At 36.0% G+C, this 57,671-nt stretch carries 51 protein-coding genes (1 of these 51 running past the window's edge); 27 read left to right on the forward strand and 24 right to left on the reverse strand.

Features of this window, described 5'->3' with window-relative positions; translation table 11 throughout:
- Positions 1-208 precede the first annotated feature (208 nt).
- The 3 genes from DSM02_RS12680 to recF all read right to left on the reverse strand — a co-directional run bounded on the left by DSM02_RS12680 (position 209) and on the right by recF (position 2,097).
- Positions 209-505: a DUF721 domain-containing protein gene (locus tag DSM02_RS12680; protein WP_128765998.1), complete on the reverse strand. Its 297-nt coding sequence runs from the start codon at positions 503-505 to the stop codon at positions 209-211.
- 75 nt (positions 506-580) lie between these two features.
- The gene (locus tag DSM02_RS12685) at positions 581-1,021 is read right to left on the reverse strand and encodes a lipocalin family protein (RefSeq protein WP_128765999.1); all 441 of its coding nucleotides are present in this window, start codon (positions 1,019-1,021) and stop codon (positions 581-583) included.
- The gene (gene recF, locus DSM02_RS12690) at positions 1,018-2,097 is read right to left on the reverse strand and encodes a DNA replication/repair protein RecF (protein ID WP_128766000.1); all 1,080 of its coding nucleotides are present in this window, start codon (positions 2,095-2,097) and stop codon (positions 1,018-1,020) included. Before recF ends, DSM02_RS12685 begins: the two co-directional genes overlap by 4 nt.
- A gap of 152 nt (positions 2,098-2,249) precedes the next feature.
- Here recF and DSM02_RS12695 point away from each other — a divergent pair, with 152 nt between their 5' ends.
- The 7 genes from DSM02_RS12695 to DSM02_RS12725 all read left to right on the forward strand — a co-directional run bounded on the left by DSM02_RS12695 (position 2,250) and on the right by DSM02_RS12725 (position 8,648).
- Entirely contained in the window at positions 2,250-3,014 is a 765-nt protein-coding gene (locus DSM02_RS12695; RefSeq protein ID WP_128766001.1) for a tetratricopeptide repeat protein, read from the forward strand.
- 12 nt (positions 3,015-3,026) lie between these two features.
- Positions 3,027-3,518 (forward strand): 6,7-dimethyl-8-ribityllumazine synthase, encoded by a 492-nt coding sequence (gene ribH, locus DSM02_RS12700; protein WP_128766002.1) that lies wholly within the window; start codon positions 3,027-3,029, stop codon positions 3,516-3,518.
- A 149-nt stretch (positions 3,519-3,667) separates the two neighbouring features.
- Positions 3,668-3,949 (forward strand): riboflavin synthase subunit beta, encoded by a 282-nt coding sequence (locus DSM02_RS12705; RefSeq protein ID WP_128760983.1) that lies wholly within the window; start codon positions 3,668-3,670, stop codon positions 3,947-3,949.
- An 89-nt stretch (positions 3,950-4,038) separates the two neighbouring features.
- Positions 4,039-5,925: a DNA mismatch repair endonuclease MutL gene (gene mutL / locus DSM02_RS12710; protein ID WP_128766003.1), complete on the forward strand. Its 1,887-nt coding sequence runs from the start codon at positions 4,039-4,041 to the stop codon at positions 5,923-5,925.
- 42 nt (positions 5,926-5,967) lie between these two features.
- Positions 5,968-6,735, forward strand: a complete 768-nt coding sequence (locus tag DSM02_RS12715; protein ID WP_128766004.1) for a rhomboid family intramembrane serine protease — start codon at positions 5,968-5,970, stop codon at positions 6,733-6,735.
- A gap of 3 nt (positions 6,736-6,738) precedes the next feature.
- Complete coding sequence (locus DSM02_RS12720; protein WP_128766005.1) at positions 6,739-7,623, forward strand: rhomboid family protein; 885 nt, start codon at positions 6,739-6,741, stop codon at positions 7,621-7,623.
- The gene (locus DSM02_RS12725) at positions 7,623-8,648 is read left to right on the forward strand and encodes an endonuclease/exonuclease/phosphatase family protein (protein WP_128766006.1); all 1,026 of its coding nucleotides are present in this window, start codon (positions 7,623-7,625) and stop codon (positions 8,646-8,648) included. The genes DSM02_RS12720 and DSM02_RS12725 overlap by 1 nt, the downstream gene beginning before the upstream one ends.
- Here the strand turns inward: DSM02_RS12725 and DSM02_RS12730 are convergent.
- On the reverse strand, positions 8,643-9,266 hold the full coding sequence (locus DSM02_RS12730) for a WbqC family protein (protein ID WP_128766007.1): 624 nt from the start codon (positions 9,264-9,266) through the stop codon (positions 8,643-8,645). The genes DSM02_RS12725 and DSM02_RS12730 overlap by 6 nt on opposite strands.
- Before the next feature lie 231 nt (positions 9,267-9,497).
- Here DSM02_RS12730 and DSM02_RS12735 point away from each other — a divergent pair, with 231 nt between their 5' ends.
- On the forward strand, positions 9,498-11,744 hold the full coding sequence (locus DSM02_RS12735) for a tetratricopeptide repeat-containing hybrid sensor histidine kinase/response regulator (protein ID WP_128766008.1): 2,247 nt from the start codon (positions 9,498-9,500) through the stop codon (positions 11,742-11,744).
- On the opposite strand, the gene DSM02_RS12740 is transcribed toward DSM02_RS12735, so the two are convergent.
- Together DSM02_RS12740 and DSM02_RS12745 are read right to left on the reverse strand one after the other, a co-directional pair.
- A complete protein-coding gene (locus DSM02_RS12740; RefSeq protein WP_128766009.1) occupies positions 11,734-12,264 on the reverse strand; it encodes an ExbD/TolR family protein in 531 nt (176 codons plus the stop codon). The genes DSM02_RS12735 and DSM02_RS12740 overlap by 11 nt on opposite strands.
- A 110-nt stretch (positions 12,265-12,374) precedes the next feature.
- A complete protein-coding gene (locus tag DSM02_RS12745; protein WP_128766010.1) occupies positions 12,375-13,652 on the reverse strand; it encodes a carboxypeptidase-like regulatory domain-containing protein in 1,278 nt (425 codons plus the stop codon).
- Positions 13,653-13,824: 172 nt separating this feature from the next.
- On the opposite strand from DSM02_RS12745, the gene DSM02_RS12750 reads away from it, so the two are divergent.
- Complete coding sequence (locus tag DSM02_RS12750) at positions 13,825-14,559, forward strand: hypothetical protein (protein ID WP_128766011.1); 735 nt, start codon at positions 13,825-13,827, stop codon at positions 14,557-14,559.
- Between the two features lie 74 nt (positions 14,560-14,633).
- Here DSM02_RS12750 and DSM02_RS12755 read toward each other — a convergent pair whose 3' ends face one another.
- Complete coding sequence (locus DSM02_RS12755) at positions 14,634-14,900, reverse strand: hypothetical protein (protein WP_128766012.1); 267 nt, start codon at positions 14,898-14,900, stop codon at positions 14,634-14,636.
- 176 nt (positions 14,901-15,076) lie between these two features.
- Here DSM02_RS12755 and DSM02_RS12760 point away from each other — a divergent pair, with 176 nt between their 5' ends.
- Both DSM02_RS12760 and tamL read left to right on the forward strand, forming a co-directional pair.
- Positions 15,077-20,065, forward strand: coding sequence for a translocation/assembly module TamB domain-containing protein (locus DSM02_RS12760; RefSeq protein WP_128766013.1), 4,989 nt, complete (start codon positions 15,077-15,079; stop codon positions 20,063-20,065).
- Positions 20,058-22,352, forward strand: coding sequence for a translocation and assembly module lipoprotein TamL (gene tamL / locus DSM02_RS12765; RefSeq protein WP_128766083.1), 2,295 nt, complete (start codon positions 20,058-20,060; stop codon positions 22,350-22,352). The genes DSM02_RS12760 and tamL overlap by 8 nt, the downstream gene beginning before the upstream one ends.
- Positions 22,353-22,358: 6 nt before the next feature.
- On the opposite strand, the gene DSM02_RS12770 is transcribed toward tamL, so the two are convergent.
- Both DSM02_RS12770 and DSM02_RS12775 read right to left on the reverse strand, forming a co-directional pair.
- On the reverse strand, positions 22,359-23,093 hold the full coding sequence (locus DSM02_RS12770) for a phosphatase PAP2 family protein (RefSeq protein WP_128766014.1): 735 nt from the start codon (positions 23,091-23,093) through the stop codon (positions 22,359-22,361).
- A 121-nt stretch (positions 23,094-23,214) separates the two neighbouring features.
- Positions 23,215-24,159 (reverse strand): ion channel, encoded by a 945-nt coding sequence (locus DSM02_RS12775; RefSeq protein ID WP_128766015.1) that lies wholly within the window; start codon positions 24,157-24,159, stop codon positions 23,215-23,217.
- Positions 24,160-24,390: 231 nt separating this feature from the next.
- Here DSM02_RS12775 and DSM02_RS12780 point away from each other — a divergent pair, with 231 nt between their 5' ends.
- Positions 24,391-24,864 carry a ferritin-like domain-containing protein gene (locus DSM02_RS12780; protein ID WP_128766016.1) on the forward strand — a complete coding sequence of 158 codons (474 nt, stop codon included), beginning with the start codon at positions 24,391-24,393 and terminating at the stop codon, positions 24,862-24,864.
- A 65-nt stretch (positions 24,865-24,929) separates the two neighbouring features.
- Here the strand turns inward: DSM02_RS12780 and DSM02_RS12785 are convergent, their stop codons facing one another.
- Positions 24,930-25,634: a hypothetical protein gene (locus tag DSM02_RS12785; protein WP_128766017.1), complete on the reverse strand. Its 705-nt coding sequence runs from the start codon at positions 25,632-25,634 to the stop codon at positions 24,930-24,932.
- A 2-nt stretch (positions 25,635-25,636) separates the two neighbouring features.
- Positions 25,637-27,751: a thioredoxin domain-containing protein gene (locus tag DSM02_RS12790; protein WP_128766018.1), complete on the reverse strand. Its 2,115-nt coding sequence runs from the start codon at positions 27,749-27,751 to the stop codon at positions 25,637-25,639.
- Between the two features lie 285 nt (positions 27,752-28,036).
- Here DSM02_RS12790 and DSM02_RS12795 point away from each other — a divergent pair, with 285 nt between their 5' ends.
- From DSM02_RS12795 to DSM02_RS12805, 3 genes are all read left to right on the forward strand, one after another.
- On the forward strand, positions 28,037-28,837 hold the full coding sequence (locus tag DSM02_RS12795) for a 2Fe-2S iron-sulfur cluster-binding protein (protein ID WP_128766019.1): 801 nt from the start codon (positions 28,037-28,039) through the stop codon (positions 28,835-28,837).
- Positions 28,838-28,903: 66 nt separating this feature from the next.
- Complete coding sequence (locus DSM02_RS12800; RefSeq protein ID WP_128766020.1) at positions 28,904-29,896, forward strand: FAD binding domain-containing protein; 993 nt, start codon at positions 28,904-28,906, stop codon at positions 29,894-29,896.
- Between the two features lie 27 nt (positions 29,897-29,923).
- Positions 29,924-32,092: a xanthine dehydrogenase family protein molybdopterin-binding subunit gene (locus DSM02_RS12805; RefSeq protein WP_128766021.1), complete on the forward strand. Its 2,169-nt coding sequence runs from the start codon at positions 29,924-29,926 to the stop codon at positions 32,090-32,092.
- Between the two features lie 41 nt (positions 32,093-32,133).
- Here the strand turns inward: DSM02_RS12805 and DSM02_RS12810 are convergent, their stop codons facing one another.
- Complete coding sequence (locus tag DSM02_RS12810) at positions 32,134-33,174, reverse strand: XdhC family protein (RefSeq protein ID WP_128766022.1); 1,041 nt, start codon at positions 33,172-33,174, stop codon at positions 32,134-32,136.
- Positions 33,175-33,544: 370 nt separating this feature from the next.
- On the opposite strand from DSM02_RS12810, the gene DSM02_RS12815 reads away from it, so the two are divergent.
- On the forward strand, positions 33,545-35,383 hold the full coding sequence (locus tag DSM02_RS12815; protein WP_128766023.1) for a glycoside hydrolase family 15 protein: 1,839 nt from the start codon (positions 33,545-33,547) through the stop codon (positions 35,381-35,383).
- Positions 35,384-35,385: 2 nt separating this feature from the next.
- On the opposite strand, the gene DSM02_RS12820 is transcribed toward DSM02_RS12815, so the two are convergent.
- On the reverse strand, positions 35,386-35,718 hold the full coding sequence (locus DSM02_RS12820; protein ID WP_128766024.1) for a hypothetical protein: 333 nt from the start codon (positions 35,716-35,718) through the stop codon (positions 35,386-35,388).
- Positions 35,719-35,878: 160 nt separating this feature from the next.
- Here DSM02_RS12820 and DSM02_RS12825 point away from each other — a divergent pair, with 160 nt between their 5' ends.
- Together DSM02_RS12825 and DSM02_RS12830 are read left to right on the forward strand one after the other, a co-directional pair.
- On the forward strand, positions 35,879-36,994 hold the full coding sequence (locus DSM02_RS12825; RefSeq protein WP_128766025.1) for a formylglycine-generating enzyme family protein: 1,116 nt from the start codon (positions 35,879-35,881) through the stop codon (positions 36,992-36,994).
- A 97-nt stretch (positions 36,995-37,091) separates the two neighbouring features.
- On the forward strand, positions 37,092-38,156 hold the full coding sequence (locus DSM02_RS12830; RefSeq protein ID WP_128766026.1) for a glycoside hydrolase family 43 protein: 1,065 nt from the start codon (positions 37,092-37,094) through the stop codon (positions 38,154-38,156).
- A gap of 70 nt (positions 38,157-38,226) precedes the next feature.
- On the opposite strand, the gene DSM02_RS12835 is transcribed toward DSM02_RS12830, so the two are convergent.
- The 3 genes from DSM02_RS12835 to DSM02_RS12845 form a co-directional block, all read right to left on the reverse strand.
- Entirely contained in the window at positions 38,227-40,749 is a 2,523-nt protein-coding gene (locus DSM02_RS12835; RefSeq protein ID WP_128766027.1) for a M14 family zinc carboxypeptidase, read from the reverse strand.
- A gap of 292 nt (positions 40,750-41,041) precedes the next feature.
- Positions 41,042-41,416 (reverse strand): PUR family DNA/RNA-binding protein, encoded by a 375-nt coding sequence (locus tag DSM02_RS12840; RefSeq protein ID WP_128760957.1) that lies wholly within the window; start codon positions 41,414-41,416, stop codon positions 41,042-41,044.
- A gap of 67 nt (positions 41,417-41,483) precedes the next feature.
- The gene (locus DSM02_RS12845) at positions 41,484-43,241 is read right to left on the reverse strand and encodes an ABC transporter ATP-binding protein (protein ID WP_128766028.1); all 1,758 of its coding nucleotides are present in this window, start codon (positions 43,239-43,241) and stop codon (positions 41,484-41,486) included.
- 244 nt (positions 43,242-43,485) lie between these two features.
- On the opposite strand from DSM02_RS12845, the gene DSM02_RS12850 reads away from it, so the two are divergent.
- The 3 genes from DSM02_RS12850 to yajC are packed head-to-tail and all read left to right on the forward strand — an operon-like array spanning position 43,486 to position 45,248.
- The gene (locus tag DSM02_RS12850) at positions 43,486-44,433 is read left to right on the forward strand and encodes a transcription antitermination protein NusB (protein ID WP_164918311.1); all 948 of its coding nucleotides are present in this window, start codon (positions 43,486-43,488) and stop codon (positions 44,431-44,433) included.
- A gap of 43 nt (positions 44,434-44,476) precedes the next feature.
- Positions 44,477-44,944: a DUF1573 domain-containing protein gene (locus DSM02_RS12855; protein ID WP_128760956.1), complete on the forward strand. Its 468-nt coding sequence runs from the start codon at positions 44,477-44,479 to the stop codon at positions 44,942-44,944.
- Positions 44,945-44,954: 10 nt separating this feature from the next.
- Positions 44,955-45,248: a preprotein translocase subunit YajC gene (gene yajC / locus DSM02_RS12860; RefSeq protein ID WP_073097317.1), complete on the forward strand. Its 294-nt coding sequence runs from the start codon at positions 44,955-44,957 to the stop codon at positions 45,246-45,248.
- 141 nt (positions 45,249-45,389) lie between these two features.
- Here the strand turns inward: yajC and DSM02_RS12865 are convergent, their stop codons facing one another.
- The 5 genes from DSM02_RS12865 to DSM02_RS12885 all read right to left on the reverse strand — a co-directional run bounded on the left by DSM02_RS12865 (position 45,390) and on the right by DSM02_RS12885 (position 48,814).
- Positions 45,390-46,229 (reverse strand): ferritin-like domain-containing protein, encoded by an 840-nt coding sequence (locus DSM02_RS12865; RefSeq protein ID WP_128766029.1) that lies wholly within the window; start codon positions 46,227-46,229, stop codon positions 45,390-45,392.
- 26 nt (positions 46,230-46,255) lie between these two features.
- Entirely contained in the window at positions 46,256-46,981 is a 726-nt protein-coding gene (locus DSM02_RS12870) for a ferritin-like domain-containing protein (RefSeq protein WP_128766030.1), read from the reverse strand.
- A 309-nt stretch (positions 46,982-47,290) separates the two neighbouring features.
- Positions 47,291-47,902, reverse strand: a complete 612-nt coding sequence (locus tag DSM02_RS12875; protein ID WP_128766031.1) for a M15 family metallopeptidase — start codon at positions 47,900-47,902, stop codon at positions 47,291-47,293.
- Positions 47,903-47,914: 12 nt separating this feature from the next.
- On the reverse strand, positions 47,915-48,196 hold the full coding sequence (locus DSM02_RS12880) for a DUF3817 domain-containing protein (protein WP_128766032.1): 282 nt from the start codon (positions 48,194-48,196) through the stop codon (positions 47,915-47,917).
- The gene (locus tag DSM02_RS12885) at positions 48,197-48,814 is read right to left on the reverse strand and encodes a YqaA family protein (protein WP_128766033.1); all 618 of its coding nucleotides are present in this window, start codon (positions 48,812-48,814) and stop codon (positions 48,197-48,199) included. It lies immediately after the preceding gene.
- Positions 48,815-48,951: 137 nt separating this feature from the next.
- On the opposite strand from DSM02_RS12885, the gene DSM02_RS12890 reads away from it, so the two are divergent.
- Entirely contained in the window at positions 48,952-49,671 is a 720-nt protein-coding gene (locus tag DSM02_RS12890; protein ID WP_128766034.1) for an SDR family oxidoreductase, read from the forward strand.
- A gap of 82 nt (positions 49,672-49,753) precedes the next feature.
- Here DSM02_RS12890 and DSM02_RS12895 read toward each other — a convergent pair whose 3' ends face one another.
- On the reverse strand, positions 49,754-50,137 hold the full coding sequence (locus DSM02_RS12895) for a hypothetical protein (protein WP_128760949.1): 384 nt from the start codon (positions 50,135-50,137) through the stop codon (positions 49,754-49,756).
- Positions 50,138-50,391: 254 nt separating this feature from the next.
- Between DSM02_RS12895 and DSM02_RS12900 the strand changes: the two genes are divergently transcribed.
- From DSM02_RS12900 to DSM02_RS12920, 5 genes are all read left to right on the forward strand, one after another.
- Positions 50,392-51,921, forward strand: coding sequence for a DEAD/DEAH box helicase (locus DSM02_RS12900; protein ID WP_128766035.1), 1,530 nt, complete (start codon positions 50,392-50,394; stop codon positions 51,919-51,921).
- A 9-nt stretch (positions 51,922-51,930) separates the two neighbouring features.
- Positions 51,931-52,647, forward strand: a complete 717-nt coding sequence (locus DSM02_RS12905) for a DUF2490 domain-containing protein (RefSeq protein WP_128766036.1) — start codon at positions 51,931-51,933, stop codon at positions 52,645-52,647.
- Positions 52,648-52,670: 23 nt separating this feature from the next.
- Positions 52,671-52,985 carry a hypothetical protein gene (locus tag DSM02_RS12910; RefSeq protein WP_128766037.1) on the forward strand — a complete coding sequence of 105 codons (315 nt, stop codon included), beginning with the start codon at positions 52,671-52,673 and terminating at the stop codon, positions 52,983-52,985.
- 140 nt (positions 52,986-53,125) lie between these two features.
- On the forward strand, positions 53,126-55,534 hold the full coding sequence (locus tag DSM02_RS12915) for a TonB-dependent receptor (RefSeq protein WP_128766038.1): 2,409 nt from the start codon (positions 53,126-53,128) through the stop codon (positions 55,532-55,534).
- A gap of 17 nt (positions 55,535-55,551) precedes the next feature.
- On the forward strand, positions 55,552-56,139 hold the full coding sequence (locus DSM02_RS12920) for a type 1 periplasmic binding fold superfamily protein (protein WP_128766039.1): 588 nt from the start codon (positions 55,552-55,554) through the stop codon (positions 56,137-56,139).
- Between the two features lie 117 nt (positions 56,140-56,256).
- On the opposite strand, the gene DSM02_RS12925 is transcribed toward DSM02_RS12920, so the two are convergent.
- Positions 56,257-57,123, reverse strand: coding sequence for a sigma-70 family RNA polymerase sigma factor (locus tag DSM02_RS12925; RefSeq protein WP_028375116.1), 867 nt, complete (start codon positions 57,121-57,123; stop codon positions 56,257-56,259).
- A 132-nt stretch (positions 57,124-57,255) separates the two neighbouring features.
- A protein-coding gene (locus tag DSM02_RS12930) for a transglycosylase domain-containing protein (RefSeq protein WP_128766040.1) crosses the window boundary here: on the reverse strand, positions 57,256-57,671 show its 3' end. The gene runs 2,092 nt beyond the window's last position; only the last 416 of its 2,508 coding nucleotides appear in the window; its start codon lies beyond the right edge, outside the window; the stop codon is at positions 57,256-57,258.

The following is a 57,671-nucleotide window of genomic DNA, read 5'->3' on the forward strand; positions in this document are numbered from 1 at the left end:
TGCCTGTAAGGAACTGGGGCATAATCCTAAATCAGTTCCTGACGATCTATGAAAAAAGGGTCAGACTTTAAACAAGTCAAACCCCTGTTATTTTTAACTTACACAGTTAATAGGATAGTGTCAAATTCTTTATCAATTGAACATAAAAAAGCGGCTCTTGAGCCGCTTTTTTTATATCTATTATTTTTATTATTATTATCCTATTTAGCTATCTTAAAATCACTTTCTTAATGATTTCTCTACCTAATTCTTCGTTGAGATTACGTTGAATTTTTTCTTTGCCGTAACTTAATTCTTCACGTAAAACAGATGAGCTTAATTGAATGATCAAGCGATCACCATCTAACTTTATCTGAGTTGTATATTTTGCAATGGCAGGTCCCATCACATCACGCCAGGCTTCGGCGACATCAACTTTATCTATTCCTTTTTGAAGTTTATTTTTTTCTACAAATGCGCCCAGTACATCTCGTATAGATTTAGGGTCTGCGTCTCGTCTAGCCATTAATCTGTTATATTTATTGGCACCGCCAAAGGGTTTTATGCCCCCCAGGCTTGCCTCGAAATTGAAAATTTGTTTCTAACGAATGTCTCTTGGGCTTTCCCTGAGGTAATTTACTTTTTCAAATTTAGCATAGGTATAGATCATACCCCGGTCATTTTTTACCTGTAATTGGTTGGCATCTGCTTTGAGAACAGTTTCCGTCCAGTTATCAAATGGGGTGCTGTAATTTAAACGTAATGAGTCGTTTGTTATTCTTGCGATAACAGTTTCTTTTGTATCGCTGTTTACAAAAGTGCCATCTATGCGCGGAAGCACTTTAGTTCTAAAACCTATAGTGTCTGTAAGCTCTATATAATCTACTCGCTCGTTAAATTTATAATCTCTGTCATTTCCATAAGGAGAGTCAACAGATTTTATTTCCCAATACCCATTAAGGTTTTTAAGCTGCTCTTCAGGATTGTTTTCAGCACAGCTCAAAAAAGCTACTGTTAAAATGCTTACTAGTATTTTTTTCAAAGTTTAAAGAGTTTATAAGTTTGATGTATCTCTTTTACGATTGCTTCCGTACGGTCTGCGTGGGTGTCACTTATAAATAATTGCCCAAAACTCTCATCGTTTACCAGGTCGATTATTTGCATCACCCGACTTTCGTCTAACTTATCAAAAATATCATCCAATAACAAAATAGGCGTGGTGTTGCTTTGTATTTTTATAAAATCAAACTGTGCTAGTTTTAAAGCGATGAGATATGATTTTTGCTGACCCTGACTACCAAATTTTTTGATGGGGTGGGACTCAATTTTAAAGCTTAAATCATCCCGATGTGTACCTACACTGGTGTATTGCAAAGCGCGATCTTTCTTTAGGTTTTCGGTGAAAAGATGGTCAAGAGGCGTATCATTCAGTTGACTTTTATATTTCAGTTTAACCTCTTCTTTATCACCACTTATTGCTGCATAACGTTTTTTAAAAATAGGAGTAAAGGCTTCAAGAAAATCTTTGCGCTTAGTATGAATAATGGTTCCCAGAGCAGTCATTTGCTCATTGTAAATCGCTAAAGTTTCTGGGTTAAACGTGTGGTTTGCACTAAAATATTTAAGTAGCGCATTGCGCTGAGAAAGTGTCTTGTTGTACTTGATCAGCGTGTCGAGATAGTTTTTATCACTTTGAGAAATTACACCATCCATAAACTTACGACGCGTCTCGCTACCTTCGATAATTAGGTCGCGATCTGCCGGAGAAATGATGACAAGCGGCAAAAAACCTATATGATCAGAAAACCGTTCATAAACTTTACCATTTCGCTTAATCACTTTCTTTTGACCTCGCTTTGCGCTAACAATAACTTTTTCTTCTCGCTCATTTTTCTCGTAAACTCCATCAATTACAAAAAACTCTGCATCGTGATTGATGTTTTGTGTGGTTATGGGATTAAAATAGCTTTTACCGAAAGAAAGATGGTAAACCGCATCAAGTACATTTGTTTTTCCAACCCCGTTATTTCCTACAAAACAGTTAATTTTTGAATCGAGTGTAAAAGACGCAGTTTCAAAATTTTTATAGTTAATAAGCGAAAGAGCTTTGAGAATCATAAGGTAGTATGCAAGTTTAAAAATGCTAAATCCCTGTAAAATAAAGGGTTGAAATATAATTGGAGCGTATGCAAATTATTGAAAAATAACAAAACAATACGCTATTAATATTGAATAAAAATTTTATTTTTGCGCCCAACAAAAGTTAAAGTATGGCCACATATCAAAAAAGGGGTTATAAACCTAAGACTAAAGAAGAAGTAGAGGAGCAGGTGCACGAAGAAAGTGCAACGGCAGAAGTTTTTGATTCACTTGATGAAGGTGCAACCAGAACCGAAGCTTGGGTAGAAGAAAATCAAAAACCTATCTTCATTGGTATTGCAGTAATTGTACTTGCAGTGTTGGGGTATCTGGCATTTGAAAAATTCATTCAAGAGCCTAAAGAACTTGAAGCATCTAATGAGATGTATCAGGCACAGAACTATTTTAACGAAGCTATAGAAGGTAGTGTTGAGAAAGATTCATTATTCAGCCTGGCTCTTAATGGAGGTGAAGGTAAATATGGTTTTCTTGATATTATAGATAACTATGGAAGCACAAAAGCCGGAAATCTTGCACATTATTATGCAGGTATGGCCTTTTTGAATACAAATAAATATCAGGAAGCTATAGATCAACTAGAAGATTTTAGTAGTGATGATATGATGCTTGCGCCTCTTGCTAAAGGAGCTATAGGTGACGCATTTATGCAGCTGGAGCAACCCGAAGATGCACTTTCTTATTATAAGGAAGCAGCAGAAATGCGTGCAAATGACTTTACAACACCACGCTTTTTAATGAAGGCTGCACAAACAGCAATAGCTCTTGGAGAAAATGATAAAGCTGCTTCTTTCTTAAATACTATTAAAGAAGATTATAGCGAGTCTGCAGAAGCAGCAAACGTACCTTTATATTTAGGTATGACAGAAGCTGAATAAAAAATATACATTATGGCTACAACAGACTTGTCTGTTTACGATAAAGCAACAATCCCAAACGCGAAAGATTTTCGGTTTGGGATTGTTGTTTCTGAATGGAATCATGACATCACTGAAGGTCTTTTTCAAGGTGCTTTTGACACCTTTTTAGATTGCGGTGTACTTAAAGAAAACGTCGTAAGATGGAATGTTCCGGGAAGTTTTGAATTGATCTACGGTTGCAAAAAAATGCAGCAGAGTTATGATATGCTCGATGCAGTTATTGCTGTAGGAAGCGTTATTCAAGGGCAAACTAAGCATTTTGATTTTGTTTGTGACGGCGTAACGCAGGGGATAAAAGACTTGAATATCCAGAGCGATATTCCTGTTATTTTTTGTGTTCTTACCGATAATACCCTGCAGCAAGCTATAGATCGTAGTGGCGGTCAGCACGGTAACAAAGGTGTAGAGGCTGCTGTTGCTGCAATTAAAATGGCACAATTACGTAAAGACGCAAAGTTTTAGCTAATAAACCTCCTGAAAATTATATTGCAATTGTTTGTGTAACTTTAGCTTAAAGCAATCCTTTAAAAGTTGGAATGCTTTTTGAATATCAAAGTTTGAAGCTTTGCATAGCTTTCTACCAATTATTGTAACTTTGAATTTTAGGAATTATGGGAATTTTAAAAACACGCAAGAATAAAAAATACAGCTACAGTCCTCGTTATTATGAGGGAGAAGGTAGTCCTTACAAGTTAGAATCTAAATTTGATAAGTACCGCAAAGCTACGCTTGAGTCAAAAGGTTTAAAATCTAAGTTCAATACTGCAATAGACGATTTTAAATACAATCCTGATCAACGTGCAAACCGCATTACCTTGTATATAGTTCTTGTACTCGTTTTTCTATTTTTAGTTGTTATCGATTTTGATTTGAGTATTTTTTTCGGGCAATAACTAATTATAATTCTCAAGCTCAATTTATAATTAAACGATACCCGCAATACCTGTTATAGGTATCTTCAGGGCTTAAGTAAACACACTTCATGTCTGATATCATTAAGCTTTTACCCGATCATGTAGCAAACCAGATAGCTGCCGGGGAGGTGGTACAGCGACCAGCTTCTGTGGTAAAAGAGTTATTAGAGAATTCTATAGATGCCGGGGCATCGCAGATTAAATTGCTTGTTAAAGACGCCGGGCGTACGTTAGTACAGGTTATAGATGATGGTAAAGGGATGAGTACTACAGATGCGCGTCTGAGTTTTGAACGTCATGCCACTTCAAAAATCAGTTCTGCAGATGATCTTTTTGCATTAAATACGAAAGGTTTTAGAGGAGAAGCTTTGGCATCAATAGCTGCAGTTGCTCACGTAGAACTTAAAACTAAAACTGAAGGTGAAGAGGTAGGAACTCAAATAGAAATAGAAGGTAGTGTGATCAAATCTCAGGAGGTTTGCGCGACACTTCAAGGTACTTCGATAGCTGTCAAAAATTTATTTTTCAATATTCCTGCAAGGCGGAATTTCCTCAAATCAGACTCTGTAGAATTACGTCATATAATTGACGAGTTTCAACGTGTAGCCCTGGCTCACGATTCTATCGCATTTATGTTGTATCACAACGACAGCGAGTTATTCAATCTGCCCATAGCAAATAAGCGTCAGCGCATTGTAGGAGTCTTTGGGCCAAAAACCAATGAGAAATTGGTGCCGGTTACCGAAGAAACAGAAATTGTAGATATAGATGGATTTATTGTAAAGCCTGAATTTTCAAAAAAGACTAAAGGGGAACAGTTTTTCTTCGTTAATGATCGCTTTATTAAGCATCCCTATTTGAATCATTCGGTGAGCGCTGCTTTTGAAGGTTTGTTACCAGATCGTGCCAGAGCGAGTTATTTCATTTATTTAAAAGTTGATCCCAAATCAATTGATATCAATATTCACCCTACTAAAACAGAGGTTAAATTTGAGGATGAGCATGCGATCTATACACTTTTACGCGCTGCAGTAAAACACAGTTTAGGGCAGTTTAATATCGCTCCGGTGCTTGATTTTAACCGGGAATCTAATATGGATACTCCATATTCCTATAAAAATAAAGAAGCGCAAGTTCCCAAAGTAGAGGTTGATCGCAACTTTAACCCATTTGAGCAAGAGCAGAAGGTAAAGACCAGCAGTTATAGCGGAACTCCTCATTATGAGAAGAAAAGTGCAGCTGGATGGGAAAATCTCTATGACGGACTTGATAAAAGAAACAGCTCTAATTCTTTCAGTCATGTACAAATAGAAAATGAACCGGAAACAGAGTCCCTTTTTGTAGAACACGAGAGCAAAGGATTTAAAGATTTAAAAGAAACAGATAGCGATTCAGCAAATACCTATCAGCTACATAATAAATATATTGTGAGTGCTATAAAGAGTGGTATGATGCTAATAGATCAACAGCGAGCGCATCAACGCGTCTTATATGAAGAATTCCTTAGGAATATTACTGTGAAAGAATCTGTAAGTCAGCAATTGCTTTTTCCCTTACGACTAGATTATTCTCCCACAGAACTAGCGATATTTAAAGATTTAAAAGAGTCTTTAGAAAATACCGGTTTTGCACTCAATATGCCTGAAGATGGAGTTCTTGAAGTTTCAGGAATACCAGCAAGTATTCAGGAGAGCGAGGTTTCAATAGTTTTAGAACAGTTGTTGAGCGATGTAGAACAAGAAGTACCTGATACTGGCTTTAGTCAGACTGATGTTTTAGCAAAGAGTATGGCAAAAAGTATGGCTGTAAAAACAGGAGAGAAGTTAGATGAATTGTCCAGAGAGCATTTGGTCAACAAATTATTTGCCTGTACAGAACCTACGATGTCTCCATTTCTTAAAAAAACGTTTATTACGCTTACTGTAGACGAGCTGGATCGTAAATTTAACGCATAATTAAAAACGCCTTAGCGCGTTTAAACATTTCAAACCAGATTGATGGGTAGAATAACCGAAACTGTAAAAGTACTTTTAATCGTTAACGTGATCTTCTATTTAGGATCACAGTTTTTATTACCTAACGCAGTTCAACTCTTTGGACTGTGGTTTCCTGAGAATCCTAATTTTCACTTCTGGCAGCCTTTTACGCATATGTTTATGCATGATCAGAGCAGTATTTTTCATATTCTTTTTAATATGTATGCGTTGTGGGCTTTTGGTGGTCCTGTAGAGCAAATGCTGGGTCGTAATAAATTTATTTTCTTTTATTTTTCTGCAGGTTTAGGTGCCGCGTTAATACATACTCTGGTTGGATATTACCATTATCAAGCTGGTTACGACGTTTTAATAAACGCGGGTTTGACTCCAGGAGAGATATCTGATACTCTGAACAAAGCATTTACAAGCATTCAACAATCAGGTCAATATTCGTATCCTAATGTAGGTGATCCTGATAAAGTGCGAGGTATGATAGAAGCATTTTCTACGTCGGCAGTAGGAGCTTCAGGAGCTATATATGGCGTTTTAGTGGCTTTTGGGATGCTATTTCCTAATGCAGAATTGATGCTTATATTTTTACCGGTCCCGGTCAAGGCTAAATTTTTTATACCCGGTTTAATTCTTTTAGATTTGTTTTCTGGTGTTACCGGTTTTTCAATCTTTGGAGGAAACATTGCAAACTTTGCTCATATAGGAGGTGCTCTATTCGGATTTATAATGATGTGGTATTGGAAAAAGAATAGTTTTAATGATAAACGCTGGTATTAAAATATGGCAAGTCCCAGTCTAAGTTACCAATTTAAAACAGCAAATATTGTTGTAAAACTTATCGTGATCAATGTGTTGATCTGGATAGGTTTTGCGCTTTTAGAATGGGTGCTCAATTCGGGTGCAGTTATTACTCAATGGTTCAGTCTGCCTACAGATTTGAGTAGATTAATAATACAACCTTGGTCTTTGATAACCTATGCATTTTTGCATGGTGGTTTCTGGCATATTTTCTGGAATATGCTCATTTTATATTGGTTTGGTCAGATAGTTTTAAACCTTTTTACTGAAAAACGCTTTTTAACCATTTACCTTCTCGGAGCCTTAGCCGGCGGAATTTTATTTGTTACTGCTTATAATTTGTTTCCGGTTTTGATTACTTCGAGCGCTTATCTGGTAGGAGCAAGTGCTGCGGTAAGAGCGATAATGATCTTTATAGCTACATATACGCCTAATACTGAAGTGCGCATTATCTTCTTTAATGTCAAACTTTGGCAGATAGGTGTGTTTGTTGTGCTTACCGATTTGATTCAGATTCCAACCTCTAGTAATGCAGGTGGATTGCTTGCACATGTAGGCGGTGCAATCTTTGGGTATGTTTATGCGCAACAACTGGGTAAAGGAAATGATATAGGTGCTTGGTGGGAGCGATTTATGGATGCTGTTACAAGCTATTTTAAACCAACACCCAAATCAGAGAAGAAGGTAAAAATGAAAACTGTATATAAGAATAGATCTACAGCGACCAAGCGCGCAACTTCTGGTATGTCTAAAAGTGAAAAGCAAGTACGTGTAGATACCATTTTAGATAAGATAAGCAAAAGTGGTTACGACAGTCTTTCTAAAGAAGACAAAGATTTTCTCTTTAAAGCCGGAAAAGACACTTAATGAAGAAGCTAAGTCTGTGGAATAAACTAGTCTTTTTGCTCAATAGCTTATTTGCTATCTTACTACTTGTAAGCTATATATTGCCTTATTTTCCGCCTAAGATTTTTCCTCCATTATCAGTTTTAACTTTGGTTATTCCCGTGTTGATTGCTGCAAATATTTTATTTGTAATATATTGGCTATTGCTTTTTAAAAAGCAACTCATACTTTCAACATTAGTATTGATTATTTGGTTTTTTCAGGGAAGCACCTTGTATAAAATAAGCTCAGGAAAAGAGTCTAATCAAATTATAAAGACTGAAAACCAACTCAGAATCTTCAGTTATAATGCACACGTTTTTAGAAGTGAAAACTTTTCTTCTGAAGAAATAAAAACTGGTATCGCAGAGCTTATTGAAGAGGCAAACCCTGATGTCATTTGTTTTCAGGAATTTTCTAAACGTGGCGCACCAAAATTAGATTACCCGTATTCTTATTTTGGCGAAAAAGAGGGGAAGCACGTTAACTTACAAGCTATTTATTCAAAATATAAAATTGTCAAAACTGGTTCGCTCGAATTTGAAAGTACTTTTAATAATGCACTATTTGCTGATATTGTAAAAGATAAAGACACCTTACGGATTTATAATATGCATATGCAGTCTCTGGCGCTTACTCCTGAGCTAGGAGCTCTTGAAAAAGAAAATACGAAGTCATTGATAGGAAGGTTGGGAAGATCCTTTAAAAAGCAACAAGAACAAACCAATTTATTTTTGACTCACGAGAAGAATTGCAGGTATAAGAAAATTGTTGCCGGTGATTTTAATAATACGGTGTTCTCTTACACCTATCATAAGATTCGCGGGGATAAAAAAGATGCATTTGTGGAGCAGGGTAGTGGTTTTGGTCGCACATTCATATTTGATATAATTCCGTTGCGAATAGATTTTATCTTACCAGATCCTCAAATTGAAGTTTCAGCATTTAAAACCTTTGATGTTGAATATTCAGATCATTTTCCTATTGAGGCAGTACTGAATCTATAATTTTAAATCTAAATTCTTCAAGTAGGTGATTGCTTCAGGCCCCAGATTAAAGATGAGATCTAAAACGGTCAGATACGGAATAAAACCATTTGCCTCTTCAAAAACCTGTCTGTAGGCAGGGATTTCTAATTTATCTTTTCGTTTTGCGTTTGCTAAAAATCTTAGATCAGTCTTGTCAGAATATTCTTTTATGTAATCCTGAGTAATTGTAAAATCTATGTCTATGCCGAGCATTTCTAAAATGCAGGCAATACTTGCTCGGTTAAACTCTAATAGTGAATTATATTCTTTGTGAAATAGGGGATACAAATCATCTTCATAGAACTCAAAAAAAGGAGAGGTTCTATATGCTATCACAATAGAACGCCAATGTTGCCGTTGCCATAAGAAATTATTCTCCATTAAAGCTTCTGCAGTTTTCTTATGACCTTCTGTTTTTGTGTGTTTTATAGGGATATTGAGAAGCAACTTACCGTTTGCTGTGGCTATATACATTCGGTTTCTATAGCTCTGTTTTTGATAATTATCACAGACTTCCAGAGTAACATTATCTGCCTGAATAATGGATGCTGTGGTAATAATATCAGGAAAGTATGTTGGGTTTGTGATAATATTCATTTAGAGCTTTTTGAGAGCGCAAATATAAACGATTTCTAAAGTCAAGAAAAAAGAAGAAAAATCATTTTTAAAATGTAGTATATATACTACAAATTTTAATGAAATTTATTTAACACTAATGATTAGTTGTTTTAATATCATATAGTTGATTGCTTTGATTTAATGTTTTTGGATAAAATAGTTTTTTATCGATAAAAAAACTATTTTTGACCTGTTTTAAACCCCAACTCATTGAAACGTAAGTCCATTACAATTTTAATTGCTCTATTCTCGCTATGTTGTTCTTATACTGCTAGTGGAGCCATTGATTCTATGGATGTATTAAGTTATCAGAAACCAGATCTTCAAAAGCAAGTAGATAGCATTTTAAAGATTACAGATAGCAAAGAATATGATCTCGCTATAGAAATGGCTTCTTCACTTATAAATGAAGCTGAGAAAAGAAATGAGAACGGTTTTCTTTTTCATGGCTATAATTTGTTAAGTATTACTTACGATCAACTACAGGACTCTGTACCTGCCTTTGACTACGCTAAAAAAGCGCTGCACTTCGCAAAGCTTTCTAAGAATGATACTTTAATTGCCTGGGGCTACAATAATTTAGCTGCCAGTCTATCAGAATATCCAGAAACGCGAGATCAGGCATTAACTTATTATAAAGAATCTCTACAAATTCAACGTCGTCTCAATGATGGAGAATTTTTAGATGCAGCTTTAAATATTGCTGAGTTATATAGAGATGAGAAGAATTTCACAATGATGTATCCTTATCTAAGGGAAGCTCAAAAAAGCTATGATGAGGATTGTTTTTATTATGATGATCCTCTGGTTTATTTAAATATTCTTTGGGGTGATTACTATAAAGGGCTTGATTTCCCAGATAGAGCTTTAGTATATTATAGTAAAGCTTATGATTTGACTGAAGAAAAGAAGATGGACTATCTGGCGCTTGATTTCTATAGTGGGTTTGCAGATTTTCTTACTAAATATGGTAAACCTAAACAAGCTCTAAAGGTTTACAAACGCTATATTTTTTATTTTAAAAATAAAGAACAGGTTAAAAATCAGGAAACTTTTCAATTAGCTCAGGCTCATATGGAAGCTGAAGAGTTGAGAAGAGCTCGCAATGATGCTGAATTAAAACAACAAATTTTAGATCAGGATTTACAGCGTAAAAAGACACAGTCTGTTCTTTTAGGATCTATTATAGGTCTCATGGTTTTGTTTCTGGCTTATTTATTCTACAGTGAGCGCTTAAGGTTAGGTCTTATTAAGAACCTTAAACTCAACAACAGACATTTAAAAAAGGCAAAAGACCGGGCAGAGAAGAGCGAGCGTTCTAAAACTAAATTCTTCTCTACATTGAGTCATGAGATGCGTACACCACTTTATGGAGTTACGGGTATCATTTCAATACTAGAAAAAAAAGATGCTTTTGCAGAATATAAAGATGAGATAGGTTCATTAAAATTTAGTGCAGACCACTTACTTGATATAATTAATGACTTACTGGATATTTCTAAGCTAGAGGATGATAATTTTGAGCTAATCAAGAAACCTTTTAATGTAAAATTATTGGTTGAAGAGCTTGTAAGCAGTTTTCAACAGAATAGCTTAAAAAATTCAAATTGCAAGATCATCTGTGATGTAGATTCTTCGGTGCCTAATTATGTTGTAGGAGACTCTAGAAGAATTTCTCAGATTTTACTTAATATTTTGGGCAATGCTGTAAAGTTTACTCCAAAAGGAACCATTGCTATTCGTCTTCGTAGCAAAATTTTGAGTAGCGGTAAGTATAAGATTCAGTTTGAAATTGAAGATAACGGTATAGGTATTCCTAAGGAAAAGCATGAATCTATATTTGATGAATTCAGTCAGTTAGATGATCTTCAGTCAGACAACAAAGGAACCGGTTTAGGGCTTCCTATAGTGCGTAAATTATTGAATAAAATGGGCTCAGATATTGAGCTTAAAAGTGAGCCGGGGCAGGGAAGCATCTTCACATTTACTATAGAATTTGCTGAAGCTACACTGCTGCAAGTAATAGGTAAACGAGAGGCTAAAAAATCGGAAGGGGATTCAGAACTTACCAATCTTAAAGATCTGCGTATCTTAATTGTAGATGATAATAAGATCAACAGACTGGTTACCAGGCGTGTTCTCGAAAATCAGAATGCCATCATATTTGAAGCTCAAAATGGCGAAGAAGCTTTAGAGCGCACACGTAAACATCATTATGATATGATAATGATGGATATAAATATGCCGGGTATGAATGGTTATGAGACCACAAAAGCCATACGTGTATTTGATAAATCAACGCCTATTATAGCCTTAACTGCTGCAGAAGCATCCTATGTAAAACAAAAGGTTAAAGAGAGTGGTATGAACGATGTCATAACCAAACCCTATAACCTTAAAAAATTCTCAGATGTTATTGCCAAAGAGATTAAAGGGCGAAATCAAATTACGGGTTGATTGTTGCCGCCATTGTTGATTCTGCTAATTGCAATGGGTATTTTTTGAGAATGTGCTTTGTCTCTACTACCGAAAGTTGTGTATAGTTCTTTTTAAATTCTTTCTGACTGTAGTTTTCTCTCATACTCTTATAAGCAGCTTTAACCTCATCTAGCACCGGAATATAATCTGTATAGTCTAAGCTTCTAGAAACATCTAAGTTCACAAAAGCTTTCTCGGGAGAAGCGGGCATTACTTCTGAGTTGTTTGCATTCTCAACAAAGTCAATCAATTCTTGTTTAAGTTCTGAGAGTTGCATTTCATGATTTTGAATCAAATAATCACCTTCACCATTTACCGAAATCTGAAAAATATTACGTTCTGCAATTTTAGATGAGCAATCGTCCTGTTCGCAAGGTTTGGGCAAATTTTGATCAAGACCTTTGTCAGTCTCAATAGTTGTGGTAGTTAAAAAGAAAATCAACATCAAAAAGGCAATGTCTGCCATAGATCCTGCATTTACACTTGTAGAAGTTTTCATAATGATACATTTTTATGTTAATAATTAAAAAAGTATCAACTAGCGTGCCTAAGTTTCAATCGCTTACAAATTTAGTATGCCTGTATCACCAAATACATTCTAATTTTTTTTTATTTTTCAATTTGCTTTTGAATTTTTTCGATAGCTTGTTGAATAGACTTTTCAGGTTCTATGACATTGTAGGTTCCCCAAAAATCAGGATCGGCAAAACCTGAAGCTTCATCAGCCAGAATTGTACCCGGTTTAAATTTTGTTCGATTAGAAACAGATTCTGCATCTATCTGCTGATTCCAATCGGTTATGAGCATTTCGCTTGTTATTCGATATTTGTTATTGAACAACTTGCGCTTCCAGTTAACAACAAATTCCAGATTTACATTGCTATAGCCGTAATACCATTTACCGTCTGTGTTTCGGTAATCAACGCGATAACTTATTTCAGTAGGATAAACCTTGACACGATTGGGTTTTTTCTTAACAAATAAAGCAGAAGCCAACTTTCTATTTTCAACATTAAGATTATAAATAGCATTAGTCAAAGCATAGGTTTTAGATTCGATATAAACTTTACCGTAGTACAAAGGATCTAAAACGGTTTTCTTCTGTTTGAAGTTTACTACGTAGATCATTTTACCGTCATTCATAAGTGACTCTCCAAATTCGAACTCGTAATTATTCAACGATTCTAAAGTCATAAAATATTCAGGATATTTTACAAGATCTGCATATAATGCATTTAGAGGACCTCCCTGTAATTTGATAGCTACAGTGTCAAGTCTATTATAATTAGTGCTTTTACGGGCTTTATAAATAGCCACAAGATCATTGCCTGGACTGGTATATGCTTGTTTTTTTATAGCTACAACAGCTTCAGCGAGAGACGCACTTCTATTACGCTTATTTATAGCTTCTCTGTAAAAAGCGGTCATATAGGTTTGCTCTTCGAGATAATTATCTTTTCGGTTGGCAAAAACTTTAGCCATCAGGCTCTTTGCATCCTTTGGCCGGGTAATGTTGATCTCATCAAGCTCTAATGCCTGTGGCTCTAGTTCAATAGTGTTTTTAACTTTTGTGAAATCTGCGAGTATGATGAGTAGCTTTTTATAACCGGGATACGTGACTGAAACTTTAGCATTAGGCATCGGTTTCTCTATTTTAAGAGAAAAATCACCTTCTGAGTTGGTTACTGTAGCGATGTTAGTACCTGCAATTTCCAGATTTACAAACGGTAGCGGCTCTCCGTTATTTAGATCAACAACACTTCCCTTATATTCGATCAATTGATCGGTTTCTTGTGCAAAACCGTTATAAAGTATTCCTACAAAAATCAATATAAATTTAAAAAGAGCAGGAAAACCAGTTCGTATTGAGGAATTGTAACTTTTCATAAGCTTATATTGAGTTTTTTATTTTGAATTTACGATTTTTTAAGAAAATTATAAAGTATAATTTTTAGCTAAAAACTATTGGCACGATTTCTGTTTCACTATTAAAAATTAAATTTGTTGGCATTGCAACATATTGTAGCAATACACGTAATTATTGTTAGAAAGATAACATTTGAAAAGTTTACTGAAATATAATTCTGATTTTAACAAACACGGCAAGACGTTTGTTCTTGTGTGTGCGTTTATATTGATGAGTTTCGCTATGCAAGCGCAGATTGATAATTCATCGGGTTCATTTAAAATTCCGGCTGTAGAAGATTCTACGGGAACTCCTACACCTGTTCCTGCTGACCTTCCTAAAAATCAACCGGATATTCCTGCATCAAAAGGCGGACTTACTTTAGATTCAGATGGTAAACTGGTAGAGCGACCTACATTAAAAGCGCCCGAGTCCACTAACTTTTATATGCTGAAATTAGAAGACTTTGCTGATGCCGGTCAACGTTATACAGATATTATGAACGAACGCGAAGCAAATCGTACGAGCGACCGTTCTGACAAACCAGCACACCAATCTGATCAGGATTTAGGAACCTTTCACAGTGGAGCCCAACAGGTAAAAATAATGTGTAGAGACTATCAGTTTGTTGATGGAGATCGTGTTGCTGTTTTGGTCAATGACGAAATCGTAGTTCCTAGTATTTGGCTAACTGACTCTTGGTCAAGTTTTTATCTTCCGCTGAAACCTGGCTTTAATAGAATCTCATTTAAAGCTTTAAATCAAGGGTCTTCAGGTCCTAATACTGCGGCGTTTATAATTTATGACGATGCAGGAAATGTAATAAGCTCTAATGAATGGAATTTACTAACAGGAGTAAAAGCAAACTTGATGATTGTGAAAGAATAACTAGGATTATATAAAAAAAGCAAGAGCCGCATTTTGCGGCTCTTGCTTTTTTTATATGGTTGATTGTTGTAAAATTATAATTCTCCTTTTTGTTCTTCGAGATTGTTTTTTCTAGAGCCTCCCTGGCTATATAGTTTGTTTTCTTCGTCTTTGATATCAGTAGTATTTTCACCTGTTGGGATGTCTAAATCTTTACCAGTAAAGTCTACATCTTTTACACGATCACGCAACTGCTCGTCAACCCCGCCATCTTTATGTATATTTTTTTGTTTTAAAACGTCTAAATCTTCTTTAGTTAGCTCAGAATTATAATCCGCTTTTGTTTTCTCTTTAGTACTCATAATTTTTTCTTTTTAGTAAGCTAGTGTTTTGCCATCGTTTTCTGTGTGTTTTTAACTGCATTTATAGAAAACTATAACAAGGTTTTAATATGCTACCTTGCATAGAGCGCTAGTATTAATAGTAATTTAGCATTTTCAAAGTTGTTGTAAATAATGGCTTTGTTAGTACAGTACCTATGAGTGAAAAAAGCAAACGCATTTTTTTTAAAATCCTGAGAATTCTTGGTAAGACACTTGCGGTTATTCTTATTCTACTTTTACTTCTGGTGCTTTTTATTCGTAGTCCTTGGGGACAAGGCATTATTGTAGATAAAGCAATCAATTATATTACAAACAAGACCAATACAGAAGTTCAAATTGAAAAGCTTTTTGTCACTTTTGATGGGAATATTTCTTTAGATGGACTTTACCTAGAGGATACAAAAGGAGACACGCTGGTCTACAGTAAACATCTTGAAGCAGAAATACCATTATGGTCAATCATCAATGGTGGAGCAATAGGTGTAGATGATGTGACCTGGGAAGGTCTTAAAGCAAATGTTATTAGAAAAGATTCTGTTGCAGGATTTAATTATCAGTTTTTAATAGATGCTTTTGCAACTACTGATACAACAACGACAAATCAAGTAGCCGCTGATACAACAGCGTTTCAACTCAATTTAGGTGATTTTACCTTAAAAGATTTCGATCTTAATTATTTTGATGACGTAGGGGGTATTCAAGCTCGTTTGAATCTCAAAGAACTGGAACTCAATATGCGTAAGACAGATCTTGAGAATATGAGTTTTGAAGTAGGTGATGTTTATCTTAGTGATACTAAAGTAGTTTATAAGCAAACAAAGCCCTTGCCAGTTTCTGAGGATTCTTCTGAAGTTCCTATGCCGAAGTTCAGCGTGCAGAATTTAAGGATCAATCAGGTTACTGTAGATTATACTTCAGTACCAGATGGTATTGCTGCGGTAGCGGAATTAGGTGATTTTGAGACTGATATTCCACAAATTGATCTACAAACTAGTAATGTTGAAATAGGGGATGTACTGCTCAATAATTCAGTTGTTCAGGTAGCGATGAAAACTGTTGAAAAACCTGTAGCTGATAAAACAAAAGCAGCAACAGCACCAACTTCAGTTTGGCCGGAGTTTACCATAAGGGTTGACCGTATAAATCTCTCCGACAATATCATAAATTGTACACTAGACGGTGCACAAGTCACTCATGGTATTTTTAATGCGAATGCCATTGCAATAACCGATTTAAATCTGGATATCGAAAATATTCAGTTGAAGAACAAAACATTTAATGCTGATTTTAATTCAGCTGGTTTTACTGAAGCTTCAGGTTTAAATTTGAAGGAGTTAGCATTTAATTTAAATGCTACAGATCACAATCTTGATTTCAGTAATTTATCGCTTGCACTCAATCAAAATATACTTCAAGGAAATGTAAAGCTCACCTATAAAGCTTTAGACGGATTAATTGAAAACCCCGGTTCAGCTCAACTTAATTTACAAATACCAAAAGTTGTAGCAGATCTGAATACCGTTTTCAGGTTTCAGCCAGACTTGAGAAGTAATGAATATATGGCAACGTTGAGTAAGCGTTTGTTAACCGGTAGCCTGAGTATGACCGGGAGTCTTGATGCTTTAGATATAAAACCTACTCGTTTTAACTGGGGAAATCAGACCAATTTAAGTCTTCAGGGATCTATCTACAATGCCACAGATCCTGATCAATTGGCCTTTAATATTCCAGTTTATAAAATTAATAGTACAAAATCTGATCTAAACCGATTTTTAAATGAGCAAGAGTTAGGTGTTCAATTGCCTAAAAAAGTTCAGCTTGCTGGTTCTTTAAAAGGAAATATGACTAAGGTCATTACCAAAAGTAAATTAAGCACCACAGAAGGGGCAGTACGTTTAAACGGTACTGCTGGTTTTGGCGACGCTATAAATTTTGAAGGAGATGTTGTTGCTACACAAATTCAGTTGGGGAATTTGATACAAAATGAGATGTTGGGCGTTTTAGATATGAAACTTACCGCAACAGGCTCTGGTAGTACGCTAAATGATCTGGATGCAACTTTAAAAGCAACAGTTGATAGTTTGGGCTTTAATGATTATACATTTAAAGACCTCAACCTTAACGGAACATTTAAAAATGGAGAAGGTAATCTAGCTTCAACTTATAAAGACGAGAATCTGAATATGAAGTTAGATGCGTCAGTAAGTTTAGATTCTATAGCATCTACCGCCACCGTTGATTTAGACTTTATTGGTGCAGATTTACAAGCTTTAGGTTTAACAGGACAAAATATTAAAACAGCTTTTACACTTAAGGGCTATTTTAAAGGAGTTCCTGAAGATTATGAGATCAAGTCTGAGATTAATAGGGGAGTGGCCGTTTATGACAATAAAGCTTATCAATTGGGTGATCTAGATATCGCCGCTTTTGTAAAACCTGATACAACATCTTTAGATATTAGTAATCGAATTCTAAGTTTAGACTTAGAGTCTAATGCTAGTCCGAAACAATTCTTAACCGCTGTTCAGAATCACTTTAAACGGTATTTAGACAAGAACCCCACAATGGATACTATTGCAGATCCTGTATTGATGAAAATACGGGGTTCTGTACATCAGGCACCTATCTTAGGCGAAGTTTTTATACCTAATCTTAGAGAGCTAGATACCGTTGATATAGCAGTCGATTTTGATGAATATAAACGTACACTTACCGCAGATATTGAATTACCATATATTAATTATAATGGTTACACGATAGATAGTCTGGCTATTAAAATACGCTCTGATAAAGAGAATATGGATTTTGGTTTAGGGCTGAAAGAACTCATCGCCGGTCCTGTAGATATGCAAAATACGCGCCTGGGCGGAAGGGTCACAAACAGTATGATGTATTTAGATTTCTTGTCTATGCATGATGGAGAAAAACTGATGCATGTGTTATCTAAAATAATGCTTGAGGAAGACAATATTAAGATAAGTATTGATCCTGAAGATTTTATTCTGAATACAAAAAAATGGGATATAAATCCTAATAATAGCATTACTCTAACAGAGTCTAATACCATTTTTGAAGATTTTATAATGTCTTACAAAGATCAGCAGATTGAAGCGGGTAATGATCTTCCAGGTATTTCAAAAGAACATTTGGGTGTAAGCTTTACCAACTTTAAACTAGCAAATATTATGTCAATGCTTAATCCTGAAGAGTCTCTTGCAAGTGGTAAACTCAGCGGGCAGTTTGCGGTTGAGGACCCTTACACAAGCCCGGGGATGGTTTTAGATCTTAAAATTGTTGATTTTGAAGTAGTTGAAAGTAATATGGGTGTGCTTACTGCTACCGGAAATTCTATTGGGAATAATGGATATGATTTTGATCTAAAAATAAAAGAAGGTGTCGCAGATATGGAGCTTACCGGTAATTATACTGCAAAAGAAACCGCAGCCTCTATAGATATGAATCTAGACCTTAATCGTTTTGACGTTAAAGCTTTAGAAAACTTTTCGATGGGAGAACTTTCTGAAGCTTCAGGAACTATAAGTGGTAAAATGTCACTAAGCGGAACCACTTTAGAGCCTAAATATGATGGCGATTTTAAATTTAACGATGCCCAATTTAAAATCACAAAGCTGAATGTTCCCTTTTTATTAGCCAACGAAGAAATTCGGTTAGATAACGAATCCGTTAATTTTAATAACTTTAAAATACAGGATGCCAGCTCAAACTCCATTATCGTAAATGGGGAAGTAGGTACCGAAAGTTTTGTGAACCCAACTTTCGATCTTACGATCAAAGCTCAAAACTTTAAAGCCCTCAACTCAACGAAAGATGATTTTGATTTGGTTTACGGCACAGTGGTTTTTGACGCAGATACAAAAATTACCGGAGATTTAAATCTTCCGAAAGTAGAATTAGATTTAACGGTGAATTCTGAGACAGATGTTACTTATGTACTTCCACCTTCTGAGGTACAGATCGAATCAAAAGATGGAGTCGTGATTTTTGTAAATAAAGAAACTCCTGATGCGATTTTGACTAACGGAGAAGAGGAGTCTTACACCGTTTCTGGTTTTGCAATTGATGCAACTTTTAAAATAGCAAAAGGAGCCAAATTCAATTTGGTTATAGATGAGCAAACAGGAGATAATTTTCAGGTGAGTGGTACGGGTGATTTTGAATTTGATATGTACCCTAACGGACGGATGACATTGAGCGGTCGTTATGATGTTATAGATGGTCATTATGAGATGAACCTGTACAATCTGGTAAACCGAAGGTTTGAGCTCGCACCAGATAGTCGCATTACCTGGTCTGGAGACCCGTTTGATGCTGATCTGGATATCAAAGCTTACTATAGTGTTGAGACTTCAGCGAGTGGCTTGATGGCTTCACAAACTAGTGGGGCAGACATTAGCACGCAAATGCAATACCGTCAACAGGTGCCTTTTCAGGTTTATATTAACATTAATGGTGAATTGATGAAACCGGTGATCAACTTTAGTCTTGATATTCCTGAGGCGAGTAGGGGGGCTGTAGGTGGCCAGGTTTACAGTCGTGTTCAGCAGTTGAATCAGCAGGAGAATGAACTCAACAAACAAGTTTTTTCATTATTAGTTCTTAACCGCTTTTTCCCGAGTTCTTCAAGCGATGGTAGTGGTGGCGGAACAGCTAGCATAGCTCGTGATAACCTCAATGATGCGATTTCAGATCAGTTAAATGTATTTTCAGATAAATTATTAGGGAATACTGGTTTTGACCTCAATTTTGGTCTGGACAGTTATACAGATTACCAAGGTAGTGCACCTCAAGACCGTACGACACTTGATATTGCAGCTCAAAAAAGTTTGTTTGATGATCGTGTTGTAGTGAGTGTGGGTAGCGCAGTAGACCTTCAGGGCAGTGGTAATTCTGAGAACGGAACCGCACCTGTTGTAGGAAATGTGAGTATAGAGTATTTACTAACCGAAGATGGTAGGTATCGCTTACGCGGATATAGACGAAGTCAGTTTGAGAATATTATTGATGGTCAGATAATCGTAAACGGAATTTCATTATTGTTTACACGGGAGTTTAACAAGTTTACAGAATTATGGCAATCCATGTTTCCTGCAAAAAACGAAGAGGAAGATGAAACGAATGAATAATACAAAAATATTTTTTTCGATAAGTACGGCTCAAATTGTTCTTGCACTTCTAACTGTGCTGTTTCTTTACAGCTGTTCGGTAGAGCGTTTTATACCTGATGATGAATTTTTATATACTAAAGAAACAGTTATACTCACACCAGATTCTGTAGTTAATGATCTTGATGATATAGAGCTAGACTTAAAAGCTGCATTGCGGCCAGAGCCGGTGAGTTCGGTTTTAGGAGGATATCCCGGTTTGTATTTTCATTATAAAGCTAATAGAGAAAAACCCGGCTTTATAAACAAATTTTTCAATAAAAAAATGGGTAAAGAACCTGTTTATGCGTCAGATATTCAGACGTATGAGATGGAGCAAATTCTGTTGAATCGTTTAGAAAATAAAGGTTTTTTTTACAGCGTTGCAAATTCTGAGATCGTAAGAGACACGACTAATAAAGAGGCTGAAGCGATTTATCGTTTACGCTTATCAAAACCCTATCGTCTTAAAACTTTTCAGTTAGATACAGATACTTTACCAGTTTATAGTAAAATTCAGAACTCTTTATCAGAAACTTTAATAAAACCTGATATGCGTTTCAGTTTGAATGCGATGAAAGCAGAGCGCGAACGTATTGATGCTTATTTAAAAGGTGAAGGATATTACAATTTTAACTCTGGTTTTTTGATTTTTGAAACCGATACCAATCAGTATAAAAACAAGAAATTCGATCTCTATTTACGATTAAAAAAAGATGTACCGCAGAAATCTATTGTACCTTATAAAATAGCGAAGGTGAATATTTTTCCTAATAATCGGGTAGATGCAGACAGTACTCAATTAGATACCACACGCTTTGCAAAAAAAGATTTTATTCAAGATGAAGTGTATTTTAAACCAAAACGTTTAGACCCATTTGTTTTAATTGAAGAAGGTGATCTGTACAGTCCGGCAACTTCAAAAGCAACAGGGAGGCGTCTGGGATCTATAGGAGCATACAAGTTTGTAAATATTAGGTATGACGAGTTAGAAAATAAAGATGAAGATAGTCTGGGGCAGCTAGCAGCAAATATTTACTTATCGCCATTAAATAAGCGAGCAGTACGTGCAGAGGTTAAGGCGGTAACTAAATCTAACGGATTCTCCGGTCCGGGACTGGGTCTTACGTTTATCAATAGAAACTTGTTTAAAGGAGGAGAAACTCTCAATATCTCTTTAGACGGAGCGTATGAGATACAAGTAGGAGGATCAGGAAACAATCAGGGTTCTTCAAGCATTCAGTTGGGTGTGAGTAGTTCGCTTATTTTTCCAAGAATGCTCTTTCCTATTGAGATCTCTAAGAATTATTTTAAATATGATATTCCCAAGACCAAAATGGAGTTGGGCGTCTCGTATTTAAATAGAACCCAATATTTTACACTAGGTTCTGTAGAAGCTAAATTTGGTTATGTGTGGCAAGCTAATAAGTATGTGACGCACGAGATCAATCCGGTCTCTATAAATTATGTTTCACTGGCTAATACGACTGATGCTTTTGACGACATTCTTGAGGCAAATCCCTTTTTACAAACCAGTTTTGATCAGCAGTTTATATCGGGTTTGACCTATTCTTTTATTTATAATGGAATGGTTGATACGGGTAAAAAGCACCAGATTTATTTTAATGGAAACTTTGAGACTGCAGGAAACAGCTTGAGTCTAATTGCAGGCGGAGATAAGCCTCAAACTATCTTTGGGTTAGAGTATGCTCAGTTTGCGCGTATTGATGGAGACATACGCTACCATTTTAATTTCGCAGAAAAACAAACCATTGCAGCCCGTCTTTTTGCAGGTGTGGGAATCCCTTATGGAAACTCAGATGTTGTACCGTATACCAAACAGTATTTTGCTGGTGGCCCGTATAGTGTAAGGGCTTTTAGAACCCGTTCTCTTGGTCCGGGGACCTATCAGCCAGATGATAGTGAGACTTACAGTTATTATGATCAGACCGGGAACTTGCGTTTAGAAGCTAATCTGGAATACCGTTTTCCGTTGATTAGCTTGCTTCAGGGAGCATTTTTTGTAGATGCCGGTAATGTATGGAATACCACAGATAATGAAGCTTTAGAAGGCGATACATTTGGTAGTGATTTTATCAACCAGTTGGGAATAGGTGGTGGTTTTGGGATGCGTGTAGATATTCAGAGTTTTGTGATTCGTTTAGATCTTGCAGCACCATTTCACGATCCTAGTTTAGCCGAAGGCCAGCGCTGGTCTTGGGATTTTGAGAACCCCATTCTCAACTTCGCAATCGGTTACCCATTTTAAAAAGCTTTAAGCTTTTGTTTGAGGATCTTTTTTAAAAAGTTCGATGATATTAAATAAAAGAATACAAAAGATTACCCAGATAAATCCTGCTATAAATCCGCCTGCGATATCAGAAGGAAAGTGAACACCTAAGTAAATTCGGCTGATTCCAATACTTAATAGCAGTATAGTTAATATGGTGATAGAAGCTATTTTTAAAAACCTATTCATTTTAAATTGAGTAAACAGGTATATTAGAAACCCATAAAAAGCCATCGCACTCATAGCGTGACCACTAGGATAACTCAATGTTTCTACAGAAACTAAATGTTCTATACTAGGGCGAGCACGATCTATAAAACGCTTTAAAATAACATTAGAAACCGATGCTAATGCTAGGACAAGTGTTGTTTGTAAAACATACTTCCACTTTTTGAACACAAAGAACGAAACTCCAAAAAAGATTCCTAAAACAATCAGGTAGCCGTATAAATCGCCTACATCTGTCACAAACATAAAATATTTAGTAAGTACAGGATTTCTGTACGATAGCACATAATCTGTAATTGCAGTATCCCAGGAAGAAAGTGTCTCTGACTCTAATGTATCTGTTAACTCTATAAAAAGATTGGTGCCTACAATAACAATTATTAAGGCAATAATAACCGTTAAAATATAGGGTAGATTTGTATTGTATTGCTTGAATTTTTGAGCAAGAATATTCCGTAGTTTATAAATAAATTCAAAAAGGGATCTTCTCATAAATTCAGAATGGGTTTTGTTTTAGTTGAATTGCGTATCTAGGTAATTCTTACAAACATATTAATCTACAGCCTTTAAGGCGGGCTATTTAATGAAACTTTAAAAGTATTCTTAGTCAGTATTAATTGAGGCTGGCTTTTTCGGTTTTACTGATTCCGCTCACATCTACTGAAGATTTTCCATTTTTATGGGATATTAGATAGGTAAACTTTGCACCCCATTCTATTTCAGAAAATTTATAGGAAGATCTAGAATAAACCGATTGAGAGAACGTTTCATCAAAGGCTTTAATAACAACTATGATTTCAGCATCCTTTCGGAATAAATCTGCTTGTGAAATCCCATAAAACGGACTGTCATCTGTTATAGGATGAACGATTGTCCAGGCTGCTGGTAACAGCACCACATTAGAGCGTTCTAGCTCTAAAGTAAAGAAATCGCGTAATGGAGAATTATCTCGAAGCATAGACAAAGACACGCTGGCTTCAACTTCAAGCAATTGATTTCCGTGAGGATTAACTACTCTAAACATGAATCCATTAATATCACGATAAGGAGCAATTACTGCAGTCTGACTATACTTTAATTTTGCAGCCGGTTTAGAAAATCGCCCGTAAACCATCCCGGTTGCCAGTGCAAAACCCAGAAGTCCCATCATAGATTCGGTAGCAGCAACGATATTGGCTAAAATTCCAGTAGGAGCAACCTGACCATAACCCAAAGTTGTGATGGTTTGCGCGCTAAAAAAGAAGGCTTCTACAAATTGTTCTACAGGAGTTGTACCATATATACCAGTGAGATGTTCAATACCTATCAGCATATAAACTGAAGCAAAAATGAGATTGACACAGAAATAGGTTGCAAGAACAATTGCAAAAAACTTGATCCACTTCATAGAGACCAAAGCATGAAAGAAATTTATTTTCTCCCAAAATGCCACGTTTTCCTTTTTGATATTGAATGAACCGTCTTTGTTTAAAACCCTGTAGTGCCCAGCAGTCGCTTTTTCTCCCAGCCCAAAGTCGTTAAATTCTTTTTGTTTAGAAGTTCTCGGTGTTGTTCTCATAATTTTCCGGCTCATGCTAAACGAGCAAGTTAAAAACTATTTATGCGAAAATCGAGATTTAATTAATTGAGCCTTATCGCTTAAGTTAAATTAACGCAAAGACGTTAAACTGTATTAATTTAAATAATTAAAGCTTATGTCTCTTGTAATTTTATATGTGAAATTTAATAGGATTCATTATTATTAAAAATAAATAGTCTTATTAAAAATGTTTAACTAACAATATATATTATGCAAACTACAATTGAAAAAGCAAGAGAAAAGTCTCACGAAGAAACTGTAACCAATCTTCAGCATTTACTAGAGAAAAACTATGATGCGGAAAAAGGTTATAAAGAAGCTATGGTAAAAGCCAAAGATGTAAATCTGAAGGAATATTTAAAAAATAAATCTGCCTTACGCAATCGCTTTGCAACAGAGATTAGTGATGTTTTAGTAAACCTCAATGAAAAGCCTAATGAATCAGGAAGCGCTGCAGGATCTTTACACAGAACTTGGATGAATGTAAAAGAATCACTGAGTTCAGATAAAGATGAAGCAATTTTAGAAGAATGCATTCGTGGTGAGAAAGCGAGTGTTGAGGAATATCAAGAAGTTTTAGACAGTAAAAACTTTACTCCAGAAATTACTTCTATGATCGCTAATCAAAAATTAGAGGTAGAAAAATCTCTAAATACGATTGAAAGACTTGAAGATCTTGCATAAGACCTTAAATATATAGAATGAAAAACCCACCTGATCTGGTGGGTTTTTTTGTGGGCATGATTAATCTAAAAACATTGCTCTTCAATCCATATATATTTATCTACCACCTTAAAACCTATAACCGTTTCTTTGTAATCAATGTATCCATAAAAGTCTCTGAAATAAGTTTCTTTCAGAAGCCCATTAGGTAGTGAACTAGTCTCGGTTTTCCATTCTTCGTATGCAGTAACGTTTTTTAAAACAGGTAAATTATCAGCTAGTTTTGCCGTATCAATAAGATAATATAGCTCTCCTATTTTTTTTCTTTTAATTGTTTTCTCTTTAACCGACTTAAGGACAAGTTGATGAAGTTGTGTTGAACCAATCACCGTGTCATGGAGTTTCTGAAATGCATAATTTTTCACTTGATATTGAAAGTGATTTTTGTTAGAAAGAACATATTTACAAGGTATATTGATACGTTCAGCGATATCAAATTCATTTTTTAATAAAATTATATTAGCCTTAATTTTATCCTGTTTCTTAAATTGTAGGTTATAATACAAACTATCTTTTTCAGTAAGAATTGCCAGATACGAATTGTCTTTAGAATTAGTAAGCAGATATCTTTTTTGAGATCTAGTTTCAGTTCTAAAAGGGCGATGCTTAATCTTAACAGAATCCTTATACAAGATATAGTTAGTCTCTAGCATATAATCAAAGTGATATGTTTTTTGAGAAAACGACCGAGAACCCAATAAGATAAAAAGCAGTAGTAATGTGATTCGCATAATTAATAATTTTCGGTTTCCATCTGGTTTATAGCCTCATTAATGGTTTTTACGGGCAATTTACAAGCCCTTTCTTCACAAACATAGATATAGGTTTCTCCGGCTACAAAACGACTTTCAAAAAGTTCTTGATTTTGAGTTTTACTGCTTCCTACAAGAATTGTATTAGGTAAATGCATTGTATTGAATTCTGAAAGTAGAGTAGGCGTATCTTTGCCGACAACAGCTATCTCATAATACGGATAGGTCATATTGAGTTGAAGCGTAAACCATTGGGAATAATTTCCGGGAAAAGATGTGACCTTTTCGTGAATCGCCGTCAGCATTTTTTTAGATTCATTTAAATAACCCTCATTATAATAAAAGTGACCAAGCTTGAGAAGGTTTTGTGCCATTATCGAGTTTGCCGAAGGTTGAACCCCATCATTCGTGGTAATGATCTTAGATATCAATTTTTCACCAGAATTGAACTTATAAAACACAGATTTATTATCAGAAAATTTTTCTTTGGTCTGATTAAGAAATTTAGTGGCTTGATCCAGATATTTCAATTCAGTTGTTGCAGAATATAAATCAAAAGATGCTTTAGTCATAAAAACATAGTCATCTAAAAAGCCATCAACGGGCTTGCTGTTTTTTTTATAGGAATGCATCAGATTTTGAGAGATATAAGCATTCTTTAAAAGTGTGGTGTAAATTTTCTGAGCTTCGTTGAGGTATTTAGCATCACCCAGCGCTTCGTATGCATCTACCAGCCCGGAAATCAATAATGCATTCCAGGATATAATGATCTTATCGTCTTTACGTGGCAGTTGTCTTTGATGACGCCGCTGCTGCAAGTTGGTCTTCCATTCTATTTTAAGATTGATCAATTCAGCTTCAGAGATATTTTGATTCGCACAGAATTTTGAATTCGTTTCGGTTGCAAACAAATGATAGCTTTCAGATTCTACCGCATTTGATTCAAAAATGTTATAATAAGCTTTAAATAGCTCAAATCGATCTGTTATTATAGCTTCTAATTCTTCAAGCTTCCATAAATAATAAGTACCTTCTTCACCATTTACATCCGCATCTAATGCAGCTATATAAGCGCCGCTTTTTGATTTAAAAACGCTATTTAAAAATTGATAGGTCTCTTCAATACGCTCTTTATAAAGCGGCTTTTTGAATACCTTATAGGCATTAGCATACACACTTAAAAGTTGCGCATTATCATAAAGCATTTTCTCAAAATGCGGCAGTTGCCATTTTTCATCTACACTATATCTAAAAAAACCACCATCTACGTGATCGTAAACTCCTCTTAAAGCAATATTATCTAGCGAAAGGTTTGTATATTCTTTTGCTTGCGCATCGTTACTTAATGTTACATAGTCTAACAAAAAGTTGAGATTAGCCGGAAGCATAAATTTTTGCTGTCCTTTTAAACCACCATACTTCAAGTCCCAATTTTCTTTTAAAGTATTAATAGTTTCATTCAGTAATTTTTTTGAAAAAAAAACAGTTTCCTTTTTGATACCAAAATCATTTTTTTCCTGGATACCAGCAGCCAGCCGACTTGCAAATTCAGTAGCTTTTTCTGGTTGTTCTTTATAGGTTTTAGAAAGAGCGTTCAAGAGTTTAATCCAGTCTGCTTTTGTGTGGTAAGTACCGCCATAAAGAGGCTTTCCGTCAGGTAAAACGATTATATTAAGGGGCCAGCCTCCACTACCTTGTATAAGTTGCACTGCCGTCATATAAACCTGATCTACATCAGGGCGCTCTTCACGATCAACTTTAATGTTTATAAAATTTTTATTCATTACCTGAGCAACATCTTCCTGCGAAAAAGTTTCTTCCTCCATAACATGACACCAGTGACATGAAGAATAACCAATACTCACAATGACCAGTTTGTTTTTAGATTTAGCTTGCTCAAATGCGGCTTCACTCCATGGTTGCCAGTTTACGGGATTGTGCGCATGCTGAAGCAAATAAGGACTAGTTTCATTTATAAGCACATTAGTATGCTCAAAATCAGAAGTTAGTTCTTGACTAAAAGAATCTACAGAAACTAACAAGATGTAAACCCAAATTAACTGGGTAACAAAATATAAAGCTGATTGCTTATACATAAGTATTTAGAATATTTTCAAAATTTCAATATTAAATCTCAATCTACAAACAAAATGTTTTCTTTTAATTCTGAAATACAACACATACATTCAAAACTACCGATTTATTCAAATATTTATGAATTCATATTAATTTCCTTAAGAGACATTTAGTACTGTTTTCAACCGAAACATTTGTTTAAGTAATAACTTGTAATTGATAGTTTTTTCTTCTGAAATGCGATGTATTGCATATCTATTTTGAAGCAGTTCAATTAACTATCTTAAAACTACAATCTATTGCTTATGGAAAAGCTCAACAAAAACGCATCTCACGAAAATGAAAAATTAACAGAAGATGAAGAACAGATTTTAAATCAGCTAGGACTTTTTGGGGATTCAAGAAGACGATTTCTAGGTAAAGTTTCTGCTGCAGGAGTCAGCGTTATGGCTTCATCTTATTTTACTTCAGAATTATTCGGAAACACTACAAATGCAGATTTGCCTAAAGCATTAAATGCTTTTTTAAACGAAGTCGAAGTAAATCTTCACGTTAATAACAAAGTAGAACCCCTTACTCTAGATTCCAGAACATCATTACTAGATGCACTACGCGAACACTTAAATTTAACAGGAACAAAAAAGGGATGTGACCACGGTCAATGTGGAGCTTGTACTGTGATGATAGACGGTAAGCGTAAGCTTTCTTGCTTAACTCTCGCAGCTACTTGTAAAGACAAAGAGATCACTACTGTTGAAGGTCTTACAGATAATACTGAGTTGCACCCTATGCAACAAGCCTTCTTAAAACATGATGGTTTTCAATGTGGTTATTGTACGCCGGGACAGCTTTGTTCTTCTTTAGCTTTATTAGAAGAAGCTAAGAATGGAGAGGCTAGTTATGTAACTAAAGATTTTACCAATGTCAAAAGCGATCTAGAACTTTCTGAGGAAGAAATCAGAGAGCGTATATCTGGTAATATTTGCCGTTGTGGAGCTTATAATAATATCGTGCAGGCTATAAAAGAAGTACAATCTGGTGTTGAAGAAAAACCAAAATGGAAGTTTGCTACTACAGAGCAAATGAATGAGGCGAGCAATTCTTAAATCTATTTTTCTTCATCCTGATTAATGTCTCTTGAGTTTTCAAAAGACAGATCAAAAAAACAAATTATGAGACCATTTACATATACTCAACCGGAAACAATAGAAGAGGCTTTGACTGCTTCTGTAACTAATACTGATTCAAAATATCTGGGAGGCGGAACTAACCTTGTTGATTTGATGAAAGAAGATGTTGAAAGACCTTCACAAATCATTGAAGTGGCAGATCTGGATTTTAATACAATAACATCTAACGAGACTGGTGGTATTACACTAGGCGCGATGCTTAGTAATTCAGAAACCGCAAATCATCCTGATATTAGAAAAAACTATCCGCTGCTGTCTATGGCCATGTTATCTGCTGCTACGGCGCAGATTCGTAATATGGCAACAAACGGCGGTAATTTATTACAACGCACGCGTTGCCCTTACTTTTTTGAAGTATCAATGCCGTGTAACAAGCGAGAGCCGGGCAGTGGTTGTGGTGCATTAGAAGGGGCTAATTCAAAACATGCCATTTTTGGATGGAGCGAAAGCTGTGTAGCGACTCACCCTTCAGATATGTGTGTGGCCCTGGCAGCATTAGAAGCTACAGTAACCCTCCAAAAACCAGGAGGAACCTCCCGAACTATTGAGTTTACAGATTTCCATAGATTACCGGGAGATCAGCCTGAAAAAGATAATACGATACTTCCGGGCGAAATTATCACTGCAATAGATTTACCAAACCCCAAATTTCAAACCAACTACCATTATCTTAAGATAAGAGAACGCAGCAGTTATGCTTTTGCTTTGATCTCTGTTGCAGCCGGACTTCAAATTTCCGGAGGAAAAATCACAAATATTGGTCTTGCTATGGGTGGGGTTGCTCACAAACCTTGGAAACTTATTAAAGCTGAAGCGTTCTTAACCGGAAAAATGCCAACAAAGGCCAATTTTGAACAGGCGGCTGAACTCGCTCTAAAGGGTGCAAAAACCCTTTCAGAGAATGAGTATAAGGTTATAATGGGTATAAAAGCGATTGTGAGGGCATTGGAGCAAGCACTTGCAAAAACGGCTTAGTTGTAAATCACCACAAAATTTAAATAAATGAATACAGATATATCAATAGGAACCGGAAACCCAATAGACCGTGTAGAAGGTCGGCTTAAGGTGATGGGCCTAGCCAAATACGCTTCAGAGTTTAATGTGAAGAATTTGGCTTATGCACAAGGAATCAACAGTACAATAGCTAAAGGAACAATCACAGCAATAGATACCAGCGAAGCCGAAAAACAAAAAGGAGTTATTAAAGTACTTACTTATAAGAATGCAGATAAACTGAAGCAATATGATGAAGAATTACCTGCCATTTCAACCTCAAGCATTCAGCCGGTATTGCAAAGCGCTGATGTGTATTATTACGGAGAATATGTAGGTCTCGTTATTGCAGAAACTTTTGAGCAGGCTCAATATGCCGCAAGTTTAGTAAAATATACATACAGCGAAGAGAAGCCCGATATAGATTTTGACAGTTCTCGAGCTAAAGCTTACAGACCCACAGAAAAATCCGACTATTCCAGAGGTGATGTATCGCAGGGATTGGCAGAAGCAGATGTCACACTAGAACAGATATATAATACTCCGATTGAGCATCATCATCCGATGGAGCTTCACGCGATTATTGCTTCGTGGAATAATGGAAATGTAGAGGCTTATGCAAGTCAGCAAATAATTGACGATGCAACCCTAACTATCGCAGATACTTTTCAGATCGAAAAGAAAAATGTACGTGTAATAGCACCTTTTGTAGGTGGGGGTTTTGGGTCAAAACTTCACGCAAAACAACATGTTATTTTGGGAGTCATGGCCTCTAAGCAAATAGGCAGACCGGTACAAATGACCGTTACACGAAATCAAATGTTTACCAATACCAACCTGAGACAGCGTAACGAACAAAAAATGCAAGTGGGAGCTAAGTCAGACGGGAGCTTAACGGCTTTATCACACGATACTTTATCACATACTTCAACATATGAGGAGTTTCAAGAATCTTGTGGTACGGTTACAAAGATGTTATATAAAACACCAAATAATAAAGTAACACACCGTTTGATGCCTATGAATTTACAAACTCCGTTTGCTATGCGCGCGCCAGGAGAAGCAACCGGGAGTTTTGCATTAGAATCTGCTATGGATGAAATGGCATGGAAACTAAAAATGGATCCTGTAGATTTTAGGGTTAAAAACGATACACAAGTTGACCCCAGCAGTGATAAACCTTTTTCTTCAAGATTGCTCAATGAATGTCTTAAGATAGGAGCTAAAGAATTTGGGTGGGAAGAAAGACCACAAAAACCAGGAACTAAAGAAGAAGGAAACTGGCTTGTGGGTTATGGTGTAAGTGGAGCTTCAAGGCGTGCTCCTTATCAGAAGACTTCGGCTAAAATTATTTTAGAACTTAAGGATAGTGAGGTGTTTGCAACCATTCAAATGGATGCAACTGATATAGGTACAGGAAGTTATACCATTATCGCACAGACTGCTTCAGAGTATTTAAATATTCCTGTAGCGCAGGTTGATGTAGAACTAGGCGATTCAGATTTTCCTAAAACTCCGGGTTCCGGCGGTTCTTGGGGTGCTGCTTCTTTTTCAAACGGAGCACGGGCAGCTTGTGAAAATGCTATTGCTTCTTTAGAAGAAAAATCCGGGTTAAAACTTGCTGATGCCGGTCTCGCTAAACTGATGCGATCCGGAAACCTCAATTCTTTTGAGGCTGAAGGAACGGCAGAACCTGATGAAGAGTTTAAGAAGCATTCAGTATTTTCTTTTGGAGCCAATTTTACCGAAGTTTGGGTGGATAAAGACACCGGAGTATTTAGAATTAAAAGAATGCTCAATGTAGCTTCCTGCGGAAAAATTCTAAATCCTAAGACGGCTTTCGGTCAGATAATTGGTGGTTGTGTGATGGGGGCCGGTATGGTAATAGCAGAACAAACAAAAGTTGAACCTAATTACGGTAACTTCATCACCCGTTCTTTTGCAGATTATCATGTACCGGTAAATCTGGATATGGCAAATATTGATGTGATCTTTTTACCGGAAGAAGATAAGATCGCAAATAAAATGGGAATTAAAGGTGTTGGTGAACTCGGTATTACCAGTGTAGCAGCTTCTATTGCCAATGCGATATTCAACGCCACCGGTAAGCGCATGCGTGATTTACCAATCACTCCAGAAAAATTAATACTAGCAGAAAAAGAACCCGGAGTTGCTTAAACCGTCACTTCTGATATTAAAAAAGGCTTTAACTAATTTAGTTAAAGCCTTCTATTTTGAGAAGTAGCTTGTTTACTTTTATCCCGTAGCGATTGTACTTCGCGTTTTCTTTTGAGGGCTAAAATTTCAGCAGTAACAGACAAAGCGATCTCTTGTGGAGTAATTGCTCCAATATCAATCCCTGCCGGTCCGTAAATAGTATCTAAGTTTTCTTCAAATAGTTCGGGTTTATAGTCAATAAGTTCGTTGAATAATTTTTCACGCCTTTTTGAACTTCCTAAAACACCGACATAATTAGGTTTTTTATTAATTATATTTACTAAAAAGTTGAGGTCTGTCGCATAGTTATGGTTCATAAGTACCACGGCAGATTCTTCATCAATGGTAAGCGCAGCGGCTTCCTGAGGCGTTAAATGTAGCACTTGATAAACTCCCGGAAAGTTAGCTTCGGTTTTAGGATCTTTTGGAGACGCAATTACCGTGACTTGCCAGCCCAATTGTGATGCGGTAATCCCTAACTGAACCGCATCATGTTCAGATCCAAACAAAAACAGCTGAAACAAAGGAGGCAACTTTTGTTTATAAACCAGACTACTTTCTGTATGGAATAGCTCAGCAGAAATAGAAGATAAATTGAGTTTCTCGGCATTACTTAAAATAACCTGAGTTCCCAAAGTGTAGGAGACATCATCTAGTGATCTTTTGTAAAACGATTCTAGTTTGAAGTAAGTTCGGTTTTTAAATTCTTTATTTATTTCTTCAAAAAGCGTTTCAGTAATAACTACAGGTTCAATTAAAATATAAATCACACCTTCGCAGCCCAAACGATATCTACCATCATAGGTCATCATTTTGGCTTTTCCGGTTTCAAAAACTTCTTCAGCCTGAAACAATACTTCTTTTTCAACACAGCCACCACTAACAGCACCAGTTATGACACCACTTTCAGAAATAAGCATACGCACACCTGGTTTTCGGTATGAAGAGCCATCTAAATCAACCACGCTTGCCATCACGCATTTTTGATGGTCTTTATGGTAAGTGAAAGCTGTATTGATGAGTTCTTTAAATTCGTGTGTCATTTGTAGTATTTACTCGATAATCGAGATTTAAATGCTCCGAGATTTGTCTCGTTCTAAAATGTATTGTTATGTTTAGTGCTTCGCGGGCTTACTCCCGAAATAGGTTACTCAATAATCGAGATTTATACACTTTTAGGTTTTCCTCTAATTTAAAACCTATTTCCTTTATAGCTTAAAACTTAAAGTAATTTAAATCTATTTTTTGCTTTCGCATGAGGTGTGTAGGGGTTTTTACAAGATTTTATGATTTTGAGAATTTTTAAAGTCCGTTCTAAATCAATAGAATTTACCTTTATTTTAATAGAATTGGCCGCGTTTATCAGTAATTTTTCAGTTTAACGATATGAATACAAAATAAGCAAACTTATAAATGATTGATTTTTCTGAGTACCCAGCAATTGAATCGTATGGATTGATAGGAAATTGTAGAACCTGTGCACTAATTCAAAAAGAAGGAGCGATTGAGTTTATGAGCTTTCCGGAGTTTGATTCACATTCCGTTTTTGGATCTATTTTAGATCGAAATAAAGGAGGGTATTTTGTTACAAGACCTAAGGGGGATTTTACAAAATGTTTTCAGGAATATGTATTAGATACCAGTGTGTTGACTACGCGTTTTTTATCAGAAAATTATACTGTTGAGTTCACAGATTTTATGCCTATCGGAATTGGGAAAGAAGTTCCCAATCAACTGATAAGAAAGATTGAAGTTATCCGCGGAAGCGTAAATTTTGATCTCAATATCAGGGTGCAACTCAACTATGGTAAAATTTCAACCGAAACTCAACTATTAGATAAACATACCCTAAGTTTTACAAATAAAAATTTTGACAAAGGACTCAAAGTTTCGGCCTCTGTGCCTTTAGAAAAGGGAGGAAGTACAAGAAACGAGTTTCAGTTAAATGAAGGGGAAGAGGCGTATTTTATCATTGAAAGCGATGCTGAAGAAGAAAACTATACGTATGATAGTCAATTCAGACAAACTATAGCAAATAAGCTTGATGAAACGCTGCAATTCTGGCAAAACTGGATTAAAACCTGTACTTATAAAGGAGATTTTGCGCAGCATATGAAGCGTTCAGCAATCACCTTAAAACTGTTCACAAGTTTTAAATATGGTGCAACTATTGCTGCACCCACATATTCTTTACCTGAAACTCTAGGTGGCGATAAGAATTGGGATTATCGTTATGTATGGATTAGAGATGCTGCATTTACCATGTATGCTTTTATGAGATTAGGATTTATAAATGAGGCGTCAGATTTTATGAAGTGGGTTTATGAGCGTATAGATGCAGATATAAATGGTGATGTAGAATTACAGATTATGTACCGCATAGATGGTGGGCGCGACTTGGATGAAGAAGAATTAGATCTTGATGGTTATAAAGGCTCAAAACCTGTACGTATCGGAAATGCGGCAACTGGCCAGCTGCAGTTAGATGTTTTTGGTGAATTAATGGATACGATTTATTTGTTTGACAAATACGGTCAGCAGGTGATGTATTCATTCTGGAAAAACGTTGAAAAACTTATTGATTTTGTTTGTGAAAACTGGGAGTCGCCAGATCATGGTATTTGGGAAGTACGAGAAGTAAAAAGGCATTACTTATATTCAAGATTGATGTGCTGGGTTGCTCTTGACCGCGCTATTCGATTGGTTAGAAAGCGTTCATTACCCACAGACGTTACCAAATGGATAGAAAACCGAAATCTTATTTTTAAGGATATTTATGATAATTTTTGGGATGAAAAACTACAAAGTTATGTTCATTTTAAAGGTGCTAAAACCGTAGATTCTTCATTGCTGATGATGCCGTTAATGAAGTTTATAAGCCCGTATGACGAGCGCTGGTTAAAGACCCGCAAGGTAATTGAAGATCAGCTCATCATTGATGAGGTTTTGGTGTACCGAAACCTTCACGATAGCATCCCAATAAAAAGTGAAGATCGTGAAGGCGCTTTCACCATTGGTTCTTTCTGGTATCTCGAGTGCTTATCGCGTGGTGGAGAAGTAGAGAAAGCTTCCAGATACTTTCAGAAATTAATGAGTTATGGTAATCACTTGGACCTATTTTCAGAAGAATTAAGTCCATCAGGAGCCCAGTTGGGTAATTTTCCACAGGGATTTTCTCACCTGGGATTGATTAGTACGTTGTTTTCTATAGATCGTCAAAAAGGCTCCAATACCTTTGTATTGAAAGACTGACCTTATAATAACCGACTCTTAACAGATTGACCCAATTGATATGCGTTCATTTCCGGAGTAAATTCTTCAGTAGTAGAAGGAAGCAACACCAACATTTTTGTAGAATTTTTCTGTGGATCTTTATAATAAATTCTCAGTTTATAATTCACAGGATGATCTTCATCGTGATAGTCTCCAGTTTTCAGGTCAAAACCACCATCATTAGTATAAGCTAAACTAATAATTTCGGTCTTTTTTACTTTTTGAAGGCTTTCAAGTTCTTGATTACTAAATTTATAACGTTTGAGTAATGTGTTTAAAGTCTTTAAAAAATGATTGTCTCCGCTGAATAACATAGTTTTATTTTTTAGAATAATATAAAATTATCTTTAACTACATTAATGACCAATTTTAGAATAGGAATTGGCTTAAGTTTAATAAGTAGCTTTAAAATTTAGTTAATGATGAATTATAAAAACTGATCTATTTATTTTGATAATATTAAATTTGAGCTTTATGATAATAAATAGATCCATCCACTTTTTAGTCTTGAGTTCAGTAATGCTTTTGCTTGTTGGCTGCAACAATGAAAGTGAAAAAAATAGGGAGGCAAATTCTGTTGGAGAAAAAGAACCTGTTATAGCATTAATCGTCAAACAACCCGATAGTATTGAAACTCCAAAAGATATGGTTTGGGTTTCCGGTATCCATTTTACACAAGGTGCTCAGGCCGGAGATCAACTCGCATTACCTCGGGAGAAACCAGCTCACCCGGTTGCCGTAGATGGTTTTTTTATAGATAAAACCGAAGTTACAAACGGTCAGTTTAGAAAATTTGTAAAAGCTACAGGCTATGTCACTACTGCAGAGCAACCTGTTGATTGGGAAGAAATGAAAAAAACCTTACCTGCCGGAACTCCAAAACCTGCAGATAGTATATTCAAACCCGGTTCTTTAATTTTCAATAGAAATGTAGCTAGCGTAACAGATCTGAACAATTATACGCAGTGGTGGGAATGGAAAATTGGAGCTAACTGGAAGCATCCGCAAGGCCCGGAAAGTAACATAGAAGGAAAAGATAATTACCCGGTAGTTCACATAACTTATGAAGATGCTTTAGCTTATTGTAAATGGGCAAATCGTCGATTACCTACAGAGGCAGAATGGGAAGCTGCCGCTCATGGTAAAATGTCCGGAGGAATCTATACCTGGGGTAATGATGATTCGGATTTAAGTACCAAAGCAAATACGTGGCAAGGTACTTTTCCAACTAAAAATTCTGCTGAAGACGGGTATTCCTATGTAGCACCTGTTGCCACTTACGATCCCAATTCATTAGGTATTTTTGACATGTCTGGTAATGTTTGGGAAATTACTCAAGATTGGTTCTCTGTTCGCTATTATAAGGATATTTTAGGTAATGAAGTCATAAATCCTCAAGGACCTTTAGAATCTTACAACCCTGAAAACCCGTATCAGCCAGAAAAAGTAATCAAAGGAGGCTCATTTCTTTGCGCTGCCAGTTACTGTGCAAGTTATCGTATTTCGGCTCGTACGCCGCAGGCGTTAGACTCTTCTACAGATCACAGTGGGTTTAGAACCGTGGCCGATATAGCGATGCTTAAACCTTAATTCGTTTTAATTTTTAAATTAATTCAAAGGATTTCGTATTATTGTTTTATAAATGTAAATCAGACACTTTTTAAAACAGCCATAAACTCCACAAAATATGATATCTAAAATTTTCAGTTTTCACAAGTATTCACTTTTAGGTCTTTTTACAGTTTTAATGATTTTCAATTCCTGTAAAAAAGAAACAGATAAAGAAGTTATTATTGAAGAAGAGCTTGCCCAAAACAAGGTAGAAGAAATGCCGTACAACAATCCTATAGTTGGGCAACGAGCAGACCCATGGGTTTATAAAGATACTGATGGCACCTACTATTTTATTGCTACAGCTCCTGAATATGATCGTATTGAAATTAGAAAGGCAAATACCATTAATGGATTAGGAACAGCAGAACCTCACGTTATCTGGACCAAACATGAAACTGGAAATATGGGGCATCATATTTGGGCTCCCGAGTTGCATAAAATAGATGGTAAATGGTATGTGTATTTTGCTGCCGGCGAAGTTGAAGATGTTTGGAAAATACGCATGTTTGCACTTTCTACAGATGCTCAGGATCCTACAGAAGGTGATTGGGTAGAAGAAGGTCAAATTGCTACAGAACATGATTCTTTCTCACTTGATGCGACATCTTTTGAACATAATGGAAAGCGTTATTTAATATGGGCACAAAATATAACCGAAGGAACATCACTGGTAATGTCTGAGATGGAAACACCTACAAAACTCAAGGGGCCAGAAATCATCATTACCAATCCAGAATTTGATTGGGAGCGTATAGGATATATAGTAAATGAAGGTCCGGCAGTTCTTAAGCGTAATGGTAAAATATTTGTTACGTATTCTGCAAGTGCAACAGATTCTAACTATGCAGTAGGCTTATTGTGGGCTGATGAAGATGCAGATTTGATGAATGAAGAATCTTGGAACAAGTCTAAAGAACCGGTCTTTTATACTAATGCTGAAGTGAGACGTTTTGGGCCCGGACACAATTCCTTCACAAAATCTGAGGATGATCAAAAAGATGTTATGATATACCACGCCCGTGTTTACGAGCAAATACGAGGCAATTCGTTATATGATTTCAACAGACATACCCGTGCACGTGTTATAGGCTGGGACGAAAACGGTTTTCCTGATTTTAGACAGGATGCTCGTGACTAATAATGTACTTAAAATAAAAAAAGCTCGTGTAATTATCTACACGAGCTTTTTTATTTTAAGTATATGCTGTTTACATAGCTTTATTAAAGAAAATAGCATTCATAAACAGTTTTGTAGTACCATACCAGAATGCTCTAAAATTGGTATTATCTGTAAATAGGATGACATTACCACTACCGTTAGACTGCTGCACAAATGGTCTGGTCCCTTTAATAGCTTCATAATTTATATCGCTTATATAACCACTTACTAAAGGTTCATCAGTATATGTTATAGGATTTTTATAGCTGGTATCATCAGTCTCTATAAAGAGTGTTGTATCTCTAAAAAGATTAATTTCTGAAGAGTCATATCCAAAAGCAATAGGGTGGGAGCGATCTATTTTTGCTTTGAAAATAGCACCACCTATAACCTGAGCTCCATTGAAGTCTCTACGTTGCTCAAAAGTTACATCAGTCGCAGGATTTTCGGTTTCTACAGTTGTGAAGTCAATTAATCCCTGACGTTTCATCCAGCGAGCAGCATTTTTAAAACCAATGAAGTTTCCGCCACTGCGAACCCATTCACTAATTTTATCAGCGCTAGACTCGTCTATACCGCCACCCCAGCCACTTGTAGGCATTATGAGTGTTGTGTATTTAGATAGATCAGTCCTACTTAAACTTCTAGTGTCTAGTTTTGTGATGCTGATGTGGAAACGGGTGTCTAAAAGATGCCAGATTTCTCCGGCGTCCGTTGCGTTAATTCCATCGCCAACTAAAAGTGCTATTTTTTGAGGCTCTAATGCGATAAATTTTCGGCTTCCTAGATCAATTCCTTCCGTTAGGCCGGTTTTTACAGGATTTATGGTAAGATGTGCATCTTTAGCTACTTTATCTAAAAATTGATTTAATTCTTCGGCATTCATTTTTTGATTCTGTACAGGAATCATCACCGTCCCATAATCATAAATAACTCCTCCTGAAGTAAAAGGTTGTATCCCAACTTTAGCACGTAAACCTGCATTTAAAATAGCGTTTAATGCCTGTGGAGCGTAATAATCTCCCCACGGAAGTAAATAAGCATAATCACTTTTGGATAGCGTTAAAGGTGTTGGGAGCGACACGCTATCTATTTTAGTACTAGCCAAGCTTGCTGGCGCATTCTCACTAAAATCAAGATTGAATGCCAGCGGAAAACTCCAGGCAGAAATGTCATAGAAAAGACTATCTTCAAAAGTGGTACGCTTTTCAAACATGCCTTTAAGAAGTCTGCTGTGTTTTTGATTTTTAGGCACCACATAGCTACTATTCTTGTCAAATTTTAAATCTTTTGATTCATAATCTTTATCAGCTTCATAAACTGAAATTTGATGACGCTGTAGTAACTGTGCTAAGTGAGCTGCACGAGCAGGATCATTTTGACTACCAAAAATATAGGCATCACCACCTGCTTCTGATCTCGAGTTAGCATAGAAATCGCGTTGATAATTAAGAAGTTTAGTACGCATGGCTTGTGCTGCTTCAATAGTTGAAAGAAAAGCAGTAAGTTGATTTCTTATGGTAAAAGGAAATGTAAGCAATCCGTTGTCTGTTTCTTGTATGTGCCCGCGTGAACTGGCTTGTTCAAAAAGAATACCTATACTACCGTTAATATCAGGGAAAGTTGAACCTTTTCCGTAGTAAAAATCATCGTAATCTTCTTCGGTATAATAAAACGAACCAATTTTATCGAATGCTGCAGCGTGGTACTTACCAATCTCTGCGGTTAATTCTTGATTGAGTTTAGGAGTCAAAGGATGCGTACGACTCTGAATTCCCGGTTGAAAGAAAAACGAAGAGTTGCTACCCATCTCGTGATGATCTGTTAAGATGTTAGGATGCCACGCGTGATAGGTTTTAATACGTGCCTGAGATTCTGGTAATTCTGCCGGAAGCCAATCGCGGTTAAGGTCAAACCAATAGTGATTATAACGCCCGCCAGGCCACACTTCACGGTATTCTCTATCCTGAGGATCTGAAGTAAGGCTTTGATTTTTATTGGTATTTGCCCAATACGAGAAGCGTTGTAACCCATCAGGATTAAAAGAAGGATCAAATAAAATCACCACATTTTCTAACATCGAATCAATGGCGGGCCCTTCTGCAGCAGCTAAATAATAGATAGCTAATAATCCTGCGTTAGAGCCGCTGGCTTCATTACCGTGAATACTCATCCCTTGATAGGTGACAATAGGCATTGAATCTGTGTCTAAGCTTTCTGAGCCGCTATATGTAAGTGCTGCATGTTGATTTTTAATTTCAGCAATATTCTTATGGTTTTCGGGTGATGTAACTGTTAATAGCAATATAGGCCTGCCTTCAAATGTTCTTCCGCGGTTTTCAATAGCAATGCGAGGAGAGGCTGCAGCCATTTTTTCCATATAACTCACCAGCAAATCATGGCTTACGTGCCACTCACCGGGAACATAGCCCAAAAGCTCTTTTGGAGTGGGAATCTCGGGATTGTAACTTACATTATCTGGTAAATAATAATCTAGTGTAGGATGCGATACTTGCGCATAGGTAAAAGGAATAAACAGGAGTAGAAAAACTCTAAGTAGCATTTGCTTCATATTCTTTATGAAATGATTTATTGGCACTGCCAATGGGTTTAATACTCCGAGGCTTGCCGCGAGATTGAAAATTTGTTTCTAACGAAACTGCCTCGCGGGCTTGCCCCGAGGTAGTTTACGAACGATTTTAAAGATATCAATTTTAAATCTAAACCGTTTTTCCATTTATACTAAATGCTTAAAAAGAGTAACTAGTATAGCGTAATTTATTATTCAAAATTCTGAATCCTTTAAATTGAGGTATAAAAAAAGCCGCAAATAATGCGGCTTTAAAATCTAAGTTGTCAATTTTTTAAATATCGTCAAAACTTACATCAGTAAATGCTTTTGCAGATTTTGTTTCAAAAACCGGCTCTTTGTCCTCTTCTTTAACATAATCGCTCTGGTGACGTTCGCTAATTACTTCTTCTCCTTTTTCATTAAGGATGTAGCTGGTCATTTCATTTAAAATTTCAGAGAAACCATCAAAATCTTCTTTATAAAGATAAATTTTGTGTTTCTTGTAGTGAAAGGAACCATCGTCATTTGTGAATTTTTTACTCTCGGTAATGGTTAGGTAATAATCTCCTGCACGTGTAGAACGTACATCAAAAAAATAGGTGCGACGCCCTGCTCTTAACACTTTCGAGAATATCTCATCATTCCCCTTCATTTCATTATTGCTCATAATCTTGGTTTAATTAATACGCTTTATTCTGTCAAAAATGGAAAAAAATTAGTTGGCGTACAAAATTTTATTCCATTTCTTTTTCATCAAGTTGTTTGCGGTAAAGTTCTTGATAATAACCCGGTTGTTTTACCAGATCTTCATGCTTACCTTGTTGTATGATCTCTCCTTCTTCAAGAATGATAATTTTATCGGCATTTTTAGCCGAAGAAATACGATGACTAACAAGAATTGTAGTCTTATCAGCAGCGATTTTTTTTAGATTTGATAGAATTTCTTCTTCGGTTTCTGTATCTACTGCAGAAAGACTGTCATCAAATAAAAGAACCTGTGGGTCTTTAATAATGGCACGAGCGATAGAAACACGCTGTTTCTGCCCACCGCTTAAGGTAATACCCCGTTCTCCCAGAATTGTATCATAGCCTTTAGAAAAATCAACTATATTTTTATGTACAACAGCATTTTTAGCTGCTTGTATAACTTCTTCATCAGAAGCATCTTTTTTACCAAATTTGATATTCTCTTTAATACTATCGCTAAACAAAAAAGCTTCTTGTGGAACATAACCTATAGCGGTTCTCAAGTCTTTTAGATTGAGTTTTTCAATAGGAGTTTTGTCTATGCTTATCGTTCCATTTGTAGTGTCGTATAGGCGACCTATCAACTCTAAGATAGTAGATTTACCAGAACCGGTTTTACCGATAATGGCTAAAGTTTCTCCTTTATTTACTTCAAAAGAAATGTCTTTTAAGGCTGTAATATTAGTGTCTTCGTACGTAAATGTAACCTTGTCAAAACGAATACTTCCGTCGATAGGTGTGTGTTCATTTGTATAGTTTACGATATCTGGCTTCTCCTTGAGAAACTCATTAATACGCTTTTGTGAAGCTTCGGCTTGTTGTACTAATGAAGTGATCCATCCTACAGAAGCCACAGGCCAGGTTAACATATTTACATAAATAAGAAACTCTACAATGACGCCTAGATCAGGGATGCTTCCGTCTATGTATTTTTTTCCACCTATATAGATAACCAATAAGTTACTTACGCCAATTAAAGCAATCATTAAAGGGAAGAAGAAGGCCTGAACTTTTACTAAATCTAGATTTTTATCTTTATTAGTTTCACTTAGCTCTTCAAAATTCTTATACGTTTGCGGCTCTATTCCATAGGCTTTAATCACCCCGATACCACTAAAGGATTCTTGAGTAAATGTGCTTAAATGCGATAAATATTGTTGAACAACTGTACTGCGTTTGTGAATGAGTCTGCTTAATTGATAGATGGCAACAGATAAAATAGGTAACGGGATTAGTACATACAATGTGAGTTCTGGCGCGCTGTAATACATATAGGGTATCACTGTTGCAAAAAGTATCACAGTCGTAACACCATACATAATAGCGGGGCCTAAATACATACGTACTTTACTTACATCTTCACTAATACGATTCATTAAGTCACCAGTACGGTTTTTCTTGTAGAAATTGAGCGAAAGATTCTGGTATTGCTCATAAACCTCGTTTTTAAGATCTGCTTCCATATAACGAGAAACAACAATAAACATTTGACGCATGAGAAACGTAAAAAATGCTGAAAGTAGGGCAGCTCCCAAAAGCATCAAAAGCGTAACAAGTAGTTGGTGTTTCAAGGCACTCAATTCACCACCGTTATTCAAATAATCTTCTACATACTTAATCATATCGCCAGAAAATTTAGGCGTAAGTATGGCAAATATGCGGGCTATCAAAACAATAAAAAAGCCCAAAATGAGCTTCCATTTGTATTTTTTAAAATACTTATTGAGATGTTGAAGTTCTTTCATAAATCGTAGTTCTTCGGGCAGGCTCGTAATCTAAGGTTTTGACCATAAGTCTTTTTTATATAGAGCCGGGCAAAGATACGTGTTTAGACTGTAAAACGCGTACAGAGTTTTTTGAGATAAAAAAGTAATTAGGGTGGTTAGAACCCTAATAAAATGTATTTTTGCAACGTTTTTGAACTTTTCGGTATACTACCGTTCAGCTTTAAGTTATTATAATCTCAAACAACCTAAGTTCTTTAAAATTATGCTTAACAGAAGGCACATTCGCATCAAAGTAATGCAAGCACTTTACGCCTTAAGTCAGTCAGAACAACCTGATTTACTTAAAGAAGAGAAATTCTTGAACGCGAGTACCGCTCAGATGTACGATCTCTATCTGGTATTGATAGATCTGGTTGTTGAAATTCACGCGCATGCAAAGGACATGATGGAGCGTTCTCAGCTTAAAATGCTGGCTACAGAATCTGAAAAAAATCCCAATCTTAAATTTATTAACAATGAAGTTTTAGTTAAACTTTCTGAGAACGAATTGCTTCAGAAAGAACTAAAGAAAGCAAAGCTTAATAATTGGAGGCTTGATAATGAGTACGTTGTTTTAATTTATAACGAACTTATGAAAAGCGACTTTTATGAGGCTTATATGTCTGATACTGAATCAGATTTTAAAAAAGACCGCGATTTTGTTATCGATTTTTTCAGCGAATACGTAGCTCCTAATAACAAACTTTACGATTATTTAGAGGATTATCGCATTACTTGGGTAGATGACCTGCCTGTTGTAAATACAACAATTGTTAAGCGACTCGGGAAGATTAAGCCTAATTCTCCAGAAAGTACAATCATTCCTAAATTATATAAAGACGAAGAAGATCGTCAATATGCTAAAGACCTTCTGTTGCGTACCGCTCGCAACAATGGAGAATACGAAGCAGAGATTTTAGGAAATACACCCAACTGGGATCAAGACCGTATAGCTGCTTTAGACAAGATACTGATTAAGATGGCACTTTGCGAATTCTTAAGATTTCCATCAATTCCTATTAAAGTGACTATTAATGAATATTTAGAATTATCTAAAGAATATTCAACACCTAAGAGTAGCATTTTTGTGAATGGTGTCTTAGATCGTTTGGTTAAAAAGTATAAGAAGGAAAGCAGGCTAAACAAAGCAGGTAGGGGCTTGATTGAGTAATAAATAAAATTGTATTTTTGAATTCCTAAAAAATAAAACTATTATGAAAAAAGCATTTCTTGCAGTTGGTCTAGTGGCTGCATTAGCGTTTACAAGTTGTAAAGACAACGCATCAGACAAAGTAAAAGGAGAAAATGTAGAAATGGCAGCAACTCGTGATGCAGATGCTACTGTTTTTCCTTCGATGGAATTTGAAGAAAGTGCATATGACTTTGGAAATATCGCACGTGGTACAGCTGTAGAGCATGTATTTAAATTTAAAAATACAGGCAAGGCACCTTTAGTTATTGTTGATGCAACAAGTACTTGTGGATGTACCGTACCAAGTTATCCTAAAGAGCCTATTCAACCAGGTGAGACAGGAGAACTTTTGGTAAAATATAACGGTAGTGGTTTAAATTCGGTAACTAAAGTTGTTACTGTAAAATCTAATACTGAAAAAGGATCTGAAACTGTAAAAATCACCGCTTTTGTACAACCTACTGAAGGTCCTGCAGCAACAAACGGCTAAGCAACTATAAATGGAACAATTAACAAGCTTTTTACCCATTCTTTTAATGATCGCGGTTGTGTATCTTTTTATGATACGCCCACAAATGAAACGTCAAAAGGATGAAAAGAAATTTGCTGAAGAATTAAAAAGAGGAGATCGTGTAATTACGAAAAGCGGGCTTCACGGAAAAATTTTAGACTTGAATGACACTACTGTAATCCTAGAATCAGGTGCCGGTAAATTAAAATTTGAGCGTTCTGCATTGTCTTTAGAACTAACAAAAAAATTAAATGAGCCTGCAAAGGTAGAGAAGAAGAAATAAGCTTCTTTTCTAGCTCAAATAAAAAACTCCCGAAGTGTAATACTTCGGGAGTTTTTTATTTATAACACATAGTTTAAAATATAAAAACCCTGCCTTTATAATAAAAGCAGGGTTTTTGCATTCACAAAAGAAACTTAATTGTTATGATACTATAAATAGACTTGCTATTGCAACAGCCTCATCACCAGTTAAAATCTCATCATATGCTTGAGTAGAAGCGTCAACAGTAAATGGAGATCCAGAACCAAGACTTGTAACATCTAAACCACCTTGCATAATATTCGCTTCGGTAGTTGCCCCGTCATATACAGCTTGTGTAGCTTCTGGCATACCAGCTCCTCTTTGGTTTCCTGTAATCCATCCCTCAAGACCACGAAGTCTTCTTACTTCTGATGCATGTCTTGCCTCAACTGAATGTATTTGTAAAGCAGCAGTTAGAACACCCGGATTTCCCATTAGGTTTCCTGCCTGACCTTTATATGCACGTACTCCAGTATCTTCAAATGCTTGAGCTAGCGCTAATAATTGTGCATAAGCTGTTGCTTGCCCAGCGCCATTATCATTAAATGGATCAAAAGCACCACCAACTGTAAAATCAAAAGTAGGTTTTGCCACGGGTGTAGCACCTGAACCTTCTATAGCAGCAGTTAAGAAATCAACGTGCTGTGATTCGTGCTTTGAGATTTGCATATATATAGCTTCTGCTTTAGCATTTCCTGAAAGTACACCAGAATCTAGAGCCATAGCATAAAATTCATCTTCAAGATATTCTAATGTAAGAGCTAGATTTAAAACATCAACAACACTAGAGCTGGATTGAGCCATAGCTTTGTTAGACATTGTAGCCAATCCAAATGGTACGGCAGCGATTGCAGCTTTTTTTGTCAAGCTTCCTAATTGACCAAACATTGCACGTCTGGATGTGTTAGGCTCTTGTAATTTATCAGTAGTAAATTCGTCTAAAAATTTTATTAAATTCATTTCGGTATTTTTTTAATGGTTAGTAATTACGCTTGTGGTTTTTTGTATGTAAATGGAGTTACAAAGAACCCTCCTGCTGCAGAAATAACATCTGCAGGTGATGCAGCCAAGTCAAGACCGTTATCATCTATGATATCGTCTCCGGCAAATGCAGTGTAATCTGCACTACCATTAATTATTGTTCTTATAGCTGCGGCGTGACGGGCTTCTACAGATACAATTTTACCAGCTAAAGTAAGATAAGCAGCAGTCTGAATATATTGACCTGCGCCGTTGTATGCACTAACTCCTGTATCTTCTAATATCCTAGCAGTAGTTAATACTGAATCTCTGTCGCCAAAATCTACAGAGCTAAAATCGAATTCTAGATCAGCAGTAAGTTGTTGCTCCATAGGAACATTTGCGCCAATAGCGGCTTTAAAGAATTCACGGTGATTCACCTCGTGATTGTATAAATCTAATAAGATTGCTTTTTCATCAGCAGAGGCACTGGCATAAAAAGAACCGTTCACTACATTAGTATAAAAAGCGGCCTCTAATTGTTCTAGAGCATAAGCATAATTTAAAACACCTACGTCACCAGTACCTAAATCAAAAGTACCACCTAGCATATTTCCGTTATCATCGTCATCACTACATGATGCTAACAATAAACCTGAACCTGCTATAGCAAGACCACTTACTTTTAAAAAGTTTCTGCGGTTTCTACCTACAGTTTGAGTTGTTACCTCAATTGATTTTTTCTTTTTCATAATTTGAGTTTCTTTGGTTATTAATACTTATTGAAACTTACGTGGAAAAAGAGTGGTCGGTTTTTGAGCTACTGTCTTTTAACAAGGATTTGGGAAAATCCGGGTCAAAACCGAGTGATTTTAAGAATTATTATCAAAAAGAATTACCTCACTATAAAGATAATTTTGTGTAATAAGACAAAAACTGAAGCTTTAAACTTGATTTTTTCGCAGTATATAACAGGTGAAAACGCGAATTGTTTAAAATTCACCTAAAAAAAATGAATTAATAGTAATTTGAAGCTGGTTCTAAAATTTTATTGAAGCGTGTTAATTACATTCAAAATCGAAGTCGATGATTTTGTAAGAGTAATTTTTTTTGTAGTTAAAATGCCACCATTCTGTACGAATAGTCTCAAAGCCACAGCGTATCATCCCCTCTTGAAGTAATTTTCTATTTGCCAAAACATCTTTTGGGAGCGTCCTATTATCTATATGTGCTTCTCTGCCAAAAAAGTCGTGATCAGTACCCATATCAACCGGAGTACCATCTAATTTCTCGAGACTTATATCTACAGCTGCACCACGATTGTGAACAGAGCCCGTAGTATACGGATTTGCTACATATTGTGCATTTGGGTAAACAGCCCACATTTTTTTCTGGGCACTCACCGGTCTGTAGCAGTCAAAAAGAACGATACGATACCCTTTTTCACAGAAGTAATGATTGGCTTCTTTTAGAGCTTCAGCAACTTCTGGTCGTAAATAACAAGCGGCACAATCGTAGAAAGCTTCTTTTAAAAAGTTATTATCGCTAGCATATCTAATATCATAGGTAAAGCCATCTTTTAGAGTATCTAATTTAACTAAAGGTTTTTCGGTTTGTTGAGCTGAAACAAAGCCAGAAACTAAAATTAAAATCAAAACTAGAAATGCTTTCATAATTATGTTGCTTTACGCTTTTCCTTTTAAATATTGCTTATCCATCCAGAATGTTCCAAAAGGGATTATAGAACAAAGTAAAACAATAAGTAGTGTCTTAAAATTCCAGTTCAATTCATATTTGACTAAAATGGCCAGTACTACATAGGTCAAAAATAAAAGGCCGTGAGCCATACCGATTACTTGGTTGGGGCCATGGTTGTCAAAACCATATTTTAAGGGCATAGTAACAAACAATATCAGAAGTAACGAGATTCCTTCTAAAATACTGATGATCTGGAAAGCTTTAATCATTTAGACTAAATTGAATATTGCGGCTCCATAAATTGCAAAGCGCACAAAACGTAACAGGCCGAAAAGTAAATAATTAATAAATGGATATTTAATCATCCCTGCAGCCATACTGCTAACTGCAAAAGGTACTGGTAAAATAGCTCCTACAACGATCAAAAAACCGCCCCATTTTCGGGCATTTTTAAGATGCTTTGCCATCTTAACTTCAAGGTATTCGTGTACAGCATTAATTCTAGTTGATGCTCTACCCATAAAATAACTTATAATACCACCAGTATAGGATAATACAGCAATTAAAGAAAGGTACAATATAGGGTCTGGCATCTTATCACTCCACGCAATAAAGATTTCTGGTGGAATAAGCCCGAGAATACTTTCAGAAATAAAAAAGACAGTAAGAACCCAAAAAGGAGGGAATGTATCTGTCATTTTAACCAACAGATCGTTAATGTCAATAACAAAATAATGAACACAAAGAAGTGCTATTATAAATAACACAATAGGAGTAAGTGCTTTCTTGAGACTTCCGCCTAAAAAAGAATAAAATCCTGTGAATTTATAATATTGATGTAAAAGTCTGATTCTAGACTTTTTCTTGGTTTTGGTGTTCTGACTCATTAATTTTTTTGCAAATATAACGTATGGTTTATGCGCTAACAAAATAGCGGTGCTAATATTGTTATAAAACTTCATATTTATGAAAACTTTAATTTAGCCAATCGTGCTAAAACTGCAATTAGCCTTATTTTTAAAATATGGAGAAATTTAAAAATAAAGTCGCCTTAATAACAGGCGGAACAAAAGGAATAGGTAGGGGAGTTGCAGAAGCTCTTCTAGAATTAGGAATGAATGTAGCCATAACCAGCCGAACCATTTCAGCTGCAGAAAAAGCTGCTAAGGAATTGAATAATAACGGTAAAGGAAAGGCCCTAGGTGTGAAAGCAGATGTGCGTTCTATGGAAAGTCAAATCCAGGCGGTAGATACTGTTATTGCAGAGTTTGGTCAAATTGATGTTTTAGTAGCAAATGCCGGTTTAGGACATTTTGCAAGTATTGAAGATATGACAGTTGATCAGTGGCAAGAAACTATAGATACCAATTTAACAGGTGTTTTTTATAGTGTAAAAGCTTCTTTAAATGCTTTGAAACAATCTAAAGGATACATTTTTACTATATCAAGTCTTGCAGGAACTAATTTCTTTGCAAATGGATCTGCTTATAATGCGAGTAAGTTTGGTTTAACCGGTTTTTCTCAGGCAATTATGTTAGACTTAAGGCAGGATGATATTAAAGTTTCTACTATAATGCCGGGTTCTGTAGCTACGCAGTTTAATGGTAATGAACCTACTAATAAGGACAATTGGAAAATTCAAAGTGAAGATATAGGCGAATTAGTGGTAGATTTATTAAAAATGAATCCACGTACCCTACCAAGTAAAATAGAGGTGAGACCTTCTAAACCACCAAAGAACTAAGTTTATCAATTTGATCAAAACAAAAAACACCTGCTTGTAGCAAGTGGTTTTTGTTTTTTAAATTTTTTAAAGCTATAACTGATTAGTGCTCTTCAGCATATTCTTGTAGCGATTCAACATAAGCTCTTAAATCAAGACGGTTAGTCTTGTTTTCAGGCTCTGCAACTAGGTTAAGCAAGTAAAGTAAGCTTTCTGCAGGAACAAAAGTGGTTTCTTCTTCCTCTTCAAGTAAATCTTCATATCCTTCAATAGGCTCTTCCTCAGGAATTGGAATATCAAAAGTTTGGTACGCTTCTATATGTTCAAATACCAACCTGATGGTTTTTGCTAATAAAGGACGCTTTTCTTCAACCGCAAACGGTCTTAGGTTTTGCAAATCTTCTACAACAGTATTTGTAATGATACCGTTTTGCTCAACTTCATCAATGAGCTTATTTATAAGTTTTATCGCTTTTGGATTCTTCAAAATGGTCTGTTTTATTTTGACACAAAGGTAACAGATTAGGTATTTTCTAATGTTGTGCTTTGCTTATTTTTTTCAATTTTATATAGGGGTAACTAAAGTTTTTATCACCCTTTTAAAATTTTGGCTATCTCTGACTATTATTTTGGGAAACAATTAGTCAAAATTATTAATTCTACAATTCCTATTGCAATTTTTCGAGAAGCCCTTTAAATGCCTTATTTTTGCAAAATTCACCATTTAAATATACCTAACTTTTGAGTAAAAAGGCACTAGAGCAAGACACGAGTAACGGCAAAGAATTATACAGCTATCAACTGAATGATCTTGATAGAATTTTTAACTGTATAGAAGAGGAGTCTGATGACTTTAACCTTCTTTATCAGCTTCCTACAGGTGGTGGTAAGACAGTTATATTTTCCGAAATTGTACGCAGATACATTGCAGAAAAGAAGAAAAAAGTTGTTATTCTCACACACCGTATCGAGCTTTCTTCACAAACTTCAAAAATGCTGAAAGGCTTTGATGTGCCTAATATGGTCATCAACAGCAAAGTTAAAACTCTTGAGGGAAATGAAGATTACATGTGTTATGTAGCGATGGTTGAAACTCTTAATAATCGCCTTCAGGATGAGCAAATAGATATAAAAGATATCGGCCTGGTTATTATTGATGAGGCGCATTACAATTCATTTAGAAAGTTATTCAGCTATTTTAAAGATGCTTTTATATTAGGAGTAACGGCAACACCATTGAGTTCTAACGTGAAGTTGCCTATGAAAGACAACTACCGTAAACTTATAATAGGTGAGAGTATAGGTTCTCTAATAGAGAAAGGCTTTTTAGCGAAAGCCAATATGCATACGTATGATGTAGGCTTGAAAACCCTTCAGGTTGGTATAAATGGGGATTACACCGTAAAATCATCTGAAATCTTGTATACCAATCACAGTATGCAAGAAAAATTACTCGCTGCTTATGAAGAGCAAGCTAAAGGCACTAAAACTTTAATCTTCAATAACGGGATCAATACTTCCCGTTATGTATATGAAACCTTTAAAGAAGCCGGTTATGATGTACGACACCTAGACAACACACATACCAATAAAGAGCGGAAAGAAATTTTGAAATGGTTTAAGAATACTCCAGATGCTATTTTAACATCGGTGAGTATTTTGACCACTGGTTTTGATGAACCTTCGGTGGAAACTATTATTTTGAACCGTGCAACGCGATCGTTAACCTTGTATTTTCAGATGATAGGTAGGGGATCTCGTGTGTTACCAAACAAGAAAAAATTTGAAGTTATAGATTTAGGTAATAATATGGCGCGTTTCGGTCTGTGGGACGCACCTATGGATTGGAATGATATTTTCTTATATCCTGATTTCTACCTTGAAAATCTAGTGAGTGACGAAGAAATTGAGCGCAATTTTGAATATGTGATGCCTCCTGAATTACGAGCACAATTTAGTAATAGTGAGCGTATAGATTTTGATATTAAAAAAGAGTACGAAGATGTTTTTGCGAAAGGCTTAAAGTCTAAAGAAGCGCTTGAGCGATCTATAAATCAGCACGCAAAAATTGTTTTTGAAAATACAGAAGATGTTTTTGATGCACGTATTCTAGCTCGGGAACTCAAAGAAGAGATACAATATCGCATACGTCTGTATTCGTATTGTATTATGAAAAATACAAAGAATTATAAAGACTGGTTAGAAGAAGATTATATGCGTAAATTAAGGCTTAAACTTAGCCAGATGTATGCCAATGTACCGGCTCAATAGTCTTTATTTATGCATAATTCTTTTAAGAAATCAAAAATATTATTTCTGCCTTTTGCTTTTATAATACTTTCAATTGGAGGTGTACAAGCGCAAAAGGGTAACCACGAATTGGGTGCCTGGTACGGATATTTTTTTGACACAGATTTTGGCGAAAGTAATTTTGGCATTATGGCTGATATACAACAGCGTAGTTTTAATGTTACTAATGATTTTCAGCAATTGATTTTAAGAGCAGGATTATCCTATAAGATTCCGGGATCTTCTCTAAGAGCAGTTGCCGGTTACTCCTATTTTAATAGTGGGACGTTTGGCCCTAGTAATGAGCAAAGCTTTGAGAACAGACTGTATCAAGATCTCATCTGGAATAATCAATTTTTTGAAGGTCGTATTGCAATATTACACCGCATCCGTTTAGAAGAACGCTTTGTGGAAAATCAAGATTTTAGAACGCGATACCGATATTTTTTAAATGCGAAACTTCCATTGAATAAAAAAACGATGGGCCCTAAAACATTTTTTCTTTGGGTCGCAGGAGAACTCTTTGTTAACGGTCAGCAGCAAATAGGTAAGGGTCAGACTGTAAGCCTTTACGACCGCACTTGGTTATTTGGTGGAGTGGGATATCAAATAAGATCTGGTCTTAGAGCTGAACTTTCGTATATGCGCGAAGTAACTAATACACAAACAAAAGGGCAGCTCATCGTAAGTTTGTTTCATACATTCTAATAACTTTGTCTTAATTTCGCACTATGATTTCAAAAAGTAAAAATATTAAAGCCGCCCTCAGCATTTTGCTGGTACTGGCTATTTTTGCTTTTAAAGTTGTAGATATTCACAAATACGTTCACGACAACGATTCTGTAAAAGGATCGCATTGTGAGTTGTGTTTGCTTACTCATAAACAGAAACAAAATTTAGATTTTGATTTACCTCCTGTTTATGATTTTCAGTTGCAATCGCCAGTTGCATCTTATAATACTCCGGTTTTTTATACTGACTTTATTAAAATAAACCGGTTTCCTTTTGGCATCTCGCTTAATAAAGCACCGCCCGTATCAGTTTAAGCCCATATTCCTTTGGGTTATTTATAGATAATGAGAGCAGTCTTATTATCAGGTTTGTGTTGTAAACATTTTTGATTTGCACCAAAACTTTTTTTAAATAAACTGATAATCATCCTGTAAAAGGATACAATTTTTCAAATATGAAATTTTTCAGTTTGATGCTTATGCTGTTTCTGGGGATTCAGCTTCAGGCTCAACAATGTAATTATAGCATTAGCGGTGTCGTGCGTGATTTTCACGATGGGGATGCATTAGTAAATTCTACCCTTAGTGTAAATGGCTATGAGATTTATGCGTTATCTGATTTTGATGGAAATTATAAATTAGAAGGTTTATGTGTGGGGACCTACACGATTACAATTACTCATCCCGAGTGTGAAGTAGCAGAATTTACGGTAGAAGTTACTAAGAATGTCACACGCGATTTTAAATTAGAGCATCATACCGAAGAACTGAATGCTGTTACTGTTCAGGGGGAAAATGCCAATAAGGGTTCGGTGTCTAGTGTTTCAACTACTTTACATTCCGAAACTTTAGAGCAATACAGCAATGCCAGTTTAGGGGATGCGCTACGGGAAGTTCCCGGAGTTTCCTCGCTAAATACCGGAAGCACGGTTGTAAAACCTGTTATCAACGGTTTACACAGCAGTAGGGTCTTAATTATAAACAATGGTACAAGAATGGAAGATCAAGAATGGGGTGTTGAGCACGCTCCAAATCTTGATATTAATGCTGCAGGAAATGTTACAGTTGTAAAGGGCGCTAGCGCATTACGCTATGGCGGAGATGCCGTTGGTGGAGTAATTGTTACAAACGCGCCGAAAGCTCCAATAAAAGATACATTATACGGTAAAACTATTTTAAGCGGTGCGAGCAACGGAAGAAGTATAGGACTAACCACCAGTCTACTGAAAGCTTATAAAAGCGGATTTTATGTTCAAGGTCAAGGTACTGCTAAATATGCGGGCGATTTACGTGCTCCTGATTATGTACTAACCAACACAGGCTTGAGAGAACGCGACTTTTCAGTGGGATTCGGACTGAACAAATTCACTTACGGATTTGATGCTTACTATAGCTTCTACAATTCAGAAATTGGTATTTTAAGAGCCAGTCATATAGGTAATTTGAGCGATTTGATTCGTGCGATAAATAATGGAGAACCCAATTATGTGCGTGATTTCACCTATGATATCAACGCTCCTAAACAAGATGTTTCTCATCATTTAGCTAAACTCAGCTTTTACAAACGCTTTGAAAATGCCGGAAAGCTCAATCTGGATTACTCTTTTCAGCAAAATAACCGAAAGGAGTTTGATATTCGCCGAGGTGATGACAGGGATAAACCTTCATTAGACTTAAGATTAACGACTCATACTTTGGCATCTAACTTTCTTTATGATGCGGCAACAGATTTTAAAGCCAACTTTGGTGCAGAAGTTTCCTATCAAGAAAATTTTCCAGATCCCAATACCGGAATTAGAAGACTGATTCCTGATTATGAGATGTACACTGCAGGCGTGTATGCTACCGCCGACGTGGATCTGTCGCCAGAATGGCGCTTAGATGGTGGAATTAGATATGATTTTATGCAGGTAGATGCACAAAAATATTATTTAAACAGCAGCTGGGAAAGTCGGGGATATGAAGAGGAATATGGAGATCTGGTGGTTAGCCGATCAGATAGTCAGCTGCTCGTGAATCCTGTTTTTGATTACCATAATTTTTCCGGGACTGTAGGCGCTCGATATCGAATAAAACCAAACTGGGATTTAAAATTGAACTTGAGCAGTGCCTCTAGAGCTCCTAATCCAGCGGAACTTTTTAGTGATGGTTTGCATCATTCTGCGGCGATTATTGAACTCGGTGACTTAAGACTAAATCAAGAACAATCTTACAAAGCCAGTGTTGAATTTACCGGTCAAATCGAAGGTTTAAGCTTTGGGATCAACCCATATTACAACCATATTAATGATTTTATCATTATGGAACCAAGTGGATTGCAGTATACGAATAGAGGAGCTTTTCCTGTATATCAATACGGTCAAGTTGATGCGCGATTGTTTGGGGTTGACTTGCGAGCCGCTTATATTTTTAATGAAAATTTTGACCTACAAACGGTATTCGCTTACGTAAATGGAGAAGACCTAGATCGTAATCGCCCATTAATTGATATGCCGGCACCTAACGTAAATACCAAGTTTGGATTTCAAAAACCTGAGTGGAATAATCTCAAATTAGGCTTACGCAATCAGAGTGTTTTAATGCAAACTCGTTTTCCAGATAATGACTTTAAGGTTACTTATATCAACGATGCCGGCGAGCAAACTACTGAAAGGGTAGAAGTAAGCCGAACACCAGAAGCATACAGCTTATTTCATTTAACATCATCCGTTGATTTTGATGTATTTAAACAATCTACATTAACCGTAGGCTTTTATGTAGATAATATATTAAACACCGCCTATCGTGATTACCTAAATCGCCAGCGCTATTTTGCTGATGATCTAGGACGAAACTTTAGAATTCAATTAAAATTTAATTATTAACCCCTAATTTTTTATTTATGAAAGCAACTAAATTATTTGCAATGGCTCTTGTAGCCGTAATTGGTCTTAACTCGTGTTCTTCTGACGATGATAACACGCCTGAAGAAATCAATGAAGAGGAAGTGATCACCACGATCACCGTAACCCTTGTACCACAAACCGGAGAAACTGTTACCTTAGAATCAAGAGATCTTGATGGAGATGGTCCTGATGAACCCGTGATCACTGTTTCTGGATCTTTACAAGCCGGAATGCTTTACAATGGAAGCGTATTATTAGAAAATGAAACTGAAACTCCAGCCGAAGTAATCAATGAAGAAATTCAAGAAGAAGCAGATGAGCATCAGTTTTTCTACCAAGCTTCTTCTGGCTTAAATGCTGATTTTGCTTACACCGATTCAGAAAACACGTATCTCAATAACGACGTTTCTAATCCTGTTGGTTTAACCTTTAACTTACAAGCAGGTACTGCTTCATCTGGGATATTCACCATTACTTTAAGACACCAGCCTTCAAAAGATGCAGAAGGTGTTAGTGAAGGTGATATAACTAATGCAGCCGGGGAAACAGATGTTCAGGAAAGCTTTGATATCGTGATTGAATAGTTTAAGACCATTAAACAATAAACTACTTTATGGGTTTACCCTGTGGTGGTTTAAAAAAAAAAGCGCTGCAATTTAATTGCAGCGCTTTTTTTATTTTCACTTTTAGGAGGTAAACTCTTATCCTAGATAAGTTTTAAGCACTTTACTTCTAGAAGTGTGACGCAATCTTCTAATTCCCTTTTCACGTATCTGACGCACACGCTCACGGCTTAAATCAAACATTTCACCTATTTCCTGAAGGGTATGAGGTTGCTCACCACCTAAGCCATAGTTTAATTTGATTACATCAGACTCACGAGGAGACAATGTTTCTAAAGCACGCTCAATCTCAGTTCCTAAAGATTCCTGCATCAAATCTGCATCAGGATTAGGAGACTCCCCAGATTTTAGAACATCATAAAGATTAGAATCGTTCTCACCTTCTTTAAAGGGTGCATCCATAGAAAGGTTACGACCAGAATTCTTCATAGCTAACTTTACTTTAGCTACAGTCATATCCAGTTCTTTTGCAATCTCATCTGCAGACGGTGGACGTTCTAAACTTTGTTCCAAATAAGAAAAGGCTTTGTTGATCTTGCTTATTGTACCAATTTTATTTAGAGGTAAACGCACCGTTCTTGAATGCTCTGAAATAGCCTGAAGAATAGATTGACGAATCCACCACACAGCATAAGAGATAAACTTAAAACCACGTGTTTCATCAAAACGCTTTGCCGCTTTAACAAGACCTACATTTCCTTCGTTGATCAAATCAGGTAATTTTAAACCCTGATTTTGATATTGTTTTGCAACAGATACCACAAAACGCAAATTAGCCTTCGTTAATCGTTCTAAAGCAATCTGATCGCCTTCACGAATACGTTGTGCCAACTCGACCTCCTCATCAGCGGTAATCATATCGAGTTTACTTACATCTTGTAAATAGGTGTTTAAAGATTTTGATTCCCGATTGGTTACCTGCTTGGTGATTTTGAGTTGTCTCATATGAAATTTATTTTTTTTAAGTAAATAGGATGTATTATAACATGGATAAATGTAAAATCAAATTAAAATGCACTCTTTATGATAACTTTAGCATTTATCTATGTTTTTTTTAATTATATGACAAGAACCAACCTAATTATCCTCATCGTTTTTCTTTTTCCTTTTTAAGAACGAAAAGAATCCTTTTCTAGTATCTTCTTCCTCGTCTTGATTAACCTCTTCGCTTGGTAATGGCTCTTCTTCTGTTTTTATGATAGAACCATTATTATCCAGATAAACCTTTTTTCTGAATTTTTGCTCTTCTTTACTAAATATAGACTCAAAAAATTGACGCACTTGTGAAGTACTGTCTTTTACAATAGGAGGGCAGTTAAGTGCATCAGCAACTTCAGAAGAAGGCGCCTTAAACCGCTGTTTGGTTAAAGAAGCATAGGTCGTGTCATTATTAAGACGTTGCATAAACTTTGCATAAATTGGCAAAGCCGAATTTGCACCAGCACCTAAACCTGTACTACTAAAACCTATTCTATAATCGTCGTTTCCTACCC

Source organism: Leeuwenhoekiella polynyae, assembly GCF_004104075.1.
GTDB lineage: Bacteria > Bacteroidota > Bacteroidia > Flavobacteriales > Flavobacteriaceae > Leeuwenhoekiella > Leeuwenhoekiella polynyae.

What these genes read in the sequence shown, in the direction of transcription:
- DSM02_RS12780 (WP_128766016.1), top strand. Translation starts at nt 24,391, where the DNA reads ATGCAAACTACAATTGAAAAAGCAAGAGAAAAGTCTCACGAAGAAACT.
- recF (WP_128766000.1), bottom strand. Translation starts at nt 2,097, where the DNA reads ATGATTCTCAAAGCTCTTTCGCTTATTAACTATAAAAATTTTGAAACT.
- DSM02_RS12770 (WP_128766014.1), bottom strand. Translation starts at nt 23,093, where the DNA reads ATGAGAAGATCCCTTTTTGAATTTATTTATAAACTACGGAATATTCTT.
- DSM02_RS12680 (WP_128765998.1), bottom strand. Translation starts at nt 505, where the DNA reads ATGGCTAGACGAGACGCAGACCCTAAATCTATACGAGATGTACTGGGC.
- DSM02_RS12840 (WP_128760957.1), bottom strand. Translation starts at nt 41,416, where the DNA reads ATGAGCAATAATGAAATGAAGGGGAATGATGAGATATTCTCGAAAGTG.
- DSM02_RS12810 (WP_128766022.1), bottom strand. Translation starts at nt 33,174, where the DNA reads ATGACACACGAATTTAAAGAACTCATCAATACAGCTTTCACTTACCAT.
- DSM02_RS12795 (WP_128766019.1), top strand. Translation starts at nt 28,037, where the DNA reads ATGGAAAAGCTCAACAAAAACGCATCTCACGAAAATGAAAAATTAACA.
- DSM02_RS12885 (WP_128766033.1), bottom strand. Translation starts at nt 48,814, where the DNA reads ATGAGTCAGAACACCAAAACCAAGAAAAAGTCTAGAATCAGACTTTTA.
- DSM02_RS12875 (WP_128766031.1), bottom strand. Translation starts at nt 47,902, where the DNA reads ATGAAAGCATTTCTAGTTTTGATTTTAATTTTAGTTTCTGGCTTTGTT.
- DSM02_RS12830 (WP_128766026.1), top strand. Translation starts at nt 37,092, where the DNA reads ATGATATCTAAAATTTTCAGTTTTCACAAGTATTCACTTTTAGGTCTT.
- DSM02_RS12855 (WP_128760956.1), top strand. Translation starts at nt 44,477, where the DNA reads ATGAAAAAAGCATTTCTTGCAGTTGGTCTAGTGGCTGCATTAGCGTTT.
- DSM02_RS12910 (WP_128766037.1), top strand. Translation starts at nt 52,671, where the DNA reads ATGATTTCAAAAAGTAAAAATATTAAAGCCGCCCTCAGCATTTTGCTG.
- DSM02_RS12890 (WP_128766034.1), top strand. Translation starts at nt 48,952, where the DNA reads ATGGAGAAATTTAAAAATAAAGTCGCCTTAATAACAGGCGGAACAAAA.
- DSM02_RS12920 (WP_128766039.1), top strand. Translation starts at nt 55,552, where the DNA reads ATGAAAGCAACTAAATTATTTGCAATGGCTCTTGTAGCCGTAATTGGT.
- DSM02_RS12730 (WP_128766007.1), bottom strand. Translation starts at nt 9,266, where the DNA reads ATGAATATTATCACAAACCCAACATACTTTCCTGATATTATTACCACA.
- DSM02_RS12705 (WP_128760983.1), top strand. Translation starts at nt 3,668, where the DNA reads ATGGGAATTTTAAAAACACGCAAGAATAAAAAATACAGCTACAGTCCT.
- tamL (WP_128766083.1), top strand. Translation starts at nt 20,058, where the DNA reads ATGAATAATACAAAAATATTTTTTTCGATAAGTACGGCTCAAATTGTT.
- DSM02_RS12865 (WP_128766029.1), bottom strand. Translation starts at nt 46,229, where the DNA reads ATGAATTTAATAAAATTTTTAGACGAATTTACTACTGATAAATTACAA.
- DSM02_RS12835 (WP_128766027.1), bottom strand. Translation starts at nt 40,749, where the DNA reads ATGAAGCAAATGCTACTTAGAGTTTTTCTACTCCTGTTTATTCCTTTT.
- ribH (WP_128766002.1), top strand. Translation starts at nt 3,027, where the DNA reads ATGGCTACAACAGACTTGTCTGTTTACGATAAAGCAACAATCCCAAAC.
- DSM02_RS12915 (WP_128766038.1), top strand. Translation starts at nt 53,126, where the DNA reads ATGAAATTTTTCAGTTTGATGCTTATGCTGTTTCTGGGGATTCAGCTT.
- DSM02_RS12820 (WP_128766024.1), bottom strand. Translation starts at nt 35,718, where the DNA reads ATGTTATTCAGCGGAGACAATCATTTTTTAAAGACTTTAAACACATTA.
- DSM02_RS12905 (WP_128766036.1), top strand. Translation starts at nt 51,931, where the DNA reads ATGCATAATTCTTTTAAGAAATCAAAAATATTATTTCTGCCTTTTGCT.
- DSM02_RS12760 (WP_128766013.1), top strand. Translation starts at nt 15,077, where the DNA reads ATGAGTGAAAAAAGCAAACGCATTTTTTTTAAAATCCTGAGAATTCTT.
- DSM02_RS12880 (WP_128766032.1), bottom strand. Translation starts at nt 48,196, where the DNA reads ATGATTAAAGCTTTCCAGATCATCAGTATTTTAGAAGGAATCTCGTTA.
- DSM02_RS12815 (WP_128766023.1), top strand. Translation starts at nt 33,545, where the DNA reads ATGATTGATTTTTCTGAGTACCCAGCAATTGAATCGTATGGATTGATA.
- DSM02_RS12745 (WP_128766010.1), bottom strand. Translation starts at nt 13,652, where the DNA reads ATGAAAAGTTACAATTCCTCAATACGAACTGGTTTTCCTGCTCTTTTT.
- mutL (WP_128766003.1), top strand. Translation starts at nt 4,039, where the DNA reads ATGTCTGATATCATTAAGCTTTTACCCGATCATGTAGCAAACCAGATA.
- DSM02_RS12725 (WP_128766006.1), top strand. Translation starts at nt 7,623, where the DNA reads ATGAAGAAGCTAAGTCTGTGGAATAAACTAGTCTTTTTGCTCAATAGC.
- DSM02_RS12805 (WP_128766021.1), top strand. Translation starts at nt 29,924, where the DNA reads ATGAATACAGATATATCAATAGGAACCGGAAACCCAATAGACCGTGTA.
- yajC (WP_073097317.1), top strand. Translation starts at nt 44,955, where the DNA reads ATGGAACAATTAACAAGCTTTTTACCCATTCTTTTAATGATCGCGGTT.
- DSM02_RS12715 (WP_128766004.1), top strand. Translation starts at nt 5,968, where the DNA reads ATGGGTAGAATAACCGAAACTGTAAAAGTACTTTTAATCGTTAACGTG.
- DSM02_RS12800 (WP_128766020.1), top strand. Translation starts at nt 28,904, where the DNA reads ATGAGACCATTTACATATACTCAACCGGAAACAATAGAAGAGGCTTTG.
- DSM02_RS12870 (WP_128766030.1), bottom strand. Translation starts at nt 46,981, where the DNA reads ATGAAAAAGAAAAAATCAATTGAGGTAACAACTCAAACTGTAGGTAGA.
- DSM02_RS12695 (WP_128766001.1), top strand. Translation starts at nt 2,250, where the DNA reads ATGGCCACATATCAAAAAAGGGGTTATAAACCTAAGACTAAAGAAGAA.
- DSM02_RS12925 (WP_028375116.1), bottom strand. Translation starts at nt 57,123, where the DNA reads ATGAGACAACTCAAAATCACCAAGCAGGTAACCAATCGGGAATCAAAA.
- DSM02_RS12845 (WP_128766028.1), bottom strand. Translation starts at nt 43,241, where the DNA reads ATGAAAGAACTTCAACATCTCAATAAGTATTTTAAAAAATACAAATGG.
- DSM02_RS12740 (WP_128766009.1), bottom strand. Translation starts at nt 12,264, where the DNA reads ATGAAAACTTCTACAAGTGTAAATGCAGGATCTATGGCAGACATTGCC.
- DSM02_RS12755 (WP_128766012.1), bottom strand. Translation starts at nt 14,900, where the DNA reads ATGAGTACTAAAGAGAAAACAAAAGCGGATTATAATTCTGAGCTAACT.
- DSM02_RS12825 (WP_128766025.1), top strand. Translation starts at nt 35,879, where the DNA reads ATGATAATAAATAGATCCATCCACTTTTTAGTCTTGAGTTCAGTAATG.
- DSM02_RS12785 (WP_128766017.1), bottom strand. Translation starts at nt 25,634, where the DNA reads ATGCGAATCACATTACTACTGCTTTTTATCTTATTGGGTTCTCGGTCG.
- DSM02_RS12850 (WP_164918311.1), top strand. Translation starts at nt 43,486, where the DNA reads ATGCTTAACAGAAGGCACATTCGCATCAAAGTAATGCAAGCACTTTAC.
- DSM02_RS12720 (WP_128766005.1), top strand. Translation starts at nt 6,739, where the DNA reads ATGGCAAGTCCCAGTCTAAGTTACCAATTTAAAACAGCAAATATTGTT.
- DSM02_RS12790 (WP_128766018.1), bottom strand. Translation starts at nt 27,751, where the DNA reads ATGTATAAGCAATCAGCTTTATATTTTGTTACCCAGTTAATTTGGGTT.
- DSM02_RS12775 (WP_128766015.1), bottom strand. Translation starts at nt 24,159, where the DNA reads ATGAGAACAACACCGAGAACTTCTAAACAAAAAGAATTTAACGACTTT.